This is a genomic window from Paenibacillus sp. Y859, assembly GCF_056786405.1.
In genome coordinates, this window is sequence record NZ_JBXCIZ010000004.1 from 173,015 (window position 1) to 230,685 (window position 57,671).

The following is a 57,671-nucleotide window of genomic DNA, read 5'->3' on the forward strand; positions in this document are numbered from 1 at the left end:
GTATTGCAACCATATCAGAGGCCAAACTAGCCATGGATAAGGGAATTAGTATTTATTCCATAGGACTCGATGTTGGGAATAATAACAATGCCAAAGATGTATTGAATAAGAGTCAAAACAAGGGGTATTTTGCTTCAACCAGTAATGAGTTGAACAACGTCTTTACTGATTTGTCCAGTAAGATTTCCTTTGCAGCGGAGAACGCAAAAGTTATCGACCCGATGGGAGTCGAGTTCGATAAGATCGGTGATATCACCGTTTCTCAAGGAACGACAAAATGGAACAGTGGGACAGAAACGATCGACTGGAATATCGGTAACATTGCCGAGGGTTCTCCAGCAACGATGAGCTATACCGTTAAGATGGATGCGAACGCAGATCCGGAAGTGTTACATCCAACGAACAAAAAAACAACATTGACCTATACTGATGCCAATGGCAAGCCGGCATCGAAGGACTTTAAGGTTCCAGAAGTGAGCTTCGGTAAAGGTTCCATCACCGTTAGAGGGTATTATGTTAATGCGCAAGGCGATCCAATCAATACAGCCGGAGTTGTTGTAGATAGCGAAGATAAAGCAGAACAGCTATACGATGAACCGTTTACTGTATCTGGAAAGTCAGCGCTTGATATCAACAAGACCTATTCGGTATCAGCCAAAGATGTTGATGGTTATTTGCTCAAAAAGGGTGATAATCCAACAAGTAAGAAATTGACTACTGCTGATCCTAATCCAACCATCTGGTTCGGGTATGTGAAAGCACCTTATAATCTCAATGTAGAGTATAAGGCTGGAAATATCGAGCTAAGCCCAGCTGAAGTCATTAAGAAACTTCAAGGTGAATCAGTAAATTACGATTACAGCAGCAAATTAATTCCAGGCTATACTTTCAAGAACGTAACCCTTAGTACAGGTAGTGGGTTAACCGTAAATGGTGGACACGTAACGGGAACGATGCCTAATAAGGAAGTAACGATCACAGTGAACTACACAGCAGACGCACAAGCGGTCACTGTGAAGTACTTGGAAGAAGGAACGAACAAGGTATTAGAGGCTGCAACGACTAAAGCGGGTGTAACGGGGGAGAATGTTACTCTTACAGCAGTGCCAGTGACTGGCTACACAGCGAAAGCTGCAAGCCACAGCTATACTTTTAAAGCAACTCCGGGCCAAGAGCATATCTTCTACTATACAGCAGATGCACAAACGGTCACTGTGAAGTATTTGGAAGAAGGAACGAACAAGGTATTGGAAGCTGCAATCACTAAATCAGGTGTAACAGGAGAAACTGTTGAGCTTACAGCGGCAACAATTCCTGGCTACACAGCGAAGGCACTAAGTCACAGCTATACCTTGACGGGAACTTTGGATCAAGAGCATATCTTCTACTACACAGCAGACGAGCAAGCGGTGACTGTGAAGTATTTGGAAAAAGGTACGAATAAGGAACTATCTGCTGCAACCACGACAGCGGGAGTAACAGGGGAAATCGTTACACTTGCAGCGACGACAATTGCTGGCTACACAGCAGAAAAGGCAAGCGAAAGCTATACTTTTACAGCTGATGCAAGCCAAGAGTATATTTTCTACTACACAGCAGGCGCACAAGCGGTGACTGTGAAGTATTTGGAAGAAGGCACGAACAAAGTATTGAAGGAAGCTACGACTACAGCAGGTGAAACAGGAAAGACCGTTACACTTACAGCGGAAAAAATTCCTGGCTACACACCCAAAGCAGCAAGTCACAGCTATACCTTTAAGGCAACTTCGGGTCAAGAGCATACCTTCTACTACACAGCAGGCGCACAAACGGTGACTGTGAAGTATTTGGAAGAAGGCACGAACAATGTATTGGAGGCTTCAATCACTAAAACGGGTGTAACCGGAGGAAACGTTGAACTTACAGCGGCAACAATTGCTGGCTACACAGCAGAAAAGGCAAGCGAAAGCTATACTTTTACAGCTGACGCAATCCAAGAGTATATCTTCTATTACACAGCAAACGAACAAACGGTGACTGTGAAGTATTTAGAAGAAGGAACGAACAATGTATTGGAGGCTCCAATCACTAAGCCAGGTGTAACCGGGGGAACCATTACACTTACAGCGGCAGCAGTGACTGGCTACACAGCTAAAGAGGCAAGCCACAGCTATGCCTTCGCAGCTGATGCAAGCCAAGAGTATACCTTCTACTACACAGCAAATGAACAAACAGTTACTGTGAAGTATTTGGAAGAAGGAACGAATGCGGAATTATCTGTTGCAACAACTGAAACGGGTGTAACCGGAGAAACTGTTGTACTTACAGCGGTAACAATTCCTGGCTACACAGCCAAAGCATTAACTCACAGCTATACCTTTGCTGCAGGAGCAGATCAAGAGCATATTTTCTACTACACAGCAAACGAACAAACGGTTACTGTGAAGTACTTGGAAGAAGGAACGGATACGGTATTAGAAGCGGCAACTACTACAGCAGGTGAAACAGGAAAATCTGTTACACTTACAGCGGTGACAGTGGCTGGCTACACAGCGGTGAAGGGAAGTGACACCTACACCTTTACAGCAGGAGCAGATCAATCCTATACTTTCTATTACACAGCAGACCAACAAACGGCTACTGTGAAGTACTTGGAAAAAGGAACGAATGCAGAATTGTCTGTTGCAACAACTGAAGTGGGTGTATTGGGTGGGACTGTTACACTTACAGCAGCTCCAGTGACTGGCTACACAGCCGAGGTGCCAAGTCACACTTACACTTTCACTGCAGACCTGAATCAAGAGCATATCTTCTATTACACAAAGGATGCTCCAATTGTTAATGAAGGCTATGTTACAGTGAATTATGTATATGTGGATTCAGAAGGAACTGAAATAGTTCTGCAAGATCCTACTATGCATAGTGGTGAGATTGGACGTATGCTACCACTACAGGCAGGGCCGATTGTATTGTCTGATGGTGTATATACACCGGTTAATCCTAACTTTGACTATCTAATCAAGGATACAGAAGGGCAGCAGCATACTTTCTACTACACGAAGAATGCTCCAATTATCGAAGAACGAGATGTAACCGTGAATTATGTAGATCAATTAACTCAACTATCGTTGATTGACCCTGTTGTGATTAGCGGCAATGTAGGGGATATACTTTCATTACAGGCAGAGCCGATTACAGTGTCTGATGCGGTATACATGCCAACCATTTTCAACATTGATTATCTAATCACAGATGCACTCGAACAGCAATATACCTTCGAGTACATGACAGATGATGTTGAAGATGTACAGCAGTTAATCGTGAGATATGTGGATAAAGATACAAAGGCAGAGCTTGGTCAACAGATCGTGACAGGAATTGTGGGTACAACCGTTACATTAACGGCAGGAGCAGTTGAAGGATATACTCCTGATGAGGCTACAGCTGAGTACGAATTTAAGGATACAGAAGGACAGGAATATATCTTCTATTATGTGAAGAATACGCCTACAACTCCGCCAGTTGATCCAGAACCGAACCCAAGTCCGAACCCGAATCCGAGTAATCCGGGTACATCAACACCAGGTCCATCAGGTGTAACACCGTTGCCTCCGGCACCTCCAGTAATTGCACCATTACCTCCAGCACCACCAAGGTTGGAGATGGATGATCACTTTAATTACATTAATGGTTATCCAGATGGAACGATTAAACCGGAGAACTTGATTAGCCGTGAAGAAGTTGCAGTGATCTTCTATAGATTGATGGATGATGCGACACGCAGCGATTACTTGAAGAAGATTAGCTCATATGGAGATGTCGAGAGTAGTCGTTGGTCGAACAAACACATTGCTACGATGGAGAATGCAGGCATCATCACTGGATATCAGGATGGGACATTTAAACCTGGTCAACAAATTACAAGAGCAGAATTTGCTGCAATTGCATCAAGATTTGATAATCTCAATGAGCAAGAGAACACGTTGTTCTCGGACATTAAAGATCATTGGGCGGCAAAATATATTGTATCTGCAGCGAATAAAGGCTGGATTAAAGGTTACCCAGATGGACAATTCAAGCCTAATCAATACATTACGCGAGCGGAAGCAATGGCTTTCATCAACAGTGTATTGAATCGTAAAGTTAACGTAGATGGTATTCATGAAGATGCTAAGGCTTGGCCGGACAATGCAACAGATAAGTGGTATTACACGGACGTGATCGAAGCAACTAACTATCATGATTACAGTAGAAACGAAGATGGATCCGAGACTTGGGATCAAGTGAACCCTGATCGCGTGTATCCTTAAGTAATAAACAAAAACTCCTCTCTGTTCAATCAGAGGGGAGTTTTTGTTTATATAAGATTAACTATTGAACAGCTTGTCCATATAATTATAAGTTAACGGCGTGCTCTTCTTCAATTCTTCACGTGTTGTATCATTATATAAGTATAGGCTAGCTGCTTCAGCGAAATATTCCTCTGGATAAACAGATACGTAGCCATCTTTGTTATAGTTAATATTTGCTTCTTTGTTAAATATGTTCTTGAAATCTTCCTTACTACTTGCTCCGTTAAATACGAAACGATCTACAGCATGCATTGTTTCATGGATCTCTAGGTTGAAGGAGCTGTGGCCTTTTCCTTTTTTGCTATAACCGATGCGGACAACGACAACCTTCTCGCTGACACCAGGGACATCATCCCATGTTAATCCAGTACCTTCCCAACCTCTTGGGGTTACACCTTTTAAGTAGAGTAATTCAGGAACGTTGGTAATGATATCATTGGTTAATTTAATTTTTACACCTTTATCGGACAACGACTTCAAGATAGGAGCTGGGATTTTCTCGAGCCGCCCAATCATTGCGTCTGCCTCTTTCACGTTATAATTACCTGTTGGCAAAATAACTAATTGATCAAGTAATACATTTTTAGCTTGAACAGTTTGTGTAGGTAGTGCCCCAATTAAAGTGAATATGATAAGTATAGTTAATATACGTTTTGTCCATTTCATTATAAATGTTCCTCCTAGAGCCAACGAATCTATGAATAGAGGACGTTGAGCTTCAATATCGGTAACTGGCTAGCATAGCGACAATGTCGCGGTAGCTCCTTTAGTTTTGCGCCACCATCTTTCAATGGGTTTGCCTTTGTCAATACGGGGTTGACATATGAAATTGATATATAAGTACGCAAAAACCCCTCTTACCGAAGTAAGAAGGGTTGGATAACAACGATTAACGTTGCACTTCTATATCGGTAACTGGCTGGCATAGCGAAGTATCGCGGTAGCCCCTATAGTTTTGCGTCGCCATTTTTCAATGGGTTTGCCTTTATCAATATATTAAATTAGGAATTGAATCTATCACTATCATCTAATATTAATAGTAATATTAATAGATTGAATAGTCAAGATGAAGTTATCTGAATTAACAAGAAAACCACTCCATTGTTGGAACTCTGATAATTGACTGGAAGGCATAGTCGGTTTTGTTTTTTTTGCAACCTTTTAAGATCATATGCGTCTTAGAAAGTAAAGACATAAGCGTGTAAGAGAACGTATAGGAGAAAGGGGATAAATAAATGTTCAGAATGAGAAATTTAGGATGGATGGTTGCGGGAATTGCAATATTCATGCTTTTTGGGTGTAATGACACAACGAATGTGGTGCCAGATACGAAGGAACAGATACAAGAACAAGCACCGGAATTGCAGCCACAGGATCAAATAGGGGAACAACTACAAGAGGAACTACCGCAGGAGCAAACAGCCCCATCTCCAGAGGAGGGCATGCCACCGACCGTGTTAGAAGCTGCAACAACAATTATGAGAGCTCTTAAGGATAGTGACATGAGCACGGTTGCTGCATGGGCACACCCAGAGAAGGGCATCCGCTTCACACCGTATGGTCATATTGATACTGATAAGGATCTCATATTTACAAGAGATGAGTTAGGGACTGTAATGCAGGAACCTAAGGAGTGGATGTGGCGGACATTCCCTGGTTCTGGCGAGGAGATCAAGTTGACGTTCGCAGAGTACTACAATCGGTTCGTCTACGATGCAGACTTCATGAAAGATGCGCAGATTGCTGTGAATGAGGGATTGGGAGAAGGCGCCATGATCTATAATCTGAAGGAAGTATATTCGGAGGAGCAGTATGACTTCGTTGAATACCATATTGCTGGTATTGATCAATCTGTTGATGTGATAGATTGGCGCAGTCTACGTCTTGTGTTCGAGAAGATAGGCGTGGATCGTGCGCTAGTAGGTATTATCCATGATCAATGGACACCCTAAGAGTAGATTAATAAGGTTGGATGAAGACAGCTACAGCACGATCGTAGCTGTCTTTCTGTTGTCTCCTACAGGAGCTATTGAGGAGATTTAAGTAGGAGGGTAAGATGGAAGCATATATGAGCATGATAAATGTAATTAATAAAGGAGAAGATTAACTTGAAATATCGTCGTCTCGGAAATAGTGGACTAGAGGTATCGGCATTGGGATTGGGGACAAATGCGTTTGGAAAACGGGCGGATCAAGAAACATCTACCAAGATTATTCATCATGCTTTAGATAGTGGCATTAACTTTATTGATACAGCTAATATTTATGCGGGCTCTGAATCGGAGAGGATTATTGGACAAGCATTGGGCGGAAGACGCGACAATGTCGTATTAGCAACAAAAGCTGGTTTAGTGAACGGGAAGGGCCCGAATAAGAGGGGCTCATCCCGCTATCATTTGCAACATGAGTTAGAGAATAGTCTTAGACGTTTGCAAACAGATTATATTGATGTGTATCAAATTCATACATTTGATCCTAATACCCCGTTAGAAGAAACATTACGAACTTTGGATGATATGGTTCGCTCGGGGAAGGTTCGTTATATTGGTGCATCTAATTATGCGGCCTGGGAATTAATGAAGGCGATAGGTATTAGTGAGAACAAAGGGTATCTGCGCTATGTCTCAACGCAGATTAGTTATTCTCTTGCAGATCGTACACCGGAACAGGAGCTTGTTCCTTTCTGTTTAGATCAGGGGGTAGGTATCATCCCATATTTTCCACTGGCAGGTGGCATACTAAGCGGGAAGTACACTTCAATAGATAAGGCACCTCCAACCTCAAGAGCTGTTACGGATCCGAACTTCAATAGATTCCTTAATGAGAGTACGGTAACACTTGGACAGAATGTGAGCAAGCTTGCAGTAGAGCACGGCTATACTCCTAGTGTATTATCGCTAGCATGGCTTATGGATCGACCTGCTGTCTCAACAGTGATTGTGGGTGCGACACGTATTGAACAACTAGAGGATAACTTGAAAAGTGTTGAGATAAACCTTGATTCAACAGTAACCCAGCAGTTGGATGAGATTAGTAATCCATCCCGTTATGGTGAACCATTCGCTGTGTATCGTCTCCCTTAAGTAACTTCGGCCACATTCTTATAGGATGTGGCCCTTTTTATATAATAAGGTGCTTTACTTTATAGCCATCACATTGTATTATATAAATATAGTTACTAACTTAATTAATGCTGCTATAAAATAAACATGAAGGGTATGTGACATATGAGTAAATTTCATCAAGAACCGAATATCTATGTTGGAGAGGTTCATATTAAGGTCCAAGAGTTAGATCGTGCAGTAACATTTTATGAGAATATTATTGGTCTAAGCGTATTGGAAAGAACGGCTAGTCGAGCTGTTCTGACAGTCAATGGAAAGACAGCGTTAGTTACTCTTGAGCAACCCTCAGATGTTATTCCTCTTGCCGGGCGCTATTCGGGGTTGTATCATTTTGCAATATTGCTTCCGGAGCGCAGGGATCTTGCTGTATTCCTACGGCATTTGATTCAGACCAAGTATCCATTTGGGGCTGGAGATCATGTTGTGAGTGAGGCCTTATATGTTACAGATCCTGATGGGAATGGGATTGAGGTATATTGGGATCGTCCTTCTTCGGAATGGAAATGGGACAATGGCTTGGTGGAAATGGCCACGCTCCAGATCGATGCTCAGGGGATCCTTGCGGAAAGTAATGAGCTATGGAGCAAGCTATCATCGGGAGCCATTATGGGACATATGCACCTTCATGTAGCGAACATTAAGCAAACAGAGCAATTCTATCATGATGCTCTTGGATTCAAGACCGTATTATATTATCCGCAAGCTGCATTCATGTCTACTGGGGAATATCACCATCATATTGCGATAAATACTTGGCAAGGTACAGGCGTACCGACGCCACCGAAGAATATGGTTGGATTGAATTGGTACACTCTAGTGTATCCTAATGAAGAAGTGAGACAGAGCGCAGTGACTAAGCTGAAACAAATCGGTGCGACCGTCACGAAAGACTCGGATGGATATGTAACGAGTGACCCAGCAGGCAACCGGATACGATTAGTTATTTGAGAATAAGTCGGAGATGATCACATGGAGCGGTTAGCGACAGAGGTAGCACCTGCTGTATGGAAGGCACTTAATAAATAACGTAATATGGATATCCCTCCCCCATGACAAAGAAGACGCCTTTGGGCGTCTTCTTTATATCTTATTAGCTTGGTTGCATCTGATGCAGGCGACTGTAGGCTCCGTCAGAGGTAATCAGTTCTTCGTGTTTGCCTTGTTCAGCTATGCCGTGCTCATTAACGACGACGATACGGTCAGCATGACGGATGGTCGATAAGCGATGCGCAATAACTAATGTTGTGCGGCCCACAGACAGTTCCGCGAGTGATTGTTGAATCGCTGCTTCTGTCTCCGTATCCAGCGCTGAGGTTGCCTCATCGAGAATAAGAATCGGTGGATTCTTAAGAAACATACGAGCAATGGATAAGCGTTGCTTCTGGCCGCCAGACATTTTTACTCCCCGTTCACCGATAATGGTATCCAATCCTTCCGGTAGACTGCGAATAAGTTCAGCAAGAGACGCTCTACGCGCTGCTTCCCAAATCTGTTCATCGGATGCTTTCAGATCTCCATACGCAATATTCTCTCGGATGGTACCTGAGAATAGGAAGACATCTTGCTGGACAATCCCGATATGCTTGCGAAGGGATTGTATCTTGAATTGTTTGATATCCATGCCGTCAATGGTGATTCGCCCAGCATCGACATCATAGAATCGAGGCAGAAGGCTACAGATTGTCGTCTTACCTGCTCCCGATGGACCCACGAAGGCGATGGTCTCTCCAGCCTGGATCGTCAGATCAAGATTACGGAGAATGGTTCTATCCGCTTCATAACCGAAGGTGATATTCTCGAAGTGAATATTTCCTTGTACGCTATCTACTGTAACAGCATTAGAAGAATCAGCAACGTCGGGATCGGTATCGAGTATTTCTGTGTATCGTTTGAATCCGGCAATTCCCTTAGGGTAACTCTCAACAACGGCATTAATCTTCTCAATCGGACGGAAGAAGATGTTAGATAATAAGATGAAGGCCATGAATTCGCCCAGATCGAGGTCGCCTTGTATGAAGAACCAAGCACCACAGATCATGACGAAGATCGTAATCAGACGCATCATCATATAACTAATGGAGATACTCTTGGCCATTGTCTTATAGGCTAGTAGTTTGGTCTTGCGATAATTCTGATTATCGACTGCGAATAGCTCCTCTTCGTGGCTCTCGTTAGCGAATGATTGTACGACACGGATACCACCGACATTATCTTCGATTCGAGCATTGAAATTACCGACTTTCCCGAATAGGCTGCTATATGTGGATGTCATCTTTTTACCGAAGTAGATGACAAGCCATGCCATTAGCGGCACGATGATGAATGTGATCAACGCAAGTTCTAGATTGATGTAAGCCATTAATGAGAAAGAACCAACGAGCGTCATTACGGCAATGAATACATCCTCTGGTCCATGATGCGCTAACTCGCCAACATCATTCAGGTCATTTGTGATTCTACCCATTAGATGGCCAGTCTTATTATTGTCGAAGAAACGGAATGAGAGTTTTTGGATATGACTGAACATTTTGCGACGCATATCTGTCTCAATATTGATCCCCAACATATGACCCCAGTACGTAACGATATAGTTCAGAATCGTATTCACTACATAGATAGCCAGTAAGGCGATACATGCCCACACGATCAGCGACCAATCCCCACTAGGTAATAAGTCATCAATGAACTTGCTAACAGCAAGTGGAAAAACTAGTTCTAGCAATCCTGCGATAATAGCACAGGCGAAATCCAATATAAAAAGACCTTTATATGGACGATAATAGGTGAAAAAACGACGTAACAACTGCTATCACTCTCTTCCTTCTACAATGATTATGAATTATCTAACTATCCTATCATGCATTGTAGAAGATGAGAAACAATATCACAAGATTAGTTCATTATTAGTGAATATACAGTGGGTCGATTAGAACATCAGAGAGGACGTCTGTTGGAATGATAAATTCCACAATACCCATATAACCTGGAGCGACATCATACTTATTAAAAGAAATGACTAATTTACCTTCATTATTAATATAGAAATGGGTATCTTTCGTGATACTATCGAACGGATCTACCATACTTTCGATTTTATTAGTCTCAGTTGCAAGCCAATATATTTTATCAGGATCTGCTTTCATTTGTGTACTCATCTGTTCTTTGATATTGTCGCTAATGACTGTGAGATATTGAACATCCTTAAATAGCATAGGCAGGCTCAATAATATTTGATTCACCTTATCGATCGTGTCATATTGCATCGTTGTTGAAGATGAACCTACGGTATTTACTTCATATCTGCTGATGGAAAGTATTTGTTCATTATCCGTTAGAATTTCGTACCCCGTATCTATCCCTAAATGACCACCACCATTTTCTTTTAAAGCTGCCACATCAGTCTGGAACTCATCATATAGCTTTTTGTTTTCATTGAGGTATTTCTCATTTAGACTCTGTTCCAATGTCTCATTCCCTAGATTCGTAATGGCGGGTACCTTTAAGTCAGCATTATAGGTTCCATCATCGATTGTATATTCTTTAAAAGTAAGTACCTTCACGATACTATCCACACCCGGTATGGATGACAGGGCATTCGCAATGGTTGTACTGGCGTTTATTCCGATAACGAACACGAGTGCTGCCGCACTAACCCCAGCTAGCCACTTAGAGCCGACTTTTCTCTTCTTCCTAGTGTTTAAGGCTTTCTTTACTATGAAATCTAATTCGTCGGGAATAGGCACGTCATTATATTCATCTTGTAGTTGTTTTAATTTAGGGTCCATGTTATTTTGCCTCCTTGGAAGTTTCATCATTCATTTGGATTCTTAATAATTGGAGAGCTTGATACAACCTTGTCTTGATCGTATTCACATTCTCATGTAATACTTCTGCGACTTCCTCAATCTTTAAATCTTCGAAATATCTAAGCACAATAATACTCCGATATTTATGGGGCAGATCGTCCAACGTTCGTTCTAAGTCGATATCTGGATAAACGTCAACCTGCCCAGGACTATAAGCTTCTAATATGTTATCATCTACGAACTGAATCTTTTTTTGCCTCCTCAAGAAATCTAAAGATGTATTGACTACAATTCTATAGAACCAGCTCTTGACGACTTCAGGATTATGGAGTGAATCTATGGATGCGATCGCTTTACAGATCGAGTCCTGCACAATATCGAGTGCATTCTCTTTATTCTTAACGTAGCTGAACGCTAACCGATAGACGTTCTCTTTGTGATCCGTTATACAACGTATAAGCAATTTCTCTGTTTTCCTGTTATGCATGATGGAGCTTCTTCTCCTTTCTTTGAAAATCCCTGTTTGAACGTGCTAAGCTGAGTTTTCATAGGGTGTGTGATAGTTTATATATGTAGGACGTGTGGGCAATCCTAAAAAGTTTTAACTTTCCGATTAAATTAAAGAAACCACCCCATGATTGAACTGCATCTCCAATTGTTAGTTGTGTCTAACAATCGGGGTGCAGTTCAGATTAGGAGTGGTTTGTCTTTTCATATCATTTTAGATAACACGTTATGATATTTTTCGAATTCCGTCGTTTCATTAATCTGGGGACACATATTCAAAGATAATAGAGCACTTTCAATTAAGAAGATCCGTGGTTCCTTGTTGTTCACCATTTCCTCTTGGATAAAGTATAACAGCTTTAGATGCGTGGACTTTTTCGGAACATCGGCACCCAGTACTTTTTCGATCCTTTTTTTCAAACTTAGTGTTGCGATAGAAAGTTCATTATTAAAAAAATCAGTGCAAACTGAGCTAGGACTCAATTTGTGTATTTTATCTGGTGAGAGCATTTGAATACCCTTTGTACTTACTTCTTCTACAATGGCCTTAATACGCTCCATACAGTAATCGATCATTTGTTTCAGAGAGATAGATGCGTTCATAGCACGACATGTTTGAATCATATGTTGCAGAATCCCTGTAAAAAGAATAGCGTTATCTAATAAATAAGGCTTTTTATCTTCAGGGAATATATGAACGAAACGGCTATGTACCCATTTTAAAAAGAGGAATTTGGATTGTTTGATAAACTTAATTAATTCTGGATCATTGGAAGCCATGACATCATCTATGAGTTGTAATATTTTGTTTTCTTTATTTAATATCATCGTCAGATAAATTTGTTCGGTAAATATGTGTATATCAGACAGATCTTCGCCAATGAGCAGAGCATTACGTTCTTCCTCAAGTTGGTTGTGAATGGAGGTAAAGACAGCTTTAAACAGCTCCCCCTTAGAATCAAAATAATTATAAAAGGATCCTTTGGAAATTCCACTATGATTCAATATATCTTGAATAGACGTGGCATGGTATCCTTTTTCGATAAATAACTCATGTGCTTTATGAATGACATGTTCTTTGCGTTTATTCATAATAATTTCAATGCCCCTTTAAGCTGGACTCTTATTCTAGAATAGACTAGCCCATTTCGACGCATATTACAATTGAATTAGACACCGTTAATAAGCTAAACGAAATAGGGTCTGTCTATGACATCGTTTGCAGTAAATTTCCCTTGTCAAATAAAAGATAAGAGTGTAATATGTATTCTGCTGTAACTACAGTCCAAAATTGTACCGCCAGTCTCCTGGAGGGTGTTACTATAATAATACGGTTACTAAATTAGAATAATTAGGAGGATTTCAAATTGCAGGAAAAAGAAAAACAAATAAAACCATCATATGGGGTCATAGCCATTCTAATGATTGGTGCATTCGTAGCATTGTTAAGTAATACATTGCTCAATATAGCTTTACCATCGATCATGAAAGAGTTCGCTGTGTCGGCTCCAACCGTACAGTGGTTAATGACTGGCTATATGTTAGTGAATGGTATTATGATTCCGTCAACGGCCTTTTTAATTCAAAAGTATACAGCGAGACGACTATTCTTAATCGCTATTGGGTTATTTGCAGTGGGTACTCTCATTGGAGGATTCTCACCGAATTTCTCCATACTATTGATGGCTAGAATGATTCAAGCCTCAGGGGCAGCGATTATGATGCCATTATTAATGAATGTGTTATTCACGACATTTCCACCTGAGAAACGCGGATCAGCCATGGGGATGTTCGGGTTAGTTATGATCTTTGCACCCGCTATCGGGCCAACGTTGTCAGGATGGATTATTCAGCACTATGCATGGCCAGTACTATTCCATATCATCTCACCGATCGCCATATTAGTATTCATTCTCGCCTTCTTTAAATTACATGATGTGAAAGAAAAAGTGGATATTAAGATCAATGTTCCCTCTATTGTTTTATCAGCTATTGGGTTTGGGGGGATATTATACGGATTTAGTTCAGCTGGAAATGAAGGATGGGATGCCCCAATTGTATACTCGACAATTATTATCGGGGTCATATCCTTAGCGGTCTTCATTATACAACAATTGAAAATGAAACAGCCTATGCTTGACTTCAGAGTCTATAAATATCCTATGTTCGCCTTATCTTCCGCGATTTCGGTTACATTAAATATGGCGATGTTCTCGGCTATGATGCTCATGCCTATCTACCTTCAGAACATTCGAGAAATCTCACCTCTAGATTCCGGATTGCTTATGTTACCTGGAGCGATCGTTATGGGGATAATGTCACCGATTACAGGAAAAATATTTGATAAATTCGGAGCGAAGGTATTATCAATTACGGGTCTAGCCATCGTTATTATTTCTACTTATTATTTCAGTCAATTGACAGATACTACGGAGTATATGGCATTGATGATGTTGTACACCGTGAGAATGTTCGGTATCTCGATGGTTATGATGCCAGTAATGACTAACGGCTTAAATTCCATACCAGGAAAAGCTATACCGCATGGTACAGCCATGAACAGCACCATTTCACAAGTATCAGGGGCTATTGGTGGAGCGTTACTTGTAACCATTATGTCCACTCGTACCGTCACACATGCAAAAGAAATGGTGGGAGCAGCGGTTAGCAAACTAGCTACACCACCTACTCCCGGCGAGTTAGAAGAAATACAACAACAGATTCTTTCACAAGCTACTATTGAAGGAATTAATGATGCATTTCTAGTGTCAGCAGGAGTAGCTGCTGTGGCATTAATCCTGGCATTCTTTATCAAGAGATACAAACCAACGGAAGAACCGCAACAAGAGAAAGTGGTTGGTAAGGAAGTAGTGAGTCAATAGGAATGTTGCCAGGATAATGATATAAACAACAAGCTCCAGTACCTATGCGTCTGGAGCTTGTTGTTTTTTTGCGCTTAAAGAGCTTCATTATCCTCTGTATGGGATTTTTCTACTTGGGTAATAGCGAGGCGTAATTCTTACGCATTGCATGAAGCTGCTGTAGTTTCTCCATCGCCGACTCACCCCGATGTCCAGCCAGTGATATAGAAAGACTCTCAACAATGGTCATTGGAGCCACAAGGGAATGAAAGGCATCCCTGTCACCACGGTCCACTTGGAGGACGATGTCGCTGTCATTAATCATATCCGAGAGTAGAAGATCCGTAACCAGAATCGTTGTATAACCAGACTCGGAGGCTTGATCCAAAATGACTGTCGCTTCAGGGGATTTACGGACGAAGCCGAAGAAAAGAACGACGTCATTGTGACCTGCATGGACGAGACTTTCCAGCAATTCATGTCCACTTTGAGCCATAATCCGAACTTCCATGCCAATCCGATTCAGTCGGAATCGTAATAAATCACTTAGACATGAAGTGGAGCCCGGCCCGTGAACATATACTTTATCCGCAACGCTTAGCACCTCTACAGCTTGGTCGAACGCTTGACGAGAAATTCGCTTTGCCGTTTCTTCCAAATTAACCGTCGCCGAGGTAATCATCTGAACGACGACTTCACCTTCGGTTTTGTCCAAGACATGTTTCATTTTGCGTGCTGGGGTTGAATGCTGTATTTCCTGCAAATATTTCTTGAATGATTTCAAATTATCATACCCAATGGCTTTCCAGAATCGAGATACTGTTGCAATGCTGACGCCTGTCTTGGTCGCAATATCTTCTTCCGTATAGAAAGGAATCCGTTCGGGTGATTTAACGATGAAATCGGCAATTTTCTGTTGGCTTTTGGACATTTGATTAAATGGAATCTCGAATTCGAGCTTGTTCATGGGCATCCTCCCATAGAGTAAGTAACCAGCCATGATGACTGAGAAAGTAATATCCACATTGTATCTTCTTCAGTCCGATTTTCCAAACTGTATGATTATACAATCAATTTCCCGTGCTGTTTCAAAAGCTTCTTAATCAAGTTTGCACCCTTCACTTTTTCCTCAAGACATGGAGATACTATGATCTGATAACGTCCCTGCTTGATACAAGCGGATAGATCAGAGACTTTGTTATAGTCGCCATCTAGTTCGTTGAGGACACTTCCGAATTGAAGAGGATGATGCGTATCGCTACCTGCAACCATCGGAATACCGATACTATGAGCCAACGCCTGTACAGTATCTCTCATGGTTGGGCCGTAGGAGAATAGATCCTTGGCATTGAGATCGAAACCATCAAGTCGACGGAGTAATGCAGGATCATGTTGGGTTAGGGAGTTACTCTCCCGGTAAGGATGAGCTCCGATTCTCAGTAACGATAATTCATCGCACCAATCAAGTAGCTTTTCGAAACCTATGAATTTGTCAGCTTCGGTATGGGGTTCGAGTCTTGAACGCAGTTCCAAGATAGCGCCTCTCGTACCGATAACGAGGATGTGACCTCCGAATTTGACGTCGATTTCCATGCCTGGGAACACTTTGAACCCATCTACGTCGTAATAATCTTCTATATATGTATAATGGCGATCCAACGCATCATAGATATCATGGAAATGGTAGGTGTTAAAGTGTTCTGTCATGGCAATAGCGTTGAGACCATTGAATACAGCCTCTTGAATTGATTCTTGGAAATATTCAATAGAAAATGTTGTTTTTTTAGTCAATTTGATATGGGAGTGAAGATCGATTTTCATTGGTAATGCTCCTATCATTATAAATTGATGATACTACCTATCCAGAATAAAAGAGCTACGTAAATAGCAGATATAGTAATGAATACATAATCCCGTGGAAGTACTTTTAAATAGGCTAGTTTGATACGTTTGACTTTCGGATCCTTGATGGCATAAGTAAAGCCTTTCACTTCCAAAGCTTCAACAGTTGTTCGCGTACGCTTTGCCGTATTGAGAATGAGTGGATAAAAGGCTAGAACGGATATTTTTCCGATATGAATGAGTGATCGATAGCCTAGAAATCCCTTGCGTAGTGGTGCGCGTCCACGAAGCCTGAAAGAGTAAAGTAGATTGTTATATTCTTCAATTAGGATCGGTAACATCCGATAGCCGTACGCTACACCGAAGCTGAATTGGGCTGGCATACCGAGACTGAGTAGGGCATCGCTAAGTTTCTCAGGATCCATACTGGAGAAGACAGCAATGCTCGCAAGCGCGATGACCAGAAGTTTCAGTGTTAGCGTGGACAGTGCCCATGCGGCAGAGAGTCCACCACCGAATGCCAGCGATACGATCAGCATATAAGCGGTGTCGGTGAGTAGTCCGAAGGCCAGAACAATGAGTACAAGAACGCTAGGTTTCGAAGTGTAGGTAAGGATAGCGATAGCTAGTAACATACCGATGAGTACGGTCTTGTCATGAATAAACCAAGGGGCAATCGCAAAGAAGGAATACCAACCGATGAGGATGCGTGGGTCAAACTTTGAGAGGAACGTCAAAGAATGCCCGAAAGCTGTTCTTAGCAGCTCAATCTTGATTCTTTCTACACTTATTTTTTCCCAGAGCGTCGATTTGTGGGGCTGCTCAACTAATTCCATATGAAGGCTCCTTTCTTGGTGTTCGCTGCATATGAGCTACGAATTCATCCACAGATAAACAGGCGGGCACGATACCAAGACACCCACTTAATTGAACGATCTGTGGAGCAATCAATGCCGCTTGTTCGAGAATATCCGTATGTTGAAATACAGTACGGCTATCTGTGTCGAGTAAGATCTGGCCTTCATTCATGACAATAACCCGAGTGGCCCAATCCGCCACAAGTTGCATGTCATGTGTAGCTACGACGACGGCCTTGATATGATCATGGAGAGTATCGAACAATAGGGTCATTTCCTTACGGCTGGCAATGTCGAGACTCGCGGTTGGTTCGTCGAGTAGCATGATGGTCGGGCGCATAGCCATTCCGATCGCGAGCGTCGCACGTCGTTGTTGTCCGCCACTGAGTAACCGTCCATCTCGCTCTTGCAAATCGGTTAATTTAAATTTTTCTAGCACCTCGTCCACGAATGAATCGATTCCCTCTTGTTTTCTAGCATCTAGGAAGTAAGATACATCTTGGCGAATGTTATCGGCAATGAACATTTCCTCGGGATTCTGGAAGAGGAAGGCTACTTGGTCGGATAATTGTTCTGGTGTTGTTTTACGGGTGTCTGTACCACAGACGGTTACCTTGCCTTCCCAAGGACGACGTATCCCTGAGATCAGTCGTAATAAAGTAGATTTACCTGCGCCGTTGTTGCCAATCAGTGCGATTCGCTCCCCTTCGTAAATGTCCAGATCGATGCCGCGAATTACGGGTTTCTGCTTACGGTCGATGCCTTGATAACCACTGGTTACTCCCTCGAGACGGACAAGCGGTTCGAGGGAAGTTACTCCTGTAGGCAGGTCCTGCTTAGCCTGGGTCAAATCCCGTGAAGTACTTATTCCGAGCGGTGCCCAATGGGCAACCGCTTCTTCAATCGTTATAGGGTACACGGTTCCTGGTTTCTTATCTTGTTCGCTACAAAGAGCATGGAACGCTTGAGTCACTTGTGGAGGCTGAATATTCATCTCGTTAAGCTCCGTGACCGCAGACAATCCTTCGGAGACAGGTTTCACCCACCGGATTCTACCGCCGGCTTCCATAAGAACGATCTTGCGGCAGTAATCGGCGATAAATTCGGTGTGATGCTCAATGACGATAATGGTTTTTCCGTACTTTTCATTCAACAGTTTAAGCTTCTCATAAATAATACGTGCATGAGCAGGATCAAGCTGCGCTACCGGTTCATCCACGATGATAATATCGGGATTCAGAGATAAGGCTGCAGCTAGTGCAGCCATATGTTTCTGCCCACCACTTAGTTGCCATATCCACTCTTTCTGCAAGTGTTCAATTTCGAGCATTTGTAGTGCAAGCATACCTTTTTCCTTATAGTCCTCGAACCCGAAGTTAAGTGGTGCGAAGCAGACTTCATCGTAAACAGTGGGACGTACCAATTGATTCTCGAAGTCCTGGAATACGTAGGCGACATCCTTAGAGAGCTCGGCAACGCTTCGTTCCGATGTAAGATGCTCACCAATCATCACCGTTCCTTCCATATCACCGGAATAATAAGTGGGAATTAGACCGTTAAAGCATTTGCAAAGCGTCGATTTCCCACTTCCATTACTTCCTGCGATAGCTATGAAATCACCACGGTTAATCGTTAGACTAACTTGTTCTAGGGAATTGGATTGTGCACCAGGATAACGGAAGGTCACATTGTTGAGTTGAATAATCGGTTGTTCTTCCGTTGATGAATTCATCATTAAGCTGCTTCACCCTTCCGTTTATTTGACCTTTTATTGGAGGCCCATAGTAACGTTGTAATGAAAATAACGGCTGCGACGCCCATGCTGATCCATATCGCGCCATTACCCATACCAGCAATGAAATCCGATTCCCAGTCAATAAAGTTAATGTCCGATTCTGCCATAAACTCTGCTGCACCTGCTACGACGAACAATAGAATACCTAGAATGAGTAATCTTGGTGTGACGAAATCGCTAATAGATGTAGTCGCACGTCCATCGCGAGGCTTCATACCGAGTAGGGGTTCAACCTTACCGTACAGACGCGGGACCAGGTATAGCGTCGGGAGTAATGCGAATAATGTTCCAGAGATCACCATGGCATTTAGAAAAGCGAAACCTTCGATAGCTAATATGCTCTCAGGAAGTCCAGGAACGGCTTCGAGTTCTTCGATTCCAAAATATACTTTAGCGATATCGACGATGGTACCGAGCAGTTGGTCGATCCCTATAGCGACATAGGCGGCAATGGCCAGTTGACGTTTGTTGGACGGATTCGTCACAAGCATCCCAGCGATAAATATGGCAAGTGAGAATTCGATAAATTTCTCTAACTCTCCTAACCCTCCGAACTGACCTAGTAGTAGTTCTCCGAAAATAATTTCTCCAACACAAGCCCCTAAAGCTGCATATAGAGGGTTAAACAGAATAGCGAATAAAAGTGGAATGAAAATGAAGTATTCAACTTTAAGTTCAATAGGACCAATCTTTAATTCCGGTAAAAGCTCCGTAATCATGTTCGAAATACCGTACAAAGACATGGATAAAATGAAAATCATAAGTTTTTGCTGTGACGTTAACTCCCAGCGCTTCTTCATGGATCCAGCGTTCATTTTCGTTCCCCCTAAAAGTTTTAGATGGCCAACTAGTGGTCCAAAAGACTGCATTGTAAGTTAGGATATATGTTGTTTACGTCTTCTCTTTATAGAATAGGGTAAGTTTGTTATCAGACTGTTAAGACAATGTTATTTATGCGTTAAATTTTTTCATGTTGTTGCATATGAAAATAAACTTTCATTATAATAAACATATAACGTTTTAATGATGTCGATAAAGGGGCGGTTATGAAGTGAGAATTGATTTGCATACACATGCTAAATGGTCAAAAAATATTGAATTTTCCTATGAATATTTTCGAACTATGATGAAGGAGGCTAGTGAAAATCAGTTGGATGCCATAGCATTAACGGAGCATTTCAACACACATCGGTTCTACGATATTTACGATATGTTAGACCGTCATTGCCGATATGTTGAGGATTATTATATTGTTGAAGGGATAAAGGTATTTCCCGGAATGGAAGTTGATGTGGCCGAGAAGGGGCATATTCTGTTGATCGGAACGAGGGAGAGTATCGTTAGGGTCCGCTCGAGACTGGAAGGACATACAACGGAAGGTAAGTATATTGGAATGGATCCATTGCTGGATCTGAGTGATGAGCACGGTTGTGTTAGTATTGGGGCTCACCCGTTTCGCGATTTGAATCCTCTGTACCATATGAAGCGGGAAGTGCTGGAGCGATTGGATGCCTTCGATTTGAACGGTAGGGATTTACATCATTATGGACTGAATATGGAGGGAAAGGTAAACGCTCTGGCAGAGCTTATCGGATTACCGGTCATCGCGGGCAGTGATACACATCAGCCATTGCAATTCGGAAGTGTGTATAATCAAATTGAACAAAGTTGTGACACGATTGATCAGTTGCGTAATGCCATACGGTTAGGGGCTTATGACTATCACATTTCGCAACATCTTCATTCGAAGGTGAAATCGGCTGAGGTAGAACAGGCGAGATATAAGATGAATATGTAATCATGATCTGTGTTAACATAACGCATAGGCTATAACAGAATTTTATGAAAACCAAAAATTTTCATCGTGCAAGACCTACATCAAAGGGGGAACTATGAGTGTTTAAGATTTTGATCCTAATATTTGTTATTCAGATTGTGTACGTATCGGCTTTCACCTTACGTATGATATTGACCTTGAAAGGCCAGAAGTATATAGCTGCTTTAATTAGTACATTGGAAGTAACGATTTATGTGTTAGGTTTGAATCTAGTTCTGTCATATTTAGATCACTTTGCAAGTTTAGCTGTTTATGCGATTGGTTATGCCTTGGGTGTGCTGGTAGGATCATGGATCGAGGAGAAGCTTGCGCTTGGATATATCACATTAAAGGTAATCAGCAACAAACCGGATGAGCAAATGGCGCAAGTAATACGTGAAGCGGGCTATGGGGTAACTTCTTGGCTCGGACAAGGACGAGATGGAGATCGACTTATTATGGAGATATTGGCTAGACGCAAAAATCAAAAGCATCTGAACGATTTGATTATTAGTCTCGATCCGAAAGCATTTGTTATCTTCCATGAACCGAATCAAATCCACGGGGGATTTTGGACGAAGGCGATCAAACGATAGATATACTAGAACCCAGATCTCTTATTTTAAAAATACCTACGTCCAATTCACTTCAATTCCCGATGCATATAAGATCATCGGGAATAATATATCGTACTACTCCATTCCTTAGTCTTCTGATTTATTGATGTATTCATTTGGTGTATCATCGTCTGTCGGATTATTATTCTTGATTTGACTCAATCGGCCGCTTTTTAATTCACCACCATGGACCTTAGCAGGACTTTGATTATTATTGTCGTTTCTGTAATGTCCCTTGGGATCTTGACCATCGGGTTTTGTCATGATCGTTCCTCCTTCGTAAGCTTATTGGTATTCAAGCATAAGCTTTATGATTGAAAGCATGGCTTATCGTTTGCAATTCTGAGCTATTTATACATAAGCGTTTCAAATGAATGACAAGGTGACATCATGAATCAAAGAAGGACCGTTTCGTCACCATAATTGGTGCTGAAACGGTCCCTTCGTACGCTTGAAAGTGCAATTCAATAAGGATCGGAAGTCTCCTACTCCTTCTATAGCGCTTCTTTGATCACCTTCTTATAATGAAACACGGATAATATGCCAAAGATCGAATACAGTGCAGTATATAGCACCATCACCATAATCATCGGTGTCCAAAGCTCTGTGCCGAACATGAACCATCCTGATTGGACGGCGAAATAGCTATGGAGTAGCCCGACGACTAGTGGAATTCCGAAATTAAAGAGTTGTTTCATTTGAATTCCTTTTAACAAATCACCCTGTGTGAATCCGAGTTTTCTTAGAATGGTATAACTGGCCTTTTCATCTTCACTCTCATCCATTTGTTTGAAATACAGAATACATCCGGATGTAATCAGAAAGGTTAGACCTAGGAATCCCACGATAAACATAATGAGTCCCATCGTTTGTTTCTGGTTGTTACTCATTCCTAATTGAGAATCATAGGCGCGCTTAGTATCGAATCCTAGTCCTTTAAAAAGTTCATTTGCCTCTTTAATATGACCTTTATCTTTAATATCAATTCCGATATATACGGTAGAGTCCTTTTGAATGGCTAGATCGATATCCATTTTCAAACGTTCAAATATGGCTTCGTCCACAATAGCAACAGGCAAGCCACCACCCGTGAAATACCCTGAAACAGGGGAAGCTATATTGATACTTTTATACTGTTGCGGAATAACGTCATGCTGACCCTTTAATTCAATGAATCCAGAATCCTTCATAGACATCATTTGCTGTAGCATTCCACTAGATCCAGTAAAAGCAGTCTCATCCGCAGACAGTTCGATACTTTGGAGCGAATGTTCACTAATCACTGGCATAGTCATGATATTCGGATCAAAGAGCATGCCTTCCGCATTCATCTCTAATATGTTCTCTACATTGACATCTACTTGAATGACATCAATCATTTGATCGGTATACTGTATTCCATTGATGTCCAAGGCATCTTTAAATGCTTGGGCATCTAGGGTATCGGTAATTGAGAAATCTGCTGGAACATAAGTCTTCGCCGACTTCTCAGCAGAGTAGTACGAGATATAACTTAAAGACAACAAACCAATTGCAAGGGCAGATACCGTCGTAATAATGGTTAATAATACGGCATTGGATTTCATGCGGAACATAATGGATGACAGGGACAATACTTCATTAATATTTAAGTAACCGTTTTTCTTCTTGCGGATGATATTAAATATAAAAGTGACAGATCCTTTATAGAAAAGATAAGTCCCGATGATGACAGACGCTAGAATAAAGATCATTGCACCTAATAGTTCATTCATCGTTATGAAGTCTCCGCTAAACAATTTCGATGATATATAATAGCCCAGAAGGATGAATACAATGCCAACAATTCCAATGATCATTTCAAGGAAGGAGACCCTTTTTACTTTTCCTTCTGTTACAGATCTCACTCTAAATAAGGAAAGAATACTTTGCCTTTTGATAAACACCATATTCATCAACATAATCAAGAGGTAGATCACACCAAAGACAATCAGTGTCTGAATGAGCGCTTGGGTAGAGAACTGAAGCGTTGCGATAGCTTCGACCCCTACAATTTTAAATAAAATCATGATGATTAACTTTGAAACGGAAAAACCGACAAAGATTCCCACAGTGATGGAGCCGAAATAAAGGATGAAATTCTCAGCCGTAAGGATACGGAAGATCTTGTTCTTGGTCATCCCTATTAATTGAAATAGGCCAATTTCCTTGCTACGTCGTTTGATGAAAATATTGTTGGCGTATAAAAGAAAAATAGAAACGATAGCCACAAGTAGGACAGAGGCCGCTTTAATCGCAGCACCTCCTTTAATTGATCCTGCGGTTTCATCCATGGATGGGTCGTACTGCAACGTGACAAATGCGAAATAAAGGGCAGCGCTAAAGATTAAGGCGAATACATAGAGGTAATAATTCTTCAGATTCTTCCGCAGATTGCGAAAGATGAGTTCGTTAATGCTCATTCTGCACCCCGCCTAATACACTTTGTGTTTTCATGATGTCTTTAAAGAAGGCTTGCCTTGTTTCCTCGCCTTTATTTAATTGTGTATAAATTTGTCCGTCTTTAATGAAGATGACTCTACTACAATAACTAGCGGCTACAGAATCATGAGTTACCATAATAATCGTTGCTTTTCGTTTCTGATTTAAATCGCTCATCTTGTTTAATAAATCAGAAGCAGATTTGGAATCAAGAGCACCGGTCGGTTCGTCAGCAAAAATGATACTCGGTTCATGAATGAAAGCCCGTGCGGCGGAAGTACGCTGCTTTTGCCCTCCGGAGATTTCATTGGGATACTTATTTCGTATATCAGCAATGCCCAATTCGGTCGCAACCGCATCAAACTTCCGTTCAGCTTCTTTCCTCGGCGTCTTTGTAATGGATAACGGTAGAAGGATGTTTTCTTTGACTGTCAGCGTATCTAGTAAGTTATATTCTTGAAAAATAAAACCTAAATGGTTCTTACGAAATTCAGCTAATTGCTTCTCCTTCATACTAGAGATCTCTCTTCCTTCGATCTTGATCGTACCGTTACTAATCTTATCAATCGAAGAGAGAACGTTAAGCAATGTTGTCTTCCCGGAACCTGATGCGCCCATAATACTAACGAATTCACCCTCTTCAATAACAAGATCTAGACCACTTAACACTTCTTGTTTATTGAACTTATTGCCATAACTCTTATGAATTTTATTTGCTTCTAGAATAACGATATCGAACAACTCCCTTTTCTTTGTACTCAATATCCTTATTATAAAAGGGTTCGTCTTTCTTATCCTTCGATTGATGTAACAAAACACATAAGCATGTGACATTGTTGTCACACGCCTGTGATATGAACGAATTCATTCTTTTGTGGAAAAGTGCATGTGAACGTCGTTCCAACGCCAAGTTCTGATTGTACATGGATTTGGATGAGTAATGACTTCGCAGCTTTGTGTGCTAAATATAACCCCATGCCTGTTGCCGTATTGTCTTGATGTAGGGCCGTTGATGTGAATCCTTTATCGAATATGCGAGAAATATCTCTAGGGTCAATGCCGCGACCACTGTCTTTCACCTCAAGAATTGTCTGATCACCTCGTCTATAACTGTTAATGATGATGTCAGATGCTGAGCTATATTTCACCGCATTTGTTAAGAGCTGTCTGAGGATAAAGGCCAGCCATTTCGCATCACTAAGCACTTCCAGTACTTCTAAATTGAGGTCAAGGCCGATTCCTTTGTGAATACACCAGGATTGTAATGTTTTGATCTCATCGAAAATAATAGTTTCTAAATCGGTATGTTCAATATACAAATCATTCTCAATAAATGGGATACGTCGTTGATGGAGCTGTTGATCAAGCAATAGATGAATTCGCAGCCATTCATAGGTTAAATGAGTCTTCATCGTTTCATCGTCTATACGGTCAATCATTAAGTGCATAGCTGTCAGCGGTGTCTTCACTTCATGGATCCAAGCTAGGATGTCATCTTTCTCCTGTTCTAAGGTCATAAGATTGTGCGAGGCAGCCTGTTTCAATAGTTCAGCTTGATCCGTCATGCTTTGTTCAATCATATGCTCGAAGGGACTGTCTGGACTAGCTATGCTCGTTAAATCTAGATTGTTGTCTCGTTCTTCTAAGCTCTTATAGAATCGGGTTTCTTTGTTGTAGCGCACAATGAAGAAACTCGAAAAAAGAATCATGGATAGAAAAACAAGATAGAGTGTGGATTGGAATGGGATCGTTGAATCGTAAAAAGAGACAAAGAGGATAAGTAGTTGCAGAAGTATAAAGAGCATGATCCAGCTACGTCTTTCCACGAGATACTTTTTAATCATATCCATTTGCCTCTTCAGTAGCCATATAACCTTGTCCAATCTTCGTCTCAATAAATCGTCCTAACCCAAGCTCGTCCAATCTTTTTCGTAGCCGATTCACATTAACCGTCAAGGTGTTGTCGCTTACGAAACGTTTATCATCCCATAGGCTATTAATGAGGACCTCGCGAGTTACAATTTTATTTTTGTTCTCAATGAGTAGCTTCAACACATAGATTTCATTCTTTGTTAGTTCAATGGATTTCGCATCATGGGTGACTGTATTTTTCTCATAATCCACCGTTGCTCCGCACCATGTTTTGAGTTCGATGGTATCCGTATTGTAATTGTATACCCGGCGAAGAATGGCTTGAACTTTGGCAATGAGCACATCGAAGTGAAAAGGCTTCTGGATATAGTCATCCGCCCCAAGCTGCATAGACATCACGATATCCGTTGGGTGATCACGAGAGGATAAGAATATGATCGGAATGTTAGAATGGGATCGAATCATTCTGCACCAATGAAACCCATCGAATTTAGGTAATTGAATGTCAATAATGACTAAATCAGGCTTAATGTCTGTAAATTCTCGAATGACGTTACTGAAATCAGTAATCCCATATACATCATAAGACCAATGAGCTAATCGATCCTTGATCTCATGAAATAGTGTTGTGTCATCTTCAATTAATAAGAGTTTAAACAAATGATTTCACCTGCCCTTCACAGTAAATGTTACTTAGGTATGCGTAGGCATACCTATTATAAATAAGAGGATGTACAATGAGGCCGCAAAGTCATTATAACAAATGAAGTTGTCATATTGAAAAGGATAGCTTATAACAAAAGAGACCGACTGGCCACATGATACTCTAATCCTTATATTTCCGCTGAAACGGTCCCTTTTTTTGTTCTCAATGAATAGTTTGAGTATATCGATTTCTTTCTTTATAATGAGATTTCTAGATTAGTATCACAATAAATAAATGAAATACTTCATAAAACGGCAAACCATTTCTATTGAAATGCGTTACACTATAGAAGTAATTAATTTGATCTATATATATGATCGAAATGGACAAGCTGGCAGTAATATGTCCTATATATTTAGAAAATTATATTAAATTTATAAGGAAAAGGGACTAGATAATGAAACTTAACAAACTTCTTGTCAATAAAAGAACGATATATCTTATTATTGTCTCTATTGTTGCACTGAGTATCCTAACAAGTGTTAAGCTATATAGCTCTTACTATACTACTAATAAATCCGCGCAAGTTGCACTCGCCAAGCAGTATATTGGAATGGCTGAGAATATCGCAGCTGGACTGGATAAGGTTGCCTACGAAAGGTTTCTATTAACCAAACAAGATGGTGAAGATCGTCAGGGAATAAGCCTATATTTAGAACAATATCGTTATAGAATGAATGCGACTTACATCTATGTTTTAATGTTAGACGAGACGGATGTCTCCAAAGTTATGATTACTGGATTAAATTCAACAACAGTGGATTTTCCAATAGGTATTCCTTGCACGGTTCCTTCTGAACAAGTGAGGCAGGCTAAGGATGGTAAAAGTTATTATACGGATATCATTAAGGATGATCATAACGGCTCTTACTTATCTATTGGGGTACCATTTTATAGTGATAATGGGGCAATACTTGGCGTGATTGGAATTGATATTGATGCCAAGGAATTAGAACAAGTAAGTAAACAAGTTGTGAAGAGCAATCTTTTTATCTATGTTATTGATATATTGTTTGCTATCGTATTGTTGATGGTAGTATTTATATTGAACAAATGGTATAAGGCACGGTTCAGAAGAGACCTGGAACAAACAGAAGAGATGTACATCTCTGAACTTGGAAAAGTGATAGATACGATCAAATCAAGCAGACATGACATGATGAATCATCTCCAAGTACTAAGTGGATTAATGCACTTGAAGTTGTACGACAAAGTGAACGATTATTTAAAACAGCTGACGAAAGAATCCAAAGTTTCAGAGATGTCGTTACGAATTAAGAATCCGATTCTAATGGTATTATTCCAAAGTAAGTGGGAACTTGCACAGACTAAAAACATACAAATGAACTTTGAAGTCGATCAAGATAATTATACTAGGGTAGCGTCTATGGACTTGGCGAGAATCTATTCTAATCTTCTGGATAATGCGATCGAAGCAACGGAGTCGTACTTTGGGGACCAACCTAAACAAATTCATGTCACATGCAAAATAGTTGAAGCGAAATATATATTCACCGTAGAGAACCCAGCCGAACTTACGACCAAAGAACAAAAAAATCTATTTCAATATGGATATACAACCAAGGAAAGTACCGGAATTCCAAGAGGTAATGGATTAATGATTATTATGAGAACAGTTGAGTTATACAAGGGCGATATCGATTGTCATTATGAAAAAGATAAAGTTATTATTCAGATTACGATGTAGGAGTTGAATAAGAATGAGGCGCATCACAATTTTGGTAGCTGATGATGAGGCAGAGATTGCGGACCTAATAGCTTTACATTTAAAAAAAGAGGGGTACGATATCATCACCGCATCGGATGGGAAAGAAGCGCTTCAAGCGATTCAATCTCAATCGGTAGACTTAGCTATATTAGATATTATGATGCCTGAACTAGATGGTTATGAAGTCACCCGTCAAATTCGAGAGCAACATCATATGCCGATCATCTTTCTAAGTGCCAAGACCTCTGACCTCGATAAGATCACAGGTCTAGTGATGGGGGCAGATGATTACATGACCAAACCGTTCAATCCTATGGAACTGGTTGCGCGTGTTAATTCTCAATTAAGACGTTCTATGGAATTTAATCAACCGATTCACACGAATAAATCTGTATTGGAAGCGGGTGGATTAACCATTAGTCCTGATCAACATACCGTTACCCTTTATGGTGAACCTATTGAGTTAACACCCAAAGAGTTTGATATTTTGTATCTACTTGCGGGTCATCCGAAGATCGTCTTTAGTGTGGAAAGTATTTTCCAACAAGTGTGGGGCGAAGCCTATTATGAAAGTGGTAATAATACGGTTATGGTGCATATTCGCACTTTACGAAAAAAGCTTGGTGAAGATAAAAGTAAAAGTAAATTCATCAAAACCATTTGGGGTGTGGGGTATACATTCAATGGATAAAAAGAAGCGAAGCTTTCGGACTAGAATGATTGTGTTATTGGGATTAAGCATGCTTTTGTCAGGGATCATCACCTATGCGGTCTATAAAATGCTACAACTTTATTATGCTGGGGTTCGGGCGGAAGATCCACTGGCTCGTTATCGCCTGATGATGTACAATGTTGGGGATATTTACTTTTTTCTAATTATATTTATCCCGTTAGCTATTCTTTTCTTCTTTTTGTTGACCAAACCTTATGCGGCCTATTTCAATGAAATCTCCAAGGGGATTCATCATCTTGCCAATGGAGATTTTAAGAATCGTGTTCATATCCCCTCTAATGATGAGTTCAGGGAAATTGCAGAGGAGCTTAATATAGCTAGTGAAAAACTGCAAGAGGCTGTAGAAAGAGGAGAATTCGCAGAGAGCAGTAAGGATCAATTGGTCGTCAATCTGGCTCATGATTTGCGGACACCACTAACTTCCGTGTTGGGTTATTTAGATTGGATTCTTAAAGATGAACATCTAACAGAGGAACAAATCAGGCATTATACAACCATTGCCTTTACCAAGTCCCAGCGTTTAGAAAAGCTTATTGATGGATTATTCGATATCACTAGAATGAACTACGGCATGTTACCCGTGGAAAAAGAAAAGATAGATATAAGTGAACTTCTTCTGCAGTTAAATGAGGAATTGTATCCTGTATTTGAGAAAAGTGGCGTTGTAGCCAGATTGAATATTACACCTAACTTGTGCATTGATGGCGACGGGGAACTATTGGCCCGTGTGTTCGAGAATCTTCTGACCAATGCTACTCGTTATGGAAGGGATGGTCAGTTTGTAGATATCAACTGCTATCTTGATGGGGGACAAGTGGTGATTCAGGTGGTCAACTACGGTGGGAATATCTCTCCAGAAGAATTACCTCATATCTTCGAGATGTATTATACAAGTGACAGAGCGCGGACACATCAAGAAGGCAGTACAGGTCTTGGCTTGTTCATTGCGAAGAATATTGTAGAGCAGCATAACGGAACCATTTCTGTTGAAAGTAATGTGGTACGCACAATATTTGAAGTACATTTGCCACAAGAAAGTGCACAATGACGAGATACAGAACAATGTCGTGTTCATATATTTAAGAAAAACTTAATTATTGTCCCACTTTTATTTAAACAGTTTTCTTTATCCTTAAGAGTAGATAAGGGGTTAAGGAGGAAATTGTGGATGAAGAAGTGGGTCTTTTTGGTGATTATTATATTGTTATTAGGGATCAAAGCTATAAATATAGCACCAAGCACTCAAGGGACTAACGAGGTTGCTAATGAAGAGCATATTACGATAGACGTTACACAAGATCAGATGTATCAAGGGGACTTATTGTTGGTTAACAAGGAGTATCCTGTTCACCAAGATAGCGTGAAATCGGATATCGTACGTTTATCTGGGCAAAAAGATTTGGTACAGGGTTATGGCTTGCTACATTCAAATATTGAACTGTCAAAGCGTGTGACACAAAAGTTTCTGAAGATGGTAGAGGCTGCTCGCAAGGAAGGAGTCAATCATTTCCTGATCAGTAGTGGTTATCGAGGTTTTGAAGAACAAGAGTTGCTGTATCAAGAAAAGGGCTCTGATTATGCTTTGCCTGCGGGCTATAGTGAACACAATTTAGGATTATCCCTTGATATTGGATCTACACAAATGGAGATGAGTAAAGCACCTGAGGGGAAATGGTTGCAAGAGAATGCTTGGAAGTACGGATTTATTTTACGTTATCCCAAGGATAAAACCGCTGTTACAGGTATTCAATATGAACCGTGGCACTTTCGCTATGTCGGTCTGCCTCACAGTGCCATTATGCAGAAGAATAATGATACGTTGGAAGAATATTTAGATTCTTTGAAAGAACGAGGGAGTATCTCGATGATGATAGAGGGTAAGGAATATGATGTTTCTTATCAACCTGTTTCTCGCAATACATCTATTGAAGTCCCTGCGAATCGTCACTATGAGATATCAGGAAACAACATAGATGGCGTCATTGTAACTGTATACGAGTGAAATACATATTTGAATAATAACGGGGTGATGATATCAAATTGAAACCTATGAAATTAATGATGAAAGTTGTGCTAGTGCTAGCATTTGTCGTTTATCTGTATCTATTAATCAAGTTAATTCTATTTAAGATGGGCCCTGTAAGTATATCATCGCTGTTCTATCAACTTCAGCGAACATTACAGAACCCCGACATGATCTTCAATCGACATGGGAACTACACTCCGTTTAAGGAAATCTCAAGAGGGATTCAGAGTATGTCCATCTATGATCCATTCTCAATGACTAATGTCGTAGGGAATATTATAGCATTTATCCCGTTAGGCATATTCATACCTATGATTGTCAGCAAAAGGTGTGCGTCATTTATAGGCGTATTCGTGCTATCTCTACTCTTAAGTTTATGTTTCGAAGTTACACAACTCGTGTTGTATATTGGAACATTCGATGTGGATGACCTCATTCTAAATACAAGCGGCGGAATCATTGGATATGGTGTATTTAAATTGATATGTAGAGATTCTTATCGTCTTACTTCGTCCTAAAACTTTACATAGTCCCTACACAGAGAAAATAGAACGATAACATTCCTTGGTTAAGATGGGTCTATCTAATAAAGTTAGACGACCAAACTTATGTATAAAGGAGATTATTATGAACATAGTTTACAAAAGGACATTATCCCTTCTATTATCAATGGCATTATTGCTTGGCCTGTTTGGTACAGCGATCCCGTCCTCGGTATCCGCAGCATCCGCAGCATCGGCCGAGGAGCCAATTATTCTATTGCCAGGAAATTCGGAGTGGAAATTCTATGATAAAGGTTTGGATCAAGATACAGTATGGCGGGCCACTTATGATGACAGTGCATGGGACTTTGGAAAAGCACCGTTTGGTTACAAGGATGACGGATCGGGAGTAAGCACTTCTCAGTTTGGTCCCTTGACCACGGTTGTGGAGTATGGCGGAGTCGATGCGGCAAAGTATCCTACTACATATTTCCGTACGAATCTGAATGTAGATAAAAGTAAAATAGATGAGTACGCTCAGATACTAGGTACCTTCGCAATAGATGATGGTGCAGTTATCTATGTGAATGATATCGAAATCCAACGTTTTGGAATGCCAAAGGGCGAAATTACGTATACGACGAAAGCTGTATCGAATAAAAGTGCCCCTGTTATTTATGAAGATGTTGATCTTACGACACTATTGAAATCCCATCTTCATGACGGTGATAATGTCATTGCAGTTGAAGTTCATCAACAAAGTAATGGTAGCTCAGATCTCTACTTCGATATGGAACTTATTGCTAATCTAGCATTACCTAGTGTGGAAGTGAGCAAAGTGACGGTAGCGTTCAATGGCGATTCAATGAGCTCAAAGGGCTTCACATGGTATACACCACTTGCTTCAAGTAAAAGTGATTTACAGGTGGTAGAGAAGTCGGATGTTACACCTGACTTTATGAATGCTAGTTCCTTCGCAGGTCGTTCGGCCGTGTCGTCGAATTCTCCGAATGAGCTCGTTCACAAGGTTGAAGCGACGGGTCTGAAGGCGGATACGTCTTACTATTTCCGTGTCGGTGACGCAGCCCTAGACATATGGAGTGATACAGGGACGTTCCGCACTGCACCCGAGAACGGTGCGTTTACCTTTATTGACTTAGCGGATACGCAAGCGAAGGATGAGGATGAGGCCAAGCTTTCATCTGAGACGCTAGCTAAGGCGCTAGTGACGGTGCCAAATGCACAATTTGTCGTTCATAATGGCGATATTGTAGATACGGGTACCAAAGAAGCGCAATGGAATTGGCTCTTAGGTCACTCTCAGGAGAGCCTACTAAATACGACTATTGCACCATCTGCAGGTAATCATGAAGATAAGAACAATGCATTCTTCGAGCATTTCAACATTTTACAGGCTGAGAACTCAGCTACTGTAACGGGCGCTTATTATTCGTACGATTACAGCAATGCTCATTTTATCGTATTGAACTCCAATGAGAATTCAACAGAGTATGCGAACTTTTCTGTGGATCAGGTTGAATGGTTGAAGAAAGATGCGCAAGCAGCTAAAGCTGCAGGGGCAAAGTGGATTATAGTCAATATTCACAAAGGACCTTACACGACCTCGAATCACGCAACAGATAAAGATATTATGGGGGAGAACGGTGTAAGGAACAAAATTGCCCCGTTAATGGCGGAGTTGGGAATCGACTTTGTCGTACAAGGTCATGACCATATCTATGCACGTACGAAGCCGATCAAGAAAGATGGAACGGCATCGGAGCCAGAGAAGATCGTGGAAACACTGAATGGGCAAAAGATAGAGTATACTGTTAATCCTGACGGATCAATCTATTTGATTCCTGCCACGGCAGGTCCGAAGGTATATTATAAGAATGTAAAAAGTGAGCTTGGTGAAGCATATTATAACCTTTTCGAGCTTGCAGAAGAGAACCATGCGGCTAAATATGGCGCAGATCCAAGTGACAGCAAACGTCCTGTGCGTGGGCAAGTTCAGAATTTCGTCGGCATTACGATCGATGGGGATAAACTGACAGCTGTAACGTATGAGATCGACCAGAATATCAACAACGCAGAGCCATTTATTGTCGATCAGTTCGGCATGGTAAAGAAGTCAACAACGAACCCAAGTCCAACACCAGACCCAACACCGGAAACGGGCTCAGGATCGAACCCAGGTTCGAACCCAGGTTCAACACCAAATCCAAGTACAACACCAGTAACCAACCCAAGTACAAAGCCAGTAACAAATCCAGGTGCGGGTATAGGTGGGGGAAGTGAACCTCAGGTTGTGTTGAAGGATATAGCGGGTCATTGGGCTATATCAGCTATTGAGAATGCGGTAGCAGCAGGTTTTGTGAAGGGTTATGGGAATGATCAATTCCGTCCGGATAAATCCATTAATCGTGCTGAGTTTATTACGATGCTAGCTCGCGCGCTGAAACTGCCCGATACCGACAAGAACAAAGGATTCAAAGACTCAGATAAGATACCTTCATGGGCGCAATCGTTCGTAGCGCAAGCGGTAGCATCAGGAATTATTAGCGGATATGAGGATGGAACATTCGGTCCAGATAATAAGCTAAATCGTGCAGAGATGGTTGCGATGATTGTTCGAGCAAGTGGAATAAAGATCGATCCGAACTCAAAGTTATCTTTTGCAGATACGAAAGACATTCCAGCATGGGCCATTCCGTATATCGTTGCAGCAGTCGATGCGGGACTCGTTAGCGGTGTCGGACAGAACAAGTTCGCTCCACAACAAGTGGCGACGAGAGCCGAGGCGGTAACGCTCATTATTGGACTACTTAACAAAACGCAATAAATAAGACTAGTTTTACTTATACGTTCTTATATTTTAAAAAAGCCTGAAGGCCTCACCAATCCGGTGAAGTTCTTCAGGCTTTTTGCATATCGATAGACTTAAGCATAATGAGATCCCATTCACTCGATAGGAACTTCACCGACTATATGTCGTTTCTGTTGTCTAACGCAATCGTACTATCTTCAGATGAAGAGTATATCTAAAGGATTATGCAGCAGCGTGTTTGCGTTCCGAGATATAACAAGCTATCGCGATGGTTAGACCCATCCCAACAAGCAGTGCACCGACCCAAGGTAGGGATGTAATGCCTAGATGTGTAATGACCCACCCACCAATGAAAGCACCACCTGCATTACCCAGATTACCGGCTGAATGATTAGAGGTAGATGCAAGTGCTGGGGCGGTCTTTGCTAAGCTCATAATTCGTACCTGTAGCCCTGGCATCACCGCGAAGGAAGCGACACCCCACAGGAAGATAGTTAATACAGCAGCTATTGGATGATGAACCGTAAAGGTAAAGATGGTAAGGATTATACATATAGCGAAATAAAGTCCTAGTAAGGAGGGCGTTAGCTTCCAGTCCGCAAGCTTCCCACCCACGATATTACCGATCGTCACGCCACAACCGAAGAGAACTAGAATCCAGGTAACACTATACTCGGCGAAACCGCTGACTTGTACAAGTAGCGGCGCAATATATGTGAACACGGCAAATAAGCCGGCGTTACCTAGCGCTCCGATCAATAGGTATAGAAGTAGCTTAGGTTGAATCAAGGAGGAGATCTGCTGTGATAGACTAGCAGGTTGATCTTGTCGGATTCGGGGAATGAAGATAAGTATGCCGATTAATGCTACAACCCCGATAATTGCAATCATAGCAAATGAAGCTCGCCACCCCATGCGTTGCCCGATAAATGTACCTAGAGGAACACCGATAATGTTCGCTATCGTTAGGCCAGCCATCATAATGGACACGGCAGCGGCACGCCTATTTGCTGGTACAAGATTGGATGCGATAACGGCCCCTACCCCGAAGAAAGTTCCATGAGTTAATGCAGTGATAATACGAGCAGCCATCAGAATCTCATAGGTTGGAGCAAATACGGAAATTCCGTTGCCGAGTATGAATAGAATCATCAGCAGACAGAGTAGCTTCTTTTGTGGGATGCGTTGGGTAAGGATCGTCAGTATTGGAGCACCGATGGCGACCCCAAGGGCGTACATAGTAATGAGTTGTCCGGCAGTTGGAATGCTGACATGTAGATCCTCGGCAACATTGGGCAGAAGACCCATAATGACAAATTCAGTCATTCCAATCGCAAAGGCACCTACCGTAAGAGATAGTATAGAGATGGGAAATGGTTCTTTGATCGTTTGTTTCTTGTTGATACGTTGAGTCAAATTCATGGTGTGGATTTCAACCTTTCTGACTGATGTGATGAAGCGTCATCTTATTATCATGTAAATTTGTGAAACAAGTCATGTTTCTTATTATTTCGTTTTCTGAAAGTATTTTCAAGGGTAATCTTTTCTTCTAAGCATTAAATGTGGTGTTGGCTCATTCGCCTTATGGTACAATTTACCCAAATTAGCTGAAAAAGAGGATTAAAAATCTCTCCCGAGTATGATATTAGGGGGAGCGCGGTTCTATGTGATCCATTCTAATCTATGTAAAAAAGAATATCGGATGACGTTATGCAAACTGTTCGGTGAGGAAGAGCAATTCTATCGACTTGCAGGAATGCATTATCATCTCATTCAGTGGATGTTCCCTGAGACAGGCGAGGAGTAGCGGGGATGATACCTAAGCTGTAAACATATGCATCGAGAAGCAGATATACTTAACGAAGATGAGATTGTTACCTACGTGATCCAAGTAGAGGGCAACGCCTGTTACGGAAGAATACGTGTTCCTGATCTGCCAAAGGGTTGCGTCATTATCCTAAATCCCATCGATTCCTCAAAAGAAGAATCAATCACCTATGAAGCTAATTTCTCAAGAATGGGTTTCATCACAGTAAGCTTTGATGGGCCGGGACAGGGACAGACCTATGTAATGGATCAGTACATAGCAACATATTTAAGCTGGAACCTCTTTGTGAACGAAGTGATCGACTTCACGGCAACACAATATGTGGGACTTCCCCTCTATTTATTTGGATCAAGCTCAGGCGGGACTTGGGCCATTCAAGGAAATAATCATCCCAAGGTGTGTAGAACCGTATCGGTAAGTCCTGTCATTAAAGAAGATGTGAGACTATGGCCTACACGCCTATAGTTGCAAAAGTGCACTTAAATCCCGCCTATTTTCCCTAACGCTAATTTTAGTTGCACAGAGTACATCTAGATTACACAAATCCCCACTTTTCATCGTGATCGGCACTTTTAACTGTAGGTTCTGCAACTATTCCTTGCTTCTGTACCTTTCACGCTGAATTAGATGCAGTTTTGCAGCTGTTTCGCTAAACGCGGGGCACGGGCACGGAGATCGAGGAGTACCTCAAGAGACATCCATAAAGTCAGCGATCAGCACTTTGCGACCGGTCTTAGCACTTTCTAGAGCAGCCAGGACCATCGCCATACTGTATATATTATCGCTACAGTCTGTCTCTGGCGCACGGTCTTCTTCAAGCGAGGCGAACATCTCGTCGAGACAGCCTTGATGGAACGTGTGCTTCATGTCAACAGGGCTACCTTCCACTCGCTCGTAATTACGAATGAAATTGCTAGATTGATCGCCAGCAGTAACAACCTCCGCATACGGCTCTCCAAGACCATCCCAGATTGCTGTACCATGTTCACCCGTCACTCGCCAGGATGCTTCCCATGATGTTGGTACGCCCTCAGCACACCATGAACCACGGTAGTTAAATACAGAGCCATCAGACATTTCATAGATACAGATAGCCATTGCATGACCTGCATACCAAGAACCAGGAGGATTGAATTCATGGCAGTAGACGGATACCGGATTTGCGCCACCAATGAAACGCGCTTGATCGAACGTATGGATCGCCATATCGAGTAGCAACGGACTCTCCATAGCATCACGAAAGCCACCGAAATGAGCACCGATGAAGAAGTCTGCCCCCATGAAGCCGAGCTTGCCAATGGTATCTTCTGTAATCAGATTACGTAAGGCGCGTATACGCGGATCAAAGCGGCGGTTCTGCATGACGGCATGAGTCTTGCCGACCTCCCCAGAAATACGCACAATATCAATGCAATCATTCATAGACTCTGCTAATGGTTTCTCAGCAAAGACATGACATCCCAGTGCAAGTGCAGACTTACTCACTGCATAATGACTGGACGGAATCGTAACATCAAATACGATATTGGCCTGCGTATCCACAATAGCTTGGCTGACATCTGTGAATGTCGGACAGGTTAGCTCTTTACGCTCTGCCATCGCGACTGCGAATTCTTCCTTAATGTCGACTAATCCGACAATCTCCGTATCTAATCTGCTCTTTGCATAATCAACCCATGTATTGGCCATCGCACCACAGCCAACTAAGACTACTCGATGTTTTGATGTCACAGTGATCAACCTCTCTCTAGTTATATCGGATTTGGAACAAAGTCTCCGCCACGGGAGCGTTTCAAATAATTCAAGGCATGAACTTGCCCAGTCATCTCTAATTCATCCCTATAGACTGGATCATGCCAGCCCTCAATATCAATCGTTCCTTGATAACCACTTTGTCTTAGAATCGTAATAATATCAGACCAGTTAGTATCACCGAAGCCCGGTGTCCGATGCCAAACGAATGGTTCCTTTCCATGCACCCCTTGCTCTTTAACAACATCCCATGCAATTGTTGCGTCTTTGCCATGTACGTGGAATACCTTGTTCACCCATTTACGTAGCTGTGGAATGGGATCGATTAAGCTCACCATTTGATGACATGGCTCCCACTCTAGTCCAATATTATCTTCAGGAACCGCATCGAACATCAGCTCCCAAGCTGCCGGGTTATGTGCAATATTCCAATCACCAGTTGTCCAAGTGCCGCCCATATCGCAGTTCTCAAAAGCAATGCGGACACCTTTATCCGCCGCTCTGCGCGTCAATTCGCCGAACACTTCCTTGAATTTCGGAATGGACTCGTCAATCGATTGCCCAGTTAGGCGACCGGTGAAACCGGATACAATATTCGTTCCGAATAAATGTGCATGATCGATAAGACGTTCCCAACTTGCAAGCGTATCGGCATTATCCCCTTCGCCTGTCAAAGGATTCCCAAATACACTAATCGCTGAGATTACAAAATCATGCTCGTCTGCAAGTTCACGTAGACGCTTTGCCATTTCTGCAAGATCCGTATCTCCTGTCGTCTGCCAAAAGGTTGGGTTGAATGATTCGAATCCATGTGAGACGATTTGTGGAATAACCTGAACTGCGGTTCCACCCTGAACTAGCGTTCCAATACGTAATTTATTATGCATCCTTGTATATCACTCCAATATTGTTATATAGTTTTCGTAACATCTTCATTATAGTCAGGGGAGTTCATAATTACTCTACTCAATCTTGTGCAATACTAGTCTAATCTTGTGGTGGTGAAGAAGAATATGACCTATCCCAAGGAACTTTGGGAGAATACTCGTCTCGAGCATTCAATATATCCATTTCAACTCTTTCGTAATCATCATTCCGCTAAAAAGAATGACTGCATTCTCTATTTACACTGGCATGAGCATTTCGAGATCATCGTCATGCGTAAAGGTAGAGCCCTATTCCATATCGACAGCCGCCCCTATACGGTTACGGCAGGAGACGTTGTCATTATTCCAGGTGGTAGTCTGCATGTTGGATATTCACTAGACGATGGAGATATGAATTATGACTGTGTTGTCTTGAATGCTTCGCTATTCAATGATTGGATGCATGATCCGGTACATGTACAGTATGTTTCCCCCTATTTAGAGGGGCAGCAGCGATTTCCAGTCAAACCAGCTGATCATGATGAGGTATGTGTAAATTATTATCCTATATTGGATGAGGCCATAGCGGAGCTTGCAGCAAAGGCTCCCGCTTATCAACTTGTAGTCAAGTCGAAACTACATGTACTATTTACGTTATTAGCACGTACGTTTATGCCACACCAGTTGGATGACAAACCTGTAGAGGGGTATTTTCCGAATTATGAGCGGTTTAAGTTACTGATCCAACGATTGGAGTCTAATTTGTCTGAGAAGATAACGGTCGAACAGGCTGCAAAGGAGGTTAGCCTTAATCCGTACTACTTCTGTAAACTATTCAAGCGATTAACTGGCCGAACCTTTATTGAATATGTGAATATCTGTAAAATGAATGAGGCGAAGCGGTTGCTCCTTGAGAGTAATGATTCAATAACAGAGATCGCATCCAAGGTAGGGTGTGAGAATCCGAACTATTTTACCAAACTGTACAAAAGGTATATGGGCGTGACCCCATCGGGTACGAGGAGATCATAGAATGATAGGTTGTTTGAGAGTACTCTTAATGGGTCCTGGCCGTGACCTCCTGACGATCTGTGTCGATACTCTAGTCCTTCTTATACACAGTCCATAAATTGATGGAACATCTCAGTGAAGGTAAGCTGCACAACCTGTTCTTGAAAGGTATCTTGCTGTGAGCATACGGATACTTTATATGCGGGGTCGATAGGGTATTGTTTAAAGTAACAATTATTAAATGCATGTTGCGTATCTAGGAGAATGTGTTGATCATCTTTCCTAATCGTATATGAAGAGAGGGGAAGGGATAGACCTACACCTACTGCCTTGATATAGCTTTCCTTAAGCGTCCAAAGATCAAAAAAATAGTCTTGCCTATTATCCTCCCTATGTGCGTATAGATCGTGGCATTCCTGTTCAGAGAAGCAATGTTCAGCTATGTCGAAGTCGATGTCACTAATAAGCTCTACATCTATCCCAACTTGTGAGTCCGATAAGGCGCATAAGACCCATTGGCCAGAGTGAGAGTTGTTGAAATGTAGTTCGTTATTTCTATGTAGAAGTGGTTTCCCATACTTATTGTGAATGAACTGTATATCCCTATTCTTAATGTTAAGTTTATTGCAGATCTTAAGCCTGGAGAGAATATCGGCTGTTAATGTTCTTACAGCATCGTCTCTATGAATAAATCGATGTATTCGGTCTTGTTTCTCTATCGGAAGGGTAGCCATGAGGGTCTGCATCTGTAACGGATCGATATCATTCATTAACTTTATTCCATAGACTTGCGTCATATTCTACCTCCAGTATTGAGTAAATGGGGTTTCCAATAAAAGTTATTTTTAAGTGTTATCTACTAGTTGATGTATGACGATGCTCGGTTGAGGACAAAGACTTATATTATCATAAATGGATCTCCAATGATAATAAATACATAGGTAAAAGTATCTATTTTATTTTACTTCCACATACGGATAAGGAAATAACGTGTTTCGTTGCAGAAAGGGTTCATTCAAATGTTGAACTATTCGTTTGAACAAATTTTATAGTTCAAGTCATTGCCAAGTAATATACCAGCAATAAAATATCTAAAGCTAGAATATATAGTCATTAAACGTAGTTATCAATCGCTGTTTTTTCCCAATTTAACAGAAATTAAGATCGTTATTCATACCGAAATAGAGAAAGCCAATCCCCAGAAGACTGGAGATTGGCTTTATTATAAATACTCTTGTATTATCTTAAAGTCTTCAATGCACCGCTCCAAGCAAGAACTTGATCAAGCATAGCATTAACATTAGCAAGATGTAGATCAGCTGGCTTGAATACCGATCCGTTCTCGAAATCAGTGAATAGAGATAGTAGAGGATTCACACGAACATCAGCTACTTGTAATTCTCCTAGAATTCCACGTAAATGTTCAGCTGCACGAACTCCACCTGCAGAACCGTAACTTACAATACCTGCTGATTTGTTGTTCCACTCGTCACGCGCATAATCAAGTGCATTCTTCAATGCTCCTGTAAGGCTGTGATTGTACTCTTGAACGATAAATACGAATCCATCTAGACTAGCAAGTTTGGTTGACCAAGCTGCAGCTCCTGCCCCCGGATCAGCTTCACCTAATAGTGGCAATTTGAAATCTGCAATATCGACGATTTCATAGTTGGCATCTCCACGTTTGTCAGCAATCTCTTTTACCCATTCCCCAACTTGTGGGCTGACGCGTCCTTGACGAGTGCTTCCTAGAATAATACCTATGTTTAACTTTGTCATTGTTATTTCCTCCTTATTGGTAGATATACCAAATAATTTGTTTAACCACTTCATGTACTGTACCACTCCAATATTATGTCAATTCCCAAGAAGCATATACTCAGGTATCTCTAGTTAGTATATTTCAAATATAAGATTATTATGTCTCACTATGCTTTGTTTGTCAACTATACTTTCGTAACTAATAATATAATTGTTGTTATCGATTTCCTATGGCATGTGCATAGAAGGATTGTCTTAATGGCGAACGCATGCTATCGTAGGAAATGAATGGATAGCTAGTTATATTTCCGCAAAGACGGATACTTCAAAGTGATACGAAGTATCGCTAGCATCGGAAGCATAAACTCCTTAAACAGGATGGCAAAGCCGTTTCAGCTTGGAACATTACTTTACGGAGGTGCAACATGAAAGTACTATTTATTGGAGGAACCGGGACGATTAGTTCTGCAATTACCAACAAATTGGTAGAACAAGGATGTGAGCTTTATCTTTTAAATAGGGGCACCAGAAATGAAGCCTTACCCGTTGGTGTAAATATCATTAAAGCTGATATTAATGATGAAGTCCATGTAGCTAAGTTAATAGAGAACATGCAGTTTGATGTCGTTGCTGACTTTATAGCATTCGAACCGACTCAATTGGAAAGGGATTATCGATTATTTAAAGGTAAAACGAAACAGTTTATATTTATTAGCTCTGCTTCTGCTTACCAAACACCTTTATCCGATTATAGAATTACAGAGGGTACGCCTTTATCGAATCCATACTGGGAGTATTCTAGAAACAAGATTGCCTGTGAAGAGTACTTAATGAAGCAGTATCGTGAGAATGATTTTCCAATTACAATTATAAGACCGAGTCACACATATGATGAACGTTCCATTCCACTTGGTGTACATGGAAGTAAAGGAAGCTGGCAGGTTGCTAGGCGTATGCTTGCGAATAAACCGGTGATCATTCATGGAGATGGTACTTCCTTGTGGACGATGACGCATAATAGTGATTTTGCTAAAGGTTTTATTGGATTAATGGGCAATATTCATGCTATTGGTGAGTCTGTTCAGATCACTTCTGATGAGACAGTAACTTGGAATCAAATATATGAGATCATTGCCGATGCTTTAGGCGTGAAATTGAATGCGCTTCATGTATCATCATCACTATTGGCTGCATGTAGCAGCACAGAGGATTACAGGGGCGGATTGTTAGGAGATAAGGCTAATTCGGTTGTATTTGATAATTCCAAACTGAAACGACTTGTTCCTGAATTTGTGGCAACCACTCGACTTGATCAAGGTATTAAGCAGACGGTAGAGTACATTCTAGCGCATCCTGAACATCAAACAGAGGATGAAGAATTCGATATTTGGTGTGACAAAATTGTCGGTGTATTGGACGTTGCTGTCATGACAATGTTGGAATAGGGTTTAATTAAATAGCAAATGTAGATGTTTGAAAAATAGAGACGCCATTCCTTTCGTAGTTGAAAGAAGTGGCGTCATTTTTGAAATTGTCTTTGGAGAGCACAAAATCAAATGCATCCGTATTTTTGATGATTCGAATTAGCTGTATTAGAAAATAATTCAATAAATAACAAGGAAACAGAACATATTTAGGAGAGATCCAATGAAAATTGACCGCTTGCTAGCGATGACGATACTACTACTTAATCGTGAGCGTGTCAGCGCAAAAGAGTTAGCTGAACGCTTTGAAGTATCCACCAAGACGATTTATCGAGATATGGATACATTGAGCCAATCGGGCATCCCCATTGTGGCACATCAAGGAGTATCGGGCGGGTTCGAAATGATGGAAGAATACACGATTGCACGGCAATTTCTTACGTTAAATGAAATAACCGCGATGGTCGCTGCTGTGAAGGGCATCACCTCGGTGATGGATGATAGGTTGTTCGCTACCCTTCTTGAAAAAGTTAAAGCGCTACTTAATAAAGTAGACCGAATAGATGTTGAGCAACGAGGAACGGGGATGATCTTTGATTTTAACCCTTGGGGACAGAACTCTATAGCGCGGGATAAAGTTAATACGTTAAGACAGGCTATTGAGGAGACACGCAAGGTGAATATCCAATACCTGAATATGAACGGAATAGCGAGTGAGAGAATCGTTGAACCCTCTGCCTTAATTCTAAAAGGGTACTTATGGTATATGCATGCATACTGTGAGCTGCGGGACGACTTCCGAGTGTTCCGATTATCCCGTATACAGGAATTACGGATGCTGATGGAACACTATGTACGTCGTGAGACGCCGTCGTTAGAGAGTTATGTGTGGAATTCGGAGTGGTTGAAGGAGTCCAAACGGGAAGTCATTCTTAACTTTGATCCGAAAGTTCATTATCGGCTCGTAGATGCCTTTCATCCTGATCAGATTACCGTGTTAGATGATGGCTCGATCCAAGTGAAAGGGCAATTCGCGGATGACGAATGGTTATATAGCATGCTTCTGAGCTATGGTGATCAGGTCAAAGTGGAGCAGCCAGCTAGTGTGGCGGAGGAAATCGTGATCCGGGCACACAATATTATTGGGCGATATTCTAACTAAGACAGATAGGTGTCCACTTTTCAATTGTATAATCAAATGAAATACAAAGAAAAGAGGATGAACAATGATTAGCGAACCTGTTCAAAAACCGAAAGTGACACTATTTGGTGTAAGTGTACGTACGACAAATGCTGAAGAAGCGAGCCCGAACGGCAGGTTACCACAACTGTGGGAAACCTACTTTGGGAGTAACACGTTGTTGCAGACGGGTGCAAATAATCCCCATCTTATCTATGCGTTATATACTGATTATGAGAGTGATGCGACAGGGGCCTATACGGTTCTTATTGGGCACGAAGCGGGTGATGATGCGGTTCAATCCGATAGCAACTACCCTCAAATGGTTATACCAGAGAGCAAATATATTGTATTTACAACTAAGAAGGGCTTGGTACATGAAGTAGTTGCGCAAGCGTGGGGGGAAATCTGGGAGTATTTCAAGGAAAGACCCGATGCAAGATCCTACACAGGAGACTTTGAACTATACGATTCTCGAAGCTTTGATCCTACAAATACGGAATTGCAGATTTACATAGCCATCAAATAGACGGAAGAAGAGTCGACTGCAACTAGCAGTTGGCTCTTCTCAATTGCAGAAGGAGGGATCGCATTAATGTGCGCCCTTCTCTTTCAATTTATCCATTTTCGATTGAAGAGATATACGTTTCTTGGCGGTTTTATTATCGATTGCGGCGGCTTTGCGCTCGTACGCATTACTGCGCAGAAGGGCAAAGATGACCAGTAAAGTACCAAAGAGCTCATACATACTAATCTGATACCCTTGAAAAGCCATCACAATGAAGGTGGTGATCGGTACGAAATTAATAAAGAGAATACCATTGAGTGGAGATATCATCTTGATTCCGGCATTCCAGCTGAGTAAGGCGGCAAGACCTGGTAACAGAATCATGAATGACATCTCATATTTGACCGCGTATACATCATGCCATGTGGGTACCGAAATCAGTTGGAAGGCCGTACCAGAACCTACGACGACCAAGGATACGGCTGTTCCAAGCAAGCAGGTTAACGTTGAATAACGAAGAGGCGACCAGTCTTTGAATGTCTCTCCTCCCATTGAATATACTACCCATCCCACAACCCCTATAAAAATAAGTAGTAGCGGAAATAAATGCTGCCCAGCCATCGTGAAGAAGGTGAGTTTCCCATTCGTAATGACAAGTAATGCGCCGAATAGCGCGATTACGATACTCGTGAGCATATATCTCTTCGGTTTATTGCGAGTGGTAATCCACAAGACCAGAATGGATATCATCGGCATAAGTACTTCCATGATCGAAGCAGCGACGGTGCCTGATTCGCCCATAAGATGTTGTCCAATGAAGACCAACAGATTGTAGACTGTAAAGGCCATCGTTCCATAGAACAGGAGCGCTTTACCCCTTCCTTCCAAGCGAAATGCTGATTTTCCCTCTTTAGCCCATAGAATCACGACGAGGATGAGGCTAACGATGAAATATCGGATAAGTGAAAAATAGAACGGATTGACATGCTGCAACGCAACGTGCGCAACAGGGAACATAGCTCCCCATGACATGCTTGCGATTAAGCATAGTATGGACCCTAGAATAAGTTTGTTTTTGAACATGATGGTTTATTCCACTGCCTTTTCGTATGTAATGTATAGGAAATTAATATTTAAAATTGTTAGTATCTATAAATCATAATAGGAGAGTAGGGTTTGTTCGTAAAATGATTGTAAATGCGTTATATCATCATTTATAATGATGATATAACGATAGTCATCGATGAATGGAGGGTAAAGCGGATTGGAATTCAATGATTTAAGAATATTCCAGACGGTGGCAACTCTCGGGAGTGTGAGTAAGGCAGCGGTACAGCTAAGTTACGGGCAATCTAATGTAACAGCGAGAATCAAAATATTAGAGAAGGAGCTTCAGACGCTATTGTTCTATCGACATAAACGTGGGATGGTCTTGAATACCGAAGGAAAGCGACTTCTTGAATATTCACGGGAAATTTTATCGAAGGTTGAAGAAATGAAGGATGTATTTAGCCAATCTACTGCACCTTCTGGGGTTCTCGATATTGGCATTGTGGAGACAGTGAATGCCCTTCCTGAGATTCTATCAGCCTATTACAGCAAGTATCCGAATGTGGAATTATCGTTACAAGCCGGGGTAACGGAACACCTAGTGCAGGAAGTACTCGATATGAAGCTGGATGGAGCGTTTGTGACAGGGCCGATAAAGCATCCGTTAATCGAACAGGTAGAGGTCATAAGTGAGAAGCTAGTGATTGTCTCTAGGAGTAAATCCTTATCTATGGAGGACATCACGAGGAAACCCTTATTGCTCTATAAGAAAGGTTGCGGTTATCGTGGGCGACTAGAGAGTTGGATGAAGATCGAAGGAATCATTCCGAAGCAGATTATGGAGTTTGGTACATTCGGAACGATTATAGGGAGCGTTGCGGCTGGCATAGGGATAACCATTATACCTGAGTCCTCCGTTACTGATCTAGCAGCGAGAGGTACGATCTATTGTCATCATATCCCTGAGCCATATCAGAATATCACGACGGTCTTCATTAGACGTAAAGATGCGTATTTGACGAGCACCTTGGGATCTTTTATCGATGTGATTAATGCTCGAACGGGTCTGTCAGGTCTGAATATAGATGATTAGGATGGGTTCAATAGGTGCTTTACTAGGTGGGATATGGGGCGCGCTTGTAGGATATATTAAAGCTAAAAGAGGTATTAATGAAGTTATTACAAGTATTATGTTTAACTTTATTGCCCTTTGTTTTAATTGGAGCGGTAGGTAGGCACGTGCACCGAAAGCATTGGGAGAACCCTATGAGGTAGGAAAACGATAAGGGGTGTTCCTGATATTGAAGAGTCGATTACAGAAGCTGTTCCATATTCATGAGGAGAAATCAACTATACGTACGGAAGTTGTTGCGGGAGCAACCTCCTTTATGACGATTGCCTATATCATTGCGGTGAATGGGGCTATTTTAAGTAAAGCTGGCATGCCGTATGAAGCTGCAATGATTGTTACAGTCATTTGTTCTTTTATTGGTTGTATGCTGATGGCATTATGGGCGAATTCACCATTAATTATGGCCCCTGGTATGGGCGATAACGCATTTTTTGTTTTTACATTGGTATTCTCGCTAGGACTTACATGGCAGCAAGCACTTGCAGCTGTATTTCTAGCAGGTATCGTATTTATGCTAACTTCGATAACAAAAGGGGTCGACTATTTATCTCGATCGATTCCAAAGTCTATGATTAACGCAATGACCGCCGGCATTGGTCTTTTTATTGCCTTTCTAGGATTGAAGAATGGCGGACTGATCGTTGCGAGTGAAGGGACATTCGTTACCTTAGCGGATTTTAGTGACCCCTATGCATTGACGACAATACTAACCTTACTTATTGCGATTCCGCTTTTCTTACGGAATGTCACAGGAAGCTTCTTAATTGTCATTGTCATAGGGACATGTATTGGTGCATTACTGGGTATTGTCGATTTTTCGACCTTAAGTGATTTCAGCATCTCCTTTGCTGGATATGGGGAGTTATTTTTCGCTCTGGATTTTAGCGCGATAGGTACGCTTAATTTCTGGACCGCGGTATTCTCGTTATCGATGGTCATTATTTTCTCGAATATGGGCGCGCAGCTTGGAATGCTACCTGATAAATCAAAGTTTCGGAAGTCATTTCAGGCGAATTCCTTTTCGGTGATCAGTGCGGGACTTCTGGGTTGTAGCCCCATGACAACAGCCGCTGAGGCTGCGACAGGTATTGCCTCGGGAGGAAGAACGGGTCTAACCTCTTTTACAACGGGACTTCTGTTTGTTCCTGCATTATTTCTTATTCCCGTATTCAAAGTGATCCCGAGCAGTGCGATTGCTCCTGTGCTCATCATTGTCGGTTGTCTTATGTTCCAAAGTATCAAGGAAATAAACATGAGTGATTTTACAGAGGCTTTTCCAGCCTATTTAATGATGGTGATTATGCCACTATCCTTTAGTATCGCTAATGGGATTGCATTTGGTTTCATCGCTTACCCGCTTGTGAAGGTAGTTACGCGTCGGAGAGCAGAAGTGTCTGTGACGATGTACGTCATCGCATTCTTCTTCCTACTGTATTTTATATTAGGATCGATATAAGTTGAATTAGAGAAGTTGTTCACAACACCTATGGCATTCAGGCTATAGGTGTTTTCAATACGTACTTAGAGTGTTCCTATGTTGGGTTCGAGCGATAACATACTTGCGAGCTGCTACAAATCTTTCTTTCGCAGCGGAGGCATACCAGAACATATCCCAGCACCAATGGCCTTTGTCCAAGGAAGAGGATTTTTATTCATCTTAAATGTGCCCTAGCAAAGAATGAAGCATCCCTATGATGACGGTTTGACAATTAGTTTTATAAATATCGGTACTATTGCTAATAATACCTCCATGCACATAAGGAGGATAAAACTCATGGAAAGCAGCTATAAAGGAACAAACAAAATGATTGCAGGAATTGTGTTTGGCGTCTTAACGTTCTGGCTTTTTGCACAGGCGATGGTCAATGTTGTTCCAGCAGTTCAATCAGATTTAGGTATTTCAATGGGAACACTGAATGTAGCCATTAGTTTAACTTCGTTATTCTCAGGGATGTTTATCGTTGCTGCTGGTGGATTAGCAGATAAGGTTGGACGCAAAAAGATGACATATATCGGGCTAATATTAAGTGTTGTTGGTTCTCTACTCCTGGTATTTGCTCATGGGTCCGTCATGTTAATTATGGGTCGTGTCGTTCAAGGTTTATCCGCTGCATGTATCATGCCAGCAACCATCGCATTGATGAAGACGTATTTCGAAGGTGCAGATCGACAACGTGCACTTAGTTATTGGTCCATCGGATCTTGGGGTGGTTCAGGTGTGTGTTCTCTTGCTGGAGGTGCGATTGCGACGTATTTGGGATGGAGATGGATATTCATCTTTTCAATTGTATTCTCACTGCTTGCGATGTGGCTTATTAAAGACACGCCCGAAAGTAGAGGACAATCAACAGGCGCATTTAAATTCGATTACACGGGCTTAGCTATTTTTATAGTAACGATGCTTGCATTAAATATCTTTATTACTCAAGGTGCAGATTTCGGCTGGACAAGTCCACTTACGCTTGGTTTGGCTGTTGTTACGATCATAGGAGCTATCGTATTTGTTAAAGTTGAAAAGGGAAAAGCTGTTGTATTAATTGATTTCTCCTTATTTAAAAATAAACCGTACGCGGGTGCCACATACTCAAATTTCTTGTTAAACGCAGTAGCAGGTACACTCGTTGTTGCCAACACGTATGTTCAAGTAGGTCGAGGATTTACTTCGTTTCAATCAGGGATGTTATCCATTGGTTATTTAGTAGCCGTGTTGGCTATGATCCGTGTCGGTGAGAAAATTCTGCAGAAGGTAGGCGCAAGATCACCCATGATATGGGGTGCAGTCATAACTTCTGTTGGTGTAGCAGTTATGGGTTTAACATTCTTACAAGGCTTTACCTATACAGTTGCTGTGTTTATTGGCTTTGCCTTATTTGGTCTTGGACTTGGAATATATGCAACGCCATCAACAGATACAGCGGTATCTAATGCACCTTCCAACAAAGTTGGTGAAGCTGCAGGGATCTACAAAATGGCAAGCTCCCTTGGTGGAGCGTTCGGTGTTGCCATTTCAGCAACGGTATATAGTTCAATTGAAGCAGTGGCAAGTCTGGAAGTGGCTGCAACAGCCGGGATTATCACGAACGTTATATTCGGTGTACTTTCAATCATTTCTATTGTTCTATTTGTTCCAAGAAGTGCTGGCAAATAGACGCCATCCCCGTCCCCGTTAGCTAAGCCTGTGATAGAATAACAAAGATTATTTTGTAGTTATTATGAAATAAATGAAGGGGGCCATTACATGTTATTGAATGATTTAATGGAGAAGTTAGATGCCAAACAGGAGCGTATAATCGAAATTCGTCGACATCTTCATGAGCATCCAGAGCTTTCTTTCCATGAAGATCAAACGGCAGCCTATATCGCCGATTTCTATAAAGAAATCCCCGTGGACTCCGTGGAAACGAACTTCGGTGGTCAACGCGGGGTCGTTGTAACTATTAAAGGGACTAAGCCAGGAAAAACGATCGCTATTCGGGCGGATTTCGATGCACTGCCTATCAAGGAAGAAACAGGCTTACCGTTTGCGTCAAAAAACGAAGGCGTCATGCATGCTTGTGGGCATGATGGGCATACGGCTTATATGTTGGTATTAGCAGAGACATTAGCGGAGATGAAAGATCAGTTGAAAGGTACGATTAGAGTCATTCATCAACCAGGGGAGGAAGCACCTCCAGGTGGCGCACTCGGAATGATTAAAGCGGGAGTGTTAGACGGCGTAGACGCTATCATCGGGATCCATGTCATGTCTACCATGCAAACAGGACATATTTATTACAGAAGTGGGAACACACAAACGGGAAGATCTTACTTCAAATTACGTGTTCAAGGTAAAGGTGGGCATGGTTCATCGCCTCATATGGCGAATGATGCTATTGTTGCAGCGAGTTCCTTCGTTATGAGTTTGCAAACGATTGTTAGCCGCCGGATCAACCCATTTGATACAGCTTCCATTACCATTGGTAGTTTCGATGGTAAAGGTACATTCAATGTAATTAAAGATGCTGTAACGCTTGAGGGAGATGTTCGAACGATGTCTAATGAGACACGAGACATCGTCGAATCTCAAGTTCGTGCTTTTACAGAAGGATTAGAGAAATCATTTGGTGTAACAACCGTTCTTGAATATGCTAATGATTATCCTGTTCTATATAATGATCCTGAAGTGACAGAACATGTGCATCAAGCTTTAGTAGAAGCGGCTATTCCAGAGGTAGAAGCTGTATTGGAGACAGCTCCACAACCGCCATCAGAAGACTTCGCTTACTACCTTCAACAAGTACCCGGGTGTTTCTTCTATGTAGGTGCGATGCCGGAGTCGGGAGAAGCATACCCGCATCATCACCCTAAATTCGATATCAATGAAAAAAGTCTTATTATTTGTGCAAAAGCGATGGCTGCTGTTGTTGCTTCTTATTGCGATGGTAGCGAATCTTTATAAGAGCGATTGCTTAACAGACTGATGTAGTCCTAAACTCACTCGCTTACCATATACTTGAATTTGCAAGTCTTCCCCTTCAAGGAGTTCAATCTGGAAGCCTCTTGTATGGATTTGGAACTGAATGAGACGTCCACGGTAACGAATACGGAATGCATAACGATCCCAACTGGTTGGGATCGTTGGCGATAATGACAGCCCCGACTCTTTAAGTCTCACCCCTGCAAAACCGTATACGATTGCCATCCAAGTCCCGCCCATATTAGCTAGATGTAGACCATCTTTCGTATTTCCGTGGGTATTATCCAGGTCAAGGCGCGCTGTTTCGGTGAAATAATTATACGCTTTGTCTGCGTACCCCACTTTAGAAGCCATAATGCTGAAAATACAAGACGATAAGGACGAATCATGCGCAAATATTACAGGATTCTGAATTCTTTAAGGCAGTCCTTCATTCATTGGAAATTGTTATCATTGCTGTGCCAATCCAAACGATTCTAGGGCTCTTGATGGCTGTACTTGTCAATCAGAAGATGAAAGGGAAAGGCATATAACGTCAAGAGGTGGCTCTTCAATACGATCATCATGACGGGGGTTGTCATTATCGGTAACTTAATTGTGAATCCATTAGTAGCCTTCGCCCTTGCCAAGTTAAATTTCAGAGGGAAGAAGGTTATCTTCTGGATCGTGCTTGCAACGATGATGGTCCCCTATCATATGATTTTGATACCCGTCTATGTAAACATGGCCGAACTTAGGTGGTTAAACTCATTTAAGGCATTAACCGTTCCATTTCTGTATCAAAGTTTATATATATTCATGCTCAGACAATTCTTTGTTACCGTGCCGAATGAGTTCATGGAAGCAGCTCGGATGGACGGCATGTCCAAGATGGGGTCATTCTGGAAGATCGTGTACCCATTAGCTCGCTCGCCATTGATCACCATGTCCATCTTGGCTTTTGCAGGAACATGGAATAGTTACCTCATTCCAAGTACATTGGCTAATACACCTAAGATGTATGTACTGGTAGTTGGTTTAAATAGTGTGAAGGATGCTGTGTTTGAGAATACACCACTGATTATGGCAGGGGTTGTCCTATCCACTTTGCCGATCTTGATCTTCTTCTTCATGTTCCAGAAACAGTATATTGAAGGGATATCTAGTTCAGGGATTAAAGGATAACAATAAGAGCGCGATCGTCCTAGAAGTTCTTAGGTGCTCGCGCTCTTATTTTTCTACGCCTCCACTCTTATTATAAGATCGGAGTCCTTTACGTAAGCCCCTTTATTATCCATGAGTGTATTCTAAGGACATTTGGAAATACTGTATTTAGAAAAATGAGTTTTTTTATGTATAATTCGTACTTTTATTTAGATTGAAATGGTGTAACATTGAGATTTGTGATAAAATGTACACTTATATAGATAGATAGAGGACGTGAGCTAAAATGATTAATATAACCATACCAACACCGGACGTTACCATTGACAAACAGGTTGCTCCAGTGCTAAGTAATATTTACGGGTTTACGGATTTTCACCTGATCCCTAGAGATATGGGGGGAATCTTTATGTTCTACAACGACAATGAGGAATTATTGTTCGTTGGCAAAGCGAGGAAGCTAAGACCAAGAATAAAGAAACATTTCGAAGATACGACATCACCGATGAAAGCTTATAGAGACGAAGTAACTAGAATTGATGTTTGTCTTATCGGCGATCCTGTTCATAGAGAAATCTATGAAACCTATATTGTGAATGAGCTTAAGGCTAAATACAATGTGGACAAGGTGTTATATAAGTAAATCGTAAACTGAACGGCAGACCCGTAAGATAGCACTTTGGATGAAGTGACTATCTTACGGGTTATTTGTGTTCTATTCAGATTTTTTAGAAGTTTATTCTCATTATGAATAGGTAAGAATAATATATGTAAGGAAGGATGAAAACCCCTTTATTTTTTATGAGTTGTTCATTTTTGATACGCAAAAAACGCAGTAATCCCCTTCACTTAAAGGTAGGGACTACTGCGTTATTATGTTCATACGTACTATTCATTGGCTTTTAAACGATATTTCGTCCTCGCACCCATACGCTAGAAAGGTTTAGGTTACCATCTAACAGGAGAATATCAGCTTGTTTGCCGGATTCTAGAGTCCCGATCTGTTGCTCCAACCCAAGTGAAATGGCTGGATTCAGACTGGCGGCTTGGGAAGCTTCTTGCAGGGAGAATCCAACCTCTGATACGAGAAATTGAAAACCACGGATCATGGTCAATGTACTTCCAGCAAGAGCCCCCTCGTTATTCTTCAATGTCGCGATTCCTCCAGATACGTTCACGGGCTGGTCACCCAATGTGTACTCGCCGTCACCAAGTCCAGCAGCGGACATGGCGTCGGTGATGAGAAGAAGATTGGCTGATGTCTTTAGACGTGCCAGAATAGATATGACAGCGGGATGAACATGAATGCCATCGGCAATAACCTCTGCTGCAATCTGTGATTCACCCATAACGGCTCCGGCTACGCCCGGCTTACGGTGATGTAGAGGTGTCATGGCATTAAAGGTATGAACAGCCTGCTTGAGCCCTGCGTCAACAGCAGCCAGTACTTGCTCATATGTCGCATCGGTATGTCCGAGAGCCGCAGTAATTCCATGATCTCTCAGCCATGAAATGACTTCAAGAGCTCCCTCACGCTCAGGAGCGAGTGTGACTTGCCGAATGAGACCAGGGTACTGTTTCTCCCATGCCTCAAGCCAACTTACGTTAGGGAGAACGATATGTTGGGGATTCTGTGCACCAGGCCACTGAGGACTGATGAAGGGTCCCTCCAGATGAACCCCTGCCAATTGAGCATAGGGCATGTTGTTGGAACGATAAGCGTTCACTTCTCGTAGCACGTTATCAATATCATCCTTTGGAGCGGTCATCGTTGTAGCGAGCATCGTAGTCGTTCCTTGAGAACTATGGAATTGCGTAATCGCGTCCAAGGTTTTGTGGGTACTGTTCATGAAATCATGTCCTGCTCCACCATGAACGTGAACATCTACGAATCCTGGGATAAGTAATCCTTCAGCTTGCGGAGCGACAGTGGTCCATTCTGTATAGTCATGTGGTAGATATTGTTTATCGCCAACATAGGAAATAGTATCTCCAGAGATGGCGATAACGCCATTCTCAATCAAACCTTGTGGTGTCAGTACTTTCCCGAAAAGAAGTTGTTCTACAACGTCAATGCTACTCATTAGAGTAGACTCGCCGCCTCATGATCCAGCAGTACGATGACGTTTGAATGGCATTGTAGGAAAGAAGCCGGACATTGCGTTGTGATCGGTCCCTGAAAAGCATTCTTAATGGCTTCGGCCTTCTCGGCACCGCGTGCGATGAGGACAATTTGCCGGGCTTTCATAATGCTACCTACGCCCATCGTTACAGCCTGCTTAGGTACTTCGTCAAGAGAAGTGAAGAAGCGGGCATTGGCTTGAATGGTCTCCTCTTGTAAATCCACAACTTGTGTACCCCCAATGAGATGATCATTTGGTTCATTGAAGCCGATATGCCCATTGCTACCGATTCCCAGTAGTTGTAGATCGACTGGCCCATTCTGTTCAAGCAGTTGGTCATATGCCTGACATTCAGCTTCCAAATCATGAGCACTGCCATTAGGTATAAAGGTTCGTTTCGGGTCAATATCAATATGGTTAAAGAGTTGTTCCTTCATAAAGGTACTGTAGCTTTGCGGGTGATCGTTAGCTAAGCCCACATACTCATCAAGGTTAAAAACAGAGGATTTTGCGAAGCTTACTAGACCTCTTTTATACATGTCAGCCAATCGCGCGTATATACCTAGTGGGGAACTGCCTGTAGCGAGACCGAGAACTGCCTGCGGATTACTTTGTAATAGACTAACAATGAGATTCGCTCCAGTCTGTACGAAATCTTCTTCTTTATTAAATGTGAATATATTCATTTTATTGACCTCCTCGTTTTTTGCGATAATGTTGGATATTGTTATAGGATTGTTCCAACTTAGGAACAAAGTCTTTGAATTGATTGCTGATCATGCCAGTGAATAGAATATCTATAATATGAAGTTGCGCGATACGTGATGCCATATCTCCCCGCCGCATCCCTTTTTCTAATGAAGAGGAGAACAGAGGGAGATCGGCTAAAGAAGCCAACGTGTTGCTTCCGTAAGAAGTAAGGGATATCGTGGTGGCTCCGCTATTGCTGGCACAGGTCAAGGCATCGATGGTCTCCGTAGTCTCTCCCGAATAGGATATAGCAAAAGCGACGTCGTCCTCACCTAGCGTAGATGCTGACGTAATCTGCATATGGGAATCGGAAAAGGCAGTACAGTTAACACCAATGCGAATCAGCTTTTGGTAGAAATCCTGAGCAATAATAGAAGATGTTGCCATCCCGTAGAGATCGATCCTGCGTGCTCCACATAGCCAATCCACGACTTTCGCAAGTTTTGTTAGATCCAGTAAGGTGGTAGTATCTCGAATAGACGCTAGATGATTAGCTTGCATGGCTTCGACGATGAGAGATAGAGGATTACCAGCCACAATATCTTGATAGGCAGAAGAGTGAGATTGTCCTTCTGCGCCCAGTTTCGCTATTTCTGATGCTAAATGCACCTTGAAATCGGGAAATCCTTTGAAATGAAAAACCTTGCAAAACCGTGTGATCGTAGCTGGACTGATACCGCATTGTTTTGCTAATTCCGTAATGCCGATATGAATCACTTCACCCGGAGCAGACAGAATTCGTTCCGCTAATTTGCGTTCCAAAGGGGACAGTTTTGTCAACTGACGTTGGATGGTATGAAGGATCACTGGCGTTGAACACCTCCCTCGCTAAAATGATTTCAGTGTATATGTAGTATGAGTGGAAAATGATTTTCACATATATAATAATACAATGGATCTGTGGATGCAACCTGATTCACTCCTATATGGAAGTAGAATCTATTTGGATGAATGACAATATACTCCCTGGTGCATGAAATGAGCGATACAGTCTAGAATAAAGCTAGACATGTCATTTGTGCACAAAAGGAGAAGAGTATATTGAAGAGATTATGTTTGAAAGCTTTATCGTTCTGTATGGTTCTTGTGATGACGTCGATACCACTACATGTGGAAGGCACGGGGAACGTGCATGCTCGTACGCCAAAGGAATGTTTGAGCCCGTCGAAGGTACAGCTAAAGGCTGACTTAAGGAAGCTTTGGACCGATCATATGATATGGACGAGGAACTATACTGTGAGCGCACTTGCAGGGATGGAAGATCAAGAGAAAGTAAGTGCAAGACTTTTAAAGAATCAGCAGGCTATAGGTAATGCGTTTAAGGGGCGGATGAAGTCACCGCAAGGATCAAGAAGGATTGGGATGCGGATATTACGACCTATGATAGGGGAGAAGCGCATATAGCGATGTTTGCCGACGTTCTGGCAGATGGAATCATCAAGCAGTTCCCGAAAAAGTTGAAATGACCCCATACCTTATTCAGTATGAAAGAGATCCCCTCCATGGGTTATATGGAGGGGATTAAAATGAATTAGGGTCTAGATACTAGGTATGTGTTTACTTTATGGATGGTGCTGGATGTGCATTGATATAATCAAGTGCGTTGTAGATCTGTTCTGCCGCCTCAGCACGAGAGATAACAGCTTGTGGATGGAAATTCCGCTCTGCATCCAACTGCACAAGACCATATGTGATTGCGCGTTGAATGGATCCACTATAATCAATGGTCAACTCGCTCTCATCATTCATTTTAGTGGGAAGAATGTTGATCATAGGAAGGTTGCCGTGTTTCTCCATAGCTTGAGTGAGTTGATGAGTAAACTGTTCGCGTGTCCATGGATCATTGGGATCTAAATCTACGGGCAATTCAATTTTGTTCACAGCAGATATAATGAGAGTGTTTGCATACCATGCATCATTATTAGCTAATACATAATAATTCGTAGCTTTCGGTTCTTTAGCGAAACTTACGAAATCAAGGTTTAGGTCAAAAGCATTAACCATTAGTTGAACGCCTTGAGCCGCTGTAATGCTAGCTTGTGGAATGAATAGATTACTTGTAACCCCGTGTACAATACCTCTTTCATGTAACGCGATAATCTTATCTTGTGCAGCTACATTTACTAAGTCTGTGAAAGGTTGCGTTGCTGCAAAGCTTTGTCCTGCAAGGGTTAGTGAGAGCGCAGCCGCAGCTGTAAGCGTGAATAATCTAAATTTGGTTTTTATGTCAGTCACCTCATATAGGTTTATTTGACCTTGCTATACTTACCTAGACGAAATTGGCTAAATAAG

Annotated in this window: 51 protein-coding genes, 1 pseudogene and 2 riboswitches (1 of these 54 cut by a window edge); of the genes and pseudogenes, 26 read left to right on the forward strand and 26 right to left on the reverse strand. The window is 41.7% G+C overall.

The genetic code is table 11. The annotated features are described in order from the left end of the window. Nucleotides 1-4,289, forward strand: the 3' portion of a protein-coding gene (locus AC1TO8_RS11880) for a MucBP domain-containing protein (protein WP_482055824.1). It extends 751 nt beyond the left edge of the window; only the last 4,289 of its 5,040 coding nucleotides appear in the window; the start codon falls outside the window, past its left edge; its stop codon occupies nt 4,287-4,289. A gap of 57 nt (nt 4,290-4,346) precedes the next feature. Here AC1TO8_RS11880 and AC1TO8_RS11885 read toward each other — a convergent pair whose 3' ends face one another. After that, nucleotides 4,347-4,997: an anthrax toxin lethal factor-related metalloendopeptidase gene (locus AC1TO8_RS11885; RefSeq protein WP_482055825.1), complete on the reverse strand. Its 651-nt coding sequence runs from the start codon at nt 4,995-4,997 to the stop codon at nt 4,347-4,349. A gap of 57 nt (nt 4,998-5,054) precedes the next feature. Next, nucleotides 5,055-5,142: riboswitch (cyclic di-GMP riboswitch) on the reverse strand. Between the two features lie 96 nt (nt 5,143-5,238). Beyond that, a riboswitch (cyclic di-GMP riboswitch) is annotated at nt 5,239-5,325 on the reverse strand. A 241-nt stretch (nt 5,326-5,566) separates the two neighbouring features. On the opposite strand from AC1TO8_RS11885, the gene AC1TO8_RS11890 reads away from it, so the two are divergent. The 3 genes from AC1TO8_RS11890 (at nt 5,567) to AC1TO8_RS11900 (ending at nt 8,404) form a co-directional block, all read left to right on the forward strand. Next, nucleotides 5,567-6,283 carry a hypothetical protein gene (locus AC1TO8_RS11890; protein ID WP_482055826.1) on the forward strand — a complete coding sequence of 239 codons (717 nt, stop codon included), beginning with the start codon at nt 5,567-5,569 and terminating at the stop codon, nt 6,281-6,283. A 156-nt stretch (nt 6,284-6,439) separates the two neighbouring features. Beyond that, nucleotides 6,440-7,414 (forward strand): aldo/keto reductase, encoded by a 975-nt coding sequence (locus tag AC1TO8_RS11895; protein WP_482055827.1) that lies wholly within the window; start codon nt 6,440-6,442, stop codon nt 7,412-7,414. 144 nt (nt 7,415-7,558) lie between these two features. Further along, on the forward strand, nt 7,559-8,404 hold the full coding sequence (locus AC1TO8_RS11900) for a VOC family protein (protein ID WP_482055828.1): 846 nt from the start codon (nt 7,559-7,561) through the stop codon (nt 8,402-8,404). A gap of 142 nt (nt 8,405-8,546) precedes the next feature. Here the strand turns inward: AC1TO8_RS11900 and AC1TO8_RS11905 are convergent, their stop codons facing one another. The 4 genes from AC1TO8_RS11905 to AC1TO8_RS11920 form a co-directional block, all read right to left on the reverse strand. Further along, entirely contained in the window at nt 8,547-10,259 is a 1,713-nt protein-coding gene (locus tag AC1TO8_RS11905; RefSeq protein WP_482055829.1) for an ABC transporter ATP-binding protein, read from the reverse strand. A 100-nt stretch (nt 10,260-10,359) separates the two neighbouring features. After that, on the reverse strand, nt 10,360-11,241 hold the full coding sequence (rsiV, locus tag AC1TO8_RS11910) for an anti-sigma-V factor RsiV (protein ID WP_482055830.1): 882 nt from the start codon (nt 11,239-11,241) through the stop codon (nt 10,360-10,362). Between the two features lies 1 nt (nt 11,242). After that, entirely contained in the window at nt 11,243-11,749 is a 507-nt protein-coding gene (locus AC1TO8_RS11915; RefSeq protein WP_482055831.1) for an RNA polymerase sigma factor, read from the reverse strand. A 224-nt stretch (nt 11,750-11,973) separates the two neighbouring features. Beyond that, on the reverse strand, nt 11,974-12,861 hold the full coding sequence (locus AC1TO8_RS11920; protein ID WP_482055832.1) for a TetR/AcrR family transcriptional regulator: 888 nt from the start codon (nt 12,859-12,861) through the stop codon (nt 11,974-11,976). A 329-nt stretch (nt 12,862-13,190) separates the two neighbouring features. On the opposite strand from AC1TO8_RS11920, the gene AC1TO8_RS11925 reads away from it, so the two are divergent. Then, complete coding sequence (locus AC1TO8_RS11925; RefSeq protein WP_482055962.1) at nt 13,191-14,651, forward strand: DHA2 family efflux MFS transporter permease subunit; 1,461 nt, start codon at nt 13,191-13,193, stop codon at nt 14,649-14,651. A gap of 109 nt (nt 14,652-14,760) precedes the next feature. Here the strand turns inward: AC1TO8_RS11925 and AC1TO8_RS11930 are convergent, their stop codons facing one another. The 5 genes from AC1TO8_RS11930 to AC1TO8_RS11950 form a co-directional block, all read right to left on the reverse strand. Next, nucleotides 14,761-15,597: a MurR/RpiR family transcriptional regulator gene (locus AC1TO8_RS11930; RefSeq protein ID WP_482055833.1), complete on the reverse strand. Its 837-nt coding sequence runs from the start codon at nt 15,595-15,597 to the stop codon at nt 14,761-14,763. 95 nt (nt 15,598-15,692) lie between these two features. Then, the gene (locus tag AC1TO8_RS11935) at nt 15,693-16,451 is read right to left on the reverse strand and encodes a PHP-associated domain-containing protein (protein ID WP_482055834.1); all 759 of its coding nucleotides are present in this window, start codon (nt 16,449-16,451) and stop codon (nt 15,693-15,695) included. Between the two features lie 17 nt (nt 16,452-16,468). Further along, complete coding sequence (locus AC1TO8_RS11940; RefSeq protein WP_482055835.1) at nt 16,469-17,308, reverse strand: energy-coupling factor transporter transmembrane component T family protein; 840 nt, start codon at nt 17,306-17,308, stop codon at nt 16,469-16,471. After that, nucleotides 17,295-19,064 (reverse strand): ABC transporter ATP-binding protein, encoded by a 1,770-nt coding sequence (locus tag AC1TO8_RS11945; protein WP_482055836.1) that lies wholly within the window; start codon nt 19,062-19,064, stop codon nt 17,295-17,297. The genes AC1TO8_RS11940 and AC1TO8_RS11945 overlap by 14 nt, the downstream gene beginning before the upstream one ends. Then, nucleotides 19,064-19,939 carry a DUF8171 family membrane protein gene (locus AC1TO8_RS11950; protein ID WP_482055837.1) on the reverse strand — a complete coding sequence of 292 codons (876 nt, stop codon included), beginning with the start codon at nt 19,937-19,939 and terminating at the stop codon, nt 19,064-19,066. The genes AC1TO8_RS11945 and AC1TO8_RS11950 overlap by 1 nt, the downstream gene beginning before the upstream one ends. Before the next feature lie 236 nt (nt 19,940-20,175). Between AC1TO8_RS11950 and AC1TO8_RS11955 the strand changes: the two genes are divergently transcribed. Both AC1TO8_RS11955 and AC1TO8_RS11960 read left to right on the forward strand, forming a co-directional pair. After that, nucleotides 20,176-20,922 (forward strand): PHP-associated domain-containing protein, encoded by a 747-nt coding sequence (locus AC1TO8_RS11955; protein WP_482055838.1) that lies wholly within the window; start codon nt 20,176-20,178, stop codon nt 20,920-20,922. Between the two features lie 98 nt (nt 20,923-21,020). Continuing rightward, nucleotides 21,021-21,536, forward strand: a complete 516-nt coding sequence (locus AC1TO8_RS11960; protein ID WP_482055839.1) for a DUF2179 domain-containing protein — start codon at nt 21,021-21,023, stop codon at nt 21,534-21,536. Between the two features lie 108 nt (nt 21,537-21,644). On the opposite strand, the gene AC1TO8_RS11965 is transcribed toward AC1TO8_RS11960, so the two are convergent. The 5 genes from AC1TO8_RS11965 to AC1TO8_RS11985 all read right to left on the reverse strand — a co-directional run bounded on the left by AC1TO8_RS11965 (nt 21,645) and on the right by AC1TO8_RS11985 (nt 26,549). Then, complete coding sequence (locus tag AC1TO8_RS11965) at nt 21,645-21,821, reverse strand: hypothetical protein (RefSeq protein ID WP_482055840.1); 177 nt, start codon at nt 21,819-21,821, stop codon at nt 21,645-21,647. 230 nt (nt 21,822-22,051) lie between these two features. Next, the gene (locus AC1TO8_RS11970) at nt 22,052-23,998 is read right to left on the reverse strand and encodes an FtsX-like permease family protein (protein ID WP_482055841.1); all 1,947 of its coding nucleotides are present in this window, start codon (nt 23,996-23,998) and stop codon (nt 22,052-22,054) included. After that, complete coding sequence (locus tag AC1TO8_RS11975; RefSeq protein WP_482055963.1) at nt 23,988-24,749, reverse strand: ABC transporter ATP-binding protein; 762 nt, start codon at nt 24,747-24,749, stop codon at nt 23,988-23,990. The genes AC1TO8_RS11970 and AC1TO8_RS11975 overlap by 11 nt, the downstream gene beginning before the upstream one ends. A 107-nt stretch (nt 24,750-24,856) precedes the next feature. Then, nucleotides 24,857-25,861 carry a sensor histidine kinase gene (locus AC1TO8_RS11980; protein WP_482055842.1) on the reverse strand — a complete coding sequence of 335 codons (1,005 nt, stop codon included), beginning with the start codon at nt 25,859-25,861 and terminating at the stop codon, nt 24,857-24,859. Continuing rightward, a complete protein-coding gene (locus AC1TO8_RS11985; RefSeq protein WP_482055843.1) occupies nt 25,854-26,549 on the reverse strand; it encodes a response regulator in 696 nt (231 codons plus the stop codon). The genes AC1TO8_RS11980 and AC1TO8_RS11985 overlap by 8 nt, the downstream gene beginning before the upstream one ends. Before the next feature lie 443 nt (nt 26,550-26,992). Between AC1TO8_RS11985 and AC1TO8_RS11990 the strand changes: the two genes are divergently transcribed. The 6 genes from AC1TO8_RS11990 (at nt 26,993) to AC1TO8_RS12015 (ending at nt 34,410) form a co-directional block, all read left to right on the forward strand. Then, the gene (locus tag AC1TO8_RS11990) at nt 26,993-28,303 is read left to right on the forward strand and encodes a Spo0B domain-containing protein (RefSeq protein ID WP_482055844.1); all 1,311 of its coding nucleotides are present in this window, start codon (nt 26,993-26,995) and stop codon (nt 28,301-28,303) included. 13 nt (nt 28,304-28,316) lie between these two features. After that, nucleotides 28,317-29,015, forward strand: coding sequence for a response regulator transcription factor (locus tag AC1TO8_RS11995; RefSeq protein ID WP_482055845.1), 699 nt, complete (start codon nt 28,317-28,319; stop codon nt 29,013-29,015). Next, nucleotides 29,008-30,105, forward strand: coding sequence for a sensor histidine kinase (locus AC1TO8_RS12000; RefSeq protein ID WP_482055846.1), 1,098 nt, complete (start codon nt 29,008-29,010; stop codon nt 30,103-30,105). The genes AC1TO8_RS11995 and AC1TO8_RS12000 overlap by 8 nt, the downstream gene beginning before the upstream one ends. 120 nt (nt 30,106-30,225) lie before the next feature. Beyond that, on the forward strand, nt 30,226-31,059 hold the full coding sequence (vanY, locus tag AC1TO8_RS12005) for a VanY-A/VanY-F/VanY-M family D-Ala-D-Ala carboxypeptidase (protein WP_482055847.1): 834 nt from the start codon (nt 30,226-30,228) through the stop codon (nt 31,057-31,059). Between the two features lie 56 nt (nt 31,060-31,115). Continuing rightward, nucleotides 31,116-31,601 carry a VanZ family protein gene (locus AC1TO8_RS12010; protein ID WP_482055848.1) on the forward strand — a complete coding sequence of 162 codons (486 nt, stop codon included), beginning with the start codon at nt 31,116-31,118 and terminating at the stop codon, nt 31,599-31,601. Nucleotides 31,602-31,710: 109 nt separating this feature from the next. After that, complete coding sequence (locus AC1TO8_RS12015; protein ID WP_482055849.1) at nt 31,711-34,410, forward strand: S-layer homology domain-containing protein; 2,700 nt, start codon at nt 31,711-31,713, stop codon at nt 34,408-34,410. 207 nt (nt 34,411-34,617) lie between these two features. Here AC1TO8_RS12015 and AC1TO8_RS12020 read toward each other — a convergent pair whose 3' ends face one another. Further along, nucleotides 34,618-35,817: an MFS transporter gene (locus AC1TO8_RS12020; RefSeq protein ID WP_482055850.1), complete on the reverse strand. Its 1,200-nt coding sequence runs from the start codon at nt 35,815-35,817 to the stop codon at nt 34,618-34,620. Nucleotides 35,818-36,061: 244 nt separating this feature from the next. Between AC1TO8_RS12020 and AC1TO8_RS12025 the strand changes: the two genes are divergently transcribed. Next, nucleotides 36,062-36,202 (forward strand): hypothetical protein, encoded by a 141-nt coding sequence (locus AC1TO8_RS12025; RefSeq protein WP_482055851.1) that lies wholly within the window; start codon nt 36,062-36,064, stop codon nt 36,200-36,202. Nucleotides 36,203-36,229: 27 nt separating this feature from the next. Continuing rightward, a complete protein-coding gene (locus tag AC1TO8_RS12030) occupies nt 36,230-36,688 on the forward strand; it encodes a serine aminopeptidase domain-containing protein (RefSeq protein ID WP_482055852.1) in 459 nt (152 codons plus the stop codon). Nucleotides 36,689-36,910: 222 nt separating this feature from the next. Here the strand turns inward: AC1TO8_RS12030 and AC1TO8_RS12035 are convergent, their stop codons facing one another. After that, complete coding sequence (locus AC1TO8_RS12035; protein ID WP_482055964.1) at nt 36,911-37,912, reverse strand: Gfo/Idh/MocA family protein; 1,002 nt, start codon at nt 37,910-37,912, stop codon at nt 36,911-36,913. Between the two features lie 62 nt (nt 37,913-37,974). Continuing rightward, nucleotides 37,975-38,862, reverse strand: a complete 888-nt coding sequence (locus AC1TO8_RS12040; RefSeq protein WP_482055853.1) for a sugar phosphate isomerase/epimerase family protein — start codon at nt 38,860-38,862, stop codon at nt 37,975-37,977. 126 nt (nt 38,863-38,988) lie between these two features. Between AC1TO8_RS12040 and AC1TO8_RS12045 the strand changes: the two genes are divergently transcribed. Continuing rightward, nucleotides 38,989-39,873, forward strand: coding sequence for a helix-turn-helix transcriptional regulator (locus AC1TO8_RS12045; RefSeq protein WP_482055854.1), 885 nt, complete (start codon nt 38,989-38,991; stop codon nt 39,871-39,873). Nucleotides 39,874-39,953: 80 nt separating this feature from the next. Here the strand turns inward: AC1TO8_RS12045 and AC1TO8_RS12050 are convergent, their stop codons facing one another. Further along, a complete protein-coding gene (locus AC1TO8_RS12050) occupies nt 39,954-40,649 on the reverse strand; it encodes a 4'-phosphopantetheinyl transferase family protein (protein WP_482055855.1) in 696 nt (231 codons plus the stop codon). A gap of 442 nt (nt 40,650-41,091) precedes the next feature. After that, nucleotides 41,092-41,631: an NADPH-dependent FMN reductase gene (locus AC1TO8_RS12055; RefSeq protein ID WP_482055856.1), complete on the reverse strand. Its 540-nt coding sequence runs from the start codon at nt 41,629-41,631 to the stop codon at nt 41,092-41,094. A 407-nt stretch (nt 41,632-42,038) separates the two neighbouring features. On the opposite strand from AC1TO8_RS12055, the gene AC1TO8_RS12060 reads away from it, so the two are divergent. The 3 genes from AC1TO8_RS12060 to AC1TO8_RS12070 all read left to right on the forward strand — a co-directional run bounded on the left by AC1TO8_RS12060 (nt 42,039) and on the right by AC1TO8_RS12070 (nt 44,746). Beyond that, nucleotides 42,039-43,058, forward strand: a complete 1,020-nt coding sequence (locus AC1TO8_RS12060; RefSeq protein WP_482055857.1) for an SDR family oxidoreductase — start codon at nt 42,039-42,041, stop codon at nt 43,056-43,058. Nucleotides 43,059-43,260: 202 nt separating this feature from the next. Next, nucleotides 43,261-44,199, forward strand: coding sequence for a helix-turn-helix transcriptional regulator (locus AC1TO8_RS12065; RefSeq protein WP_482055858.1), 939 nt, complete (start codon nt 43,261-43,263; stop codon nt 44,197-44,199). A gap of 64 nt (nt 44,200-44,263) precedes the next feature. Next, on the forward strand, nt 44,264-44,746 hold the full coding sequence (locus AC1TO8_RS12070) for a GyrI-like domain-containing protein (protein ID WP_482055859.1): 483 nt from the start codon (nt 44,264-44,266) through the stop codon (nt 44,744-44,746). Nucleotides 44,747-44,809: 63 nt separating this feature from the next. Here the strand turns inward: AC1TO8_RS12070 and AC1TO8_RS12075 are convergent, their stop codons facing one another. Further along, nucleotides 44,810-45,808, reverse strand: coding sequence for a DMT family transporter (locus AC1TO8_RS12075; protein ID WP_482055860.1), 999 nt, complete (start codon nt 45,806-45,808; stop codon nt 44,810-44,812). Nucleotides 45,809-45,989: 181 nt separating this feature from the next. Between AC1TO8_RS12075 and AC1TO8_RS12080 the strand changes: the two genes are divergently transcribed. From AC1TO8_RS12080 to AC1TO8_RS12095, 4 genes are all read left to right on the forward strand, one after another. Then, nucleotides 45,990-46,868 (forward strand): LysR family transcriptional regulator, encoded by an 879-nt coding sequence (locus tag AC1TO8_RS12080; RefSeq protein ID WP_482055861.1) that lies wholly within the window; start codon nt 45,990-45,992, stop codon nt 46,866-46,868. A gap of 208 nt (nt 46,869-47,076) precedes the next feature. Next, the gene (locus AC1TO8_RS12085) at nt 47,077-48,363 is read left to right on the forward strand and encodes an NCS2 family permease (RefSeq protein ID WP_482055862.1); all 1,287 of its coding nucleotides are present in this window, start codon (nt 47,077-47,079) and stop codon (nt 48,361-48,363) included. Between the two features lie 318 nt (nt 48,364-48,681). After that, nucleotides 48,682-50,055 carry an MFS transporter gene (locus AC1TO8_RS12090; RefSeq protein ID WP_482055863.1) on the forward strand — a complete coding sequence of 458 codons (1,374 nt, stop codon included), beginning with the start codon at nt 48,682-48,684 and terminating at the stop codon, nt 50,053-50,055. A gap of 90 nt (nt 50,056-50,145) precedes the next feature. Continuing rightward, on the forward strand, nt 50,146-51,345 hold the full coding sequence (locus tag AC1TO8_RS12095) for a M20 family metallopeptidase (RefSeq protein WP_482055864.1): 1,200 nt from the start codon (nt 50,146-50,148) through the stop codon (nt 51,343-51,345). On the opposite strand, the pseudogene AC1TO8_RS12100 reads toward AC1TO8_RS12095, so the two are convergent. Continuing rightward, nucleotides 51,340-51,762 (reverse strand): annotated as a pseudogene (locus AC1TO8_RS12100) (glycosyl hydrolase family 65 domain-containing protein); the annotation flags it as partial. The gene AC1TO8_RS12095 and the pseudogene AC1TO8_RS12100 sit on opposite strands and share 6 nt — an antisense overlap. A gap of 165 nt (nt 51,763-51,927) precedes the next feature. Here AC1TO8_RS12100 and AC1TO8_RS12105 point away from each other — a divergent pair. Together AC1TO8_RS12105 and AC1TO8_RS12110 are read left to right on the forward strand one after the other, a co-directional pair. Continuing rightward, complete coding sequence (locus AC1TO8_RS12105; RefSeq protein WP_482055865.1) at nt 51,928-52,527, forward strand: carbohydrate ABC transporter permease; 600 nt, start codon at nt 51,928-51,930, stop codon at nt 52,525-52,527. A 265-nt stretch (nt 52,528-52,792) separates the two neighbouring features. Further along, complete coding sequence (locus AC1TO8_RS12110) at nt 52,793-53,149, forward strand: nucleotide excision repair endonuclease (RefSeq protein WP_482055866.1); 357 nt, start codon at nt 52,793-52,795, stop codon at nt 53,147-53,149. 259 nt (nt 53,150-53,408) lie between these two features. Here the strand turns inward: AC1TO8_RS12110 and nagA are convergent, their stop codons facing one another. Genes nagA through AC1TO8_RS12125 form a run of 3 tightly spaced genes read right to left on the reverse strand, consistent with a single transcriptional unit; the run spans nt 53,409 to nt 56,186 of the window. After that, nucleotides 53,409-54,590: an N-acetylglucosamine-6-phosphate deacetylase gene (gene nagA / locus AC1TO8_RS12115; RefSeq protein WP_482055867.1), complete on the reverse strand. Its 1,182-nt coding sequence runs from the start codon at nt 54,588-54,590 to the stop codon at nt 53,409-53,411. After that, on the reverse strand, nt 54,590-55,315 hold the full coding sequence (gene nagB / locus AC1TO8_RS12120) for a glucosamine-6-phosphate deaminase (protein WP_482055868.1): 726 nt from the start codon (nt 55,313-55,315) through the stop codon (nt 54,590-54,592). Before nagB ends, nagA begins: the two co-directional genes overlap by 1 nt. Before the next feature lies 1 nt (nt 55,316). After that, nucleotides 55,317-56,186: a MurR/RpiR family transcriptional regulator gene (locus tag AC1TO8_RS12125; protein WP_482055869.1), complete on the reverse strand. Its 870-nt coding sequence runs from the start codon at nt 56,184-56,186 to the stop codon at nt 55,317-55,319. 234 nt (nt 56,187-56,420) lie between these two features. Between AC1TO8_RS12125 and AC1TO8_RS12130 the strand changes: the two genes are divergently transcribed. Then, the gene (locus AC1TO8_RS12130; RefSeq protein WP_482055870.1) at nt 56,421-56,783 is read left to right on the forward strand and encodes a hypothetical protein; all 363 of its coding nucleotides are present in this window, start codon (nt 56,421-56,423) and stop codon (nt 56,781-56,783) included. A 153-nt stretch (nt 56,784-56,936) separates the two neighbouring features. Here the strand turns inward: AC1TO8_RS12130 and AC1TO8_RS12135 are convergent, their stop codons facing one another. Then, nucleotides 56,937-57,614: an S-layer homology domain-containing protein gene (locus AC1TO8_RS12135; protein ID WP_482055871.1), complete on the reverse strand. Its 678-nt coding sequence runs from the start codon at nt 57,612-57,614 to the stop codon at nt 56,937-56,939. Nucleotides 57,615-57,671: the final 57 nt, after the last annotated feature.

Excerpts from the sequence above, each read along its gene's own strand:
- AC1TO8_RS11885 (WP_482055825.1), bottom strand. The coding sequence starts at position 4,997 with ATGAAATGGACAAAACGTATATTAACTATACTTATCATATTCACTTTA.
- AC1TO8_RS11890 (WP_482055826.1), top strand. The coding sequence starts at position 5,567 with ATGTTCAGAATGAGAAATTTAGGATGGATGGTTGCGGGAATTGCAATA.
- AC1TO8_RS11900 (WP_482055828.1), top strand. The coding sequence starts at position 7,559 with ATGAGTAAATTTCATCAAGAACCGAATATCTATGTTGGAGAGGTTCAT.
- rsiV (WP_482055830.1), bottom strand. The coding sequence starts at position 11,241 with ATGGACCCTAAATTAAAACAACTACAAGATGAATATAATGACGTGCCT.
- AC1TO8_RS11915 (WP_482055831.1), bottom strand. The coding sequence starts at position 11,749 with ATGCATAACAGGAAAACAGAGAAATTGCTTATACGTTGTATAACGGAT.
- AC1TO8_RS11920 (WP_482055832.1), bottom strand. The coding sequence starts at position 12,861 with ATGAATAAACGCAAAGAACATGTCATTCATAAAGCACATGAGTTATTT.
- AC1TO8_RS11925 (WP_482055962.1), top strand. The coding sequence starts at position 13,191 with ATGATTGGTGCATTCGTAGCATTGTTAAGTAATACATTGCTCAATATA.
- AC1TO8_RS11930 (WP_482055833.1), bottom strand. The coding sequence starts at position 15,597 with ATGAACAAGCTCGAATTCGAGATTCCATTTAATCAAATGTCCAAAAGC.
- AC1TO8_RS11935 (WP_482055834.1), bottom strand. The coding sequence starts at position 16,451 with ATGAAAATCGATCTTCACTCCCATATCAAATTGACTAAAAAAACAACA.
- AC1TO8_RS11940 (WP_482055835.1), bottom strand. The coding sequence starts at position 17,308 with ATGGAATTAGTTGAGCAGCCCCACAAATCGACGCTCTGGGAAAAAATA.
- AC1TO8_RS11945 (WP_482055836.1), bottom strand. The coding sequence starts at position 19,064 with ATGATGAATTCATCAACGGAAGAACAACCGATTATTCAACTCAACAAT.
- AC1TO8_RS11950 (WP_482055837.1), bottom strand. The coding sequence starts at position 19,939 with ATGAACGCTGGATCCATGAAGAAGCGCTGGGAGTTAACGTCACAGCAA.
- AC1TO8_RS11965 (WP_482055840.1), bottom strand. The coding sequence starts at position 21,821 with ATGACAAAACCCGATGGTCAAGATCCCAAGGGACATTACAGAAACGAC.
- AC1TO8_RS11970 (WP_482055841.1), bottom strand. The coding sequence starts at position 23,998 with ATGAGCATTAACGAACTCATCTTTCGCAATCTGCGGAAGAATCTGAAG.
- AC1TO8_RS11980 (WP_482055842.1), bottom strand. The coding sequence starts at position 25,861 with ATGATTAAAAAGTATCTCGTGGAAAGACGTAGCTGGATCATGCTCTTT.
- AC1TO8_RS11990 (WP_482055844.1), top strand. The coding sequence starts at position 26,993 with ATGAAACTTAACAAACTTCTTGTCAATAAAAGAACGATATATCTTATT.
- AC1TO8_RS11995 (WP_482055845.1), top strand. The coding sequence starts at position 28,317 with ATGAGGCGCATCACAATTTTGGTAGCTGATGATGAGGCAGAGATTGCG.
- AC1TO8_RS12000 (WP_482055846.1), top strand. The coding sequence starts at position 29,008 with ATGGATAAAAAGAAGCGAAGCTTTCGGACTAGAATGATTGTGTTATTG.
- vanY (WP_482055847.1), top strand. The coding sequence starts at position 30,226 with ATGAAGAAGTGGGTCTTTTTGGTGATTATTATATTGTTATTAGGGATC.
- AC1TO8_RS12010 (WP_482055848.1), top strand. The coding sequence starts at position 31,116 with ATGATGAAAGTTGTGCTAGTGCTAGCATTTGTCGTTTATCTGTATCTA.
- AC1TO8_RS12015 (WP_482055849.1), top strand. The coding sequence starts at position 31,711 with ATGAACATAGTTTACAAAAGGACATTATCCCTTCTATTATCAATGGCA.
- AC1TO8_RS12020 (WP_482055850.1), bottom strand. The coding sequence starts at position 35,817 with ATGAATTTGACTCAACGTATCAACAAGAAACAAACGATCAAAGAACCA.
- AC1TO8_RS12030 (WP_482055852.1), top strand. The coding sequence starts at position 36,230 with ATGCATCGAGAAGCAGATATACTTAACGAAGATGAGATTGTTACCTAC.
- AC1TO8_RS12035 (WP_482055964.1), bottom strand. The coding sequence starts at position 37,912 with ATGGCCAATACATGGGTTGATTATGCAAAGAGCAGATTAGATACGGAG.
- AC1TO8_RS12040 (WP_482055853.1), bottom strand. The coding sequence starts at position 38,862 with ATGCATAATAAATTACGTATTGGAACGCTAGTTCAGGGTGGAACCGCA.
- AC1TO8_RS12045 (WP_482055854.1), top strand. The coding sequence starts at position 38,989 with ATGACCTATCCCAAGGAACTTTGGGAGAATACTCGTCTCGAGCATTCA.
- AC1TO8_RS12050 (WP_482055855.1), bottom strand. The coding sequence starts at position 40,649 with ATGACGCAAGTCTATGGAATAAAGTTAATGAATGATATCGATCCGTTA.
- AC1TO8_RS12055 (WP_482055856.1), bottom strand. The coding sequence starts at position 41,631 with ATGACAAAGTTAAACATAGGTATTATTCTAGGAAGCACTCGTCAAGGA.
- AC1TO8_RS12060 (WP_482055857.1), top strand. The coding sequence starts at position 42,039 with ATGAAAGTACTATTTATTGGAGGAACCGGGACGATTAGTTCTGCAATT.
- AC1TO8_RS12065 (WP_482055858.1), top strand. The coding sequence starts at position 43,261 with ATGAAAATTGACCGCTTGCTAGCGATGACGATACTACTACTTAATCGT.
- AC1TO8_RS12070 (WP_482055859.1), top strand. The coding sequence starts at position 44,264 with ATGATTAGCGAACCTGTTCAAAAACCGAAAGTGACACTATTTGGTGTA.
- AC1TO8_RS12075 (WP_482055860.1), bottom strand. The coding sequence starts at position 45,808 with ATGTTCAAAAACAAACTTATTCTAGGGTCCATACTATGCTTAATCGCA.
- AC1TO8_RS12090 (WP_482055863.1), top strand. The coding sequence starts at position 48,682 with ATGGAAAGCAGCTATAAAGGAACAAACAAAATGATTGCAGGAATTGTG.
- AC1TO8_RS12095 (WP_482055864.1), top strand. The coding sequence starts at position 50,146 with ATGTTATTGAATGATTTAATGGAGAAGTTAGATGCCAAACAGGAGCGT.
- AC1TO8_RS12105 (WP_482055865.1), top strand. The coding sequence starts at position 51,928 with ATGACGGGGGTTGTCATTATCGGTAACTTAATTGTGAATCCATTAGTA.
- AC1TO8_RS12110 (WP_482055866.1), top strand. The coding sequence starts at position 52,793 with ATGATTAATATAACCATACCAACACCGGACGTTACCATTGACAAACAG.
- nagA (WP_482055867.1), bottom strand. The coding sequence starts at position 54,590 with ATGAGTAGCATTGACGTTGTAGAACAACTTCTTTTCGGGAAAGTACTG.
- nagB (WP_482055868.1), bottom strand. The coding sequence starts at position 55,315 with ATGAATATATTCACATTTAATAAAGAAGAAGATTTCGTACAGACTGGA.